At 67.3% G+C, this 56,749-nt stretch carries 53 protein-coding genes (2 of these 53 cut by a window edge); 23 read left to right on the top strand and 30 right to left on the bottom strand.

The annotated features are described in order from the left end of the window. On the top strand, positions 1–726 hold the 3' portion of the coding sequence (locus ACH438_RS04890) for a DUF1460 domain-containing protein (protein WP_397001308.1). The gene continues 81 nt to the left of window position 1, outside the view; the window shows 726 of its 807 coding nt (coding positions 82–807); its start codon lies off the left edge, out of view; it ends in the stop codon at positions 724–726. Between the two features lie 22 nt (positions 727–748). Here ACH438_RS04890 and ACH438_RS04885 read toward each other — a convergent pair whose 3' ends face one another. The 3 genes from ACH438_RS04885 to ACH438_RS04875 all read right to left on the bottom strand — a co-directional run bounded on the left by ACH438_RS04885 (position 749) and on the right by ACH438_RS04875 (position 7,123). Further along, entirely contained in the window at positions 749–3,115 is a 2,367-nt protein-coding gene (locus ACH438_RS04885; RefSeq protein ID WP_397001306.1) for a RelA/SpoT family protein, read from the bottom strand. 269 nt (positions 3,116–3,384) lie between these two features. Beyond that, positions 3,385–4,980 (bottom strand): ABC-F family ATP-binding cassette domain-containing protein, encoded by a 1,596-nt coding sequence (locus tag ACH438_RS04880; protein WP_397001304.1) that lies wholly within the window; start codon positions 4,978–4,980, stop codon positions 3,385–3,387. A gap of 166 nt (positions 4,981–5,146) precedes the next feature. Then, entirely contained in the window at positions 5,147–7,123 is a 1,977-nt protein-coding gene (locus tag ACH438_RS04875; RefSeq protein ID WP_397001302.1) for a peptidoglycan DD-metalloendopeptidase family protein, read from the bottom strand. 160 nt (positions 7,124–7,283) lie between these two features. Between ACH438_RS04875 and ACH438_RS04870 the strand changes: the two genes are divergently transcribed. Together ACH438_RS04870 and ACH438_RS04865 are read left to right on the top strand one after the other, a co-directional pair. After that, positions 7,284–7,583: a hypothetical protein gene (locus ACH438_RS04870; protein WP_397001300.1), complete on the top strand. Its 300-nt coding sequence runs from the start codon at positions 7,284–7,286 to the stop codon at positions 7,581–7,583. Positions 7,584–7,655: 72 nt separating this feature from the next. After that, positions 7,656–7,943, top strand: coding sequence for a hypothetical protein (locus tag ACH438_RS04865; RefSeq protein WP_397001298.1), 288 nt, complete (start codon positions 7,656–7,658; stop codon positions 7,941–7,943). An 18-nt stretch (positions 7,944–7,961) separates the two neighbouring features. On the opposite strand, the gene ACH438_RS04860 is transcribed toward ACH438_RS04865, so the two are convergent. Continuing rightward, positions 7,962–9,155 carry a PucR family transcriptional regulator gene (locus ACH438_RS04860; RefSeq protein ID WP_397001296.1) on the bottom strand — a complete coding sequence of 398 codons (1,194 nt, stop codon included), beginning with the start codon at positions 9,153–9,155 and terminating at the stop codon, positions 7,962–7,964. A gap of 194 nt (positions 9,156–9,349) precedes the next feature. On the opposite strand from ACH438_RS04860, the gene ACH438_RS04855 reads away from it, so the two are divergent. After that, entirely contained in the window at positions 9,350–10,744 is a 1,395-nt protein-coding gene (locus ACH438_RS04855) for a lipase family protein (protein ID WP_397001294.1), read from the top strand. Positions 10,745–10,805: 61 nt separating this feature from the next. Here the strand turns inward: ACH438_RS04855 and ACH438_RS04850 are convergent, their stop codons facing one another. The 6 genes from ACH438_RS04850 to ACH438_RS04825 all read right to left on the bottom strand — a co-directional run bounded on the left by ACH438_RS04850 (position 10,806) and on the right by ACH438_RS04825 (position 18,423). Next, complete coding sequence (locus ACH438_RS04850) at positions 10,806–11,360, bottom strand: adenine phosphoribosyltransferase (protein ID WP_397002286.1); 555 nt, start codon at positions 11,358–11,360, stop codon at positions 10,806–10,808. A gap of 52 nt (positions 11,361–11,412) precedes the next feature. Continuing rightward, entirely contained in the window at positions 11,413–13,143 is a 1,731-nt protein-coding gene (locus ACH438_RS04845; protein WP_397001292.1) for an ABC transporter substrate-binding protein, read from the bottom strand. 21 nt (positions 13,144–13,164) lie between these two features. Then, entirely contained in the window at positions 13,165–14,415 is a 1,251-nt protein-coding gene (gene secF, locus ACH438_RS04840; RefSeq protein WP_397001290.1) for a protein translocase subunit SecF, read from the bottom strand. Between the two features lie 2 nt (positions 14,416–14,417). After that, positions 14,418–16,190 carry a protein translocase subunit SecD gene (gene secD, locus ACH438_RS04835; protein WP_397001288.1) on the bottom strand — a complete coding sequence of 591 codons (1,773 nt, stop codon included), beginning with the start codon at positions 16,188–16,190 and terminating at the stop codon, positions 14,418–14,420. Between the two features lie 102 nt (positions 16,191–16,292). Beyond that, positions 16,293–16,712: a preprotein translocase subunit YajC gene (gene yajC / locus ACH438_RS04830; RefSeq protein WP_397001286.1), complete on the bottom strand. Its 420-nt coding sequence runs from the start codon at positions 16,710–16,712 to the stop codon at positions 16,293–16,295. A 217-nt stretch (positions 16,713–16,929) separates the two neighbouring features. Further along, complete coding sequence (locus ACH438_RS04825; protein ID WP_397001284.1) at positions 16,930–18,423, bottom strand: flavin-containing monooxygenase; 1,494 nt, start codon at positions 18,421–18,423, stop codon at positions 16,930–16,932. A 53-nt stretch (positions 18,424–18,476) separates the two neighbouring features. On the opposite strand from ACH438_RS04825, the gene ACH438_RS04820 reads away from it, so the two are divergent. Both ACH438_RS04820 and ACH438_RS04815 read left to right on the top strand, forming a co-directional pair. Continuing rightward, entirely contained in the window at positions 18,477–19,148 is a 672-nt protein-coding gene (locus ACH438_RS04820) for a TetR/AcrR family transcriptional regulator (RefSeq protein WP_397001282.1), read from the top strand. Positions 19,149–19,233: 85 nt separating this feature from the next. Next, on the top strand, positions 19,234–19,806 hold the full coding sequence (locus ACH438_RS04815; protein WP_397001280.1) for a DivIVA domain-containing protein: 573 nt from the start codon (positions 19,234–19,236) through the stop codon (positions 19,804–19,806). Between the two features lie 2 nt (positions 19,807–19,808). Here the strand turns inward: ACH438_RS04815 and ACH438_RS04810 are convergent, their stop codons facing one another. From ACH438_RS04810 to ACH438_RS04795, 4 genes are all read right to left on the bottom strand, one after another. Beyond that, positions 19,809–21,020: an ABC transporter permease gene (locus ACH438_RS04810; protein ID WP_397001278.1), complete on the bottom strand. Its 1,212-nt coding sequence runs from the start codon at positions 21,018–21,020 to the stop codon at positions 19,809–19,811. Then, complete coding sequence (locus ACH438_RS04805) at positions 21,017–21,895, bottom strand: ABC transporter ATP-binding protein (protein WP_397001276.1); 879 nt, start codon at positions 21,893–21,895, stop codon at positions 21,017–21,019. The genes ACH438_RS04810 and ACH438_RS04805 overlap by 4 nt, the downstream gene beginning before the upstream one ends. A 114-nt stretch (positions 21,896–22,009) precedes the next feature. Then, positions 22,010–24,223: a UvrD-helicase domain-containing protein gene (locus ACH438_RS04800; RefSeq protein ID WP_397001274.1), complete on the bottom strand. Its 2,214-nt coding sequence runs from the start codon at positions 24,221–24,223 to the stop codon at positions 22,010–22,012. A gap of 116 nt (positions 24,224–24,339) precedes the next feature. Then, the gene (locus ACH438_RS04795) at positions 24,340–25,332 is read right to left on the bottom strand and encodes a GlxA family transcriptional regulator (RefSeq protein WP_397001272.1); all 993 of its coding nucleotides are present in this window, start codon (positions 25,330–25,332) and stop codon (positions 24,340–24,342) included. A gap of 70 nt (positions 25,333–25,402) precedes the next feature. Here ACH438_RS04795 and ACH438_RS04790 point away from each other — a divergent pair, with 70 nt between their 5' ends. After that, a complete protein-coding gene (locus ACH438_RS04790) occupies positions 25,403–26,371 on the top strand; it encodes an NADP-dependent oxidoreductase (protein WP_397001270.1) in 969 nt (322 codons plus the stop codon). Positions 26,372–26,600: 229 nt separating this feature from the next. Here the strand turns inward: ACH438_RS04790 and ruvB are convergent, their stop codons facing one another. The 7 genes from ruvB to pdxT all read right to left on the bottom strand — a co-directional run bounded on the left by ruvB (position 26,601) and on the right by pdxT (position 31,595). Next, the gene (gene ruvB / locus ACH438_RS04785) at positions 26,601–27,782 is read right to left on the bottom strand and encodes a Holliday junction branch migration DNA helicase RuvB (RefSeq protein ID WP_397001267.1); all 1,182 of its coding nucleotides are present in this window, start codon (positions 27,780–27,782) and stop codon (positions 26,601–26,603) included. Between the two features lie 6 nt (positions 27,783–27,788). Further along, positions 27,789–28,394 carry a Holliday junction branch migration protein RuvA gene (gene ruvA / locus ACH438_RS04780; protein WP_397001265.1) on the bottom strand — a complete coding sequence of 202 codons (606 nt, stop codon included), beginning with the start codon at positions 28,392–28,394 and terminating at the stop codon, positions 27,789–27,791. After that, the gene (gene ruvC, locus ACH438_RS04775) at positions 28,391–28,978 is read right to left on the bottom strand and encodes a crossover junction endodeoxyribonuclease RuvC (protein ID WP_397002284.1); all 588 of its coding nucleotides are present in this window, start codon (positions 28,976–28,978) and stop codon (positions 28,391–28,393) included. The genes ruvA and ruvC overlap by 4 nt, the downstream gene beginning before the upstream one ends. 80 nt (positions 28,979–29,058) lie before the next feature. After that, the gene (locus ACH438_RS04770) at positions 29,059–29,502 is read right to left on the bottom strand and encodes an acyl-CoA thioesterase (protein ID WP_397001263.1); all 444 of its coding nucleotides are present in this window, start codon (positions 29,500–29,502) and stop codon (positions 29,059–29,061) included. Positions 29,503–29,563: 61 nt separating this feature from the next. After that, entirely contained in the window at positions 29,564–30,007 is a 444-nt protein-coding gene (locus ACH438_RS04765) for a hypothetical protein (protein WP_397001261.1), read from the bottom strand. Positions 30,008–30,156: 149 nt separating this feature from the next. Continuing rightward, positions 30,157–30,909, bottom strand: a complete 753-nt coding sequence (locus ACH438_RS04760; protein ID WP_397001259.1) for a YebC/PmpR family DNA-binding transcriptional regulator — start codon at positions 30,907–30,909, stop codon at positions 30,157–30,159. A gap of 62 nt (positions 30,910–30,971) precedes the next feature. Next, positions 30,972–31,595 (bottom strand): pyridoxal 5'-phosphate synthase glutaminase subunit PdxT, encoded by a 624-nt coding sequence (pdxT, locus tag ACH438_RS04755; protein WP_397002282.1) that lies wholly within the window; start codon positions 31,593–31,595, stop codon positions 30,972–30,974. Positions 31,596–31,699: 104 nt separating this feature from the next. Here pdxT and ACH438_RS04750 point away from each other — a divergent pair, with 104 nt between their 5' ends. From ACH438_RS04750 to ACH438_RS04740, 3 genes are read left to right on the top strand one after another with little or no spacing between them, the layout of a single operon-like run. Further along, positions 31,700–31,993, top strand: a complete 294-nt coding sequence (locus tag ACH438_RS04750; protein ID WP_397001257.1) for a helix-turn-helix domain-containing protein — start codon at positions 31,700–31,702, stop codon at positions 31,991–31,993. Beyond that, on the top strand, positions 31,891–32,493 hold the full coding sequence (locus ACH438_RS04745) for an RNA-guided endonuclease InsQ/TnpB family protein (RefSeq protein ID WP_397001255.1): 603 nt from the start codon (positions 31,891–31,893) through the stop codon (positions 32,491–32,493). Before ACH438_RS04750 ends, ACH438_RS04745 begins: the two co-directional genes overlap by 103 nt. Before the next feature lie 21 nt (positions 32,494–32,514). Further along, positions 32,515–34,317 carry an APC family permease gene (locus ACH438_RS04740; protein ID WP_397002280.1) on the top strand — a complete coding sequence of 601 codons (1,803 nt, stop codon included), beginning with the start codon at positions 32,515–32,517 and terminating at the stop codon, positions 34,315–34,317. Positions 34,318–34,383: 66 nt separating this feature from the next. Here ACH438_RS04740 and ACH438_RS04735 read toward each other — a convergent pair whose 3' ends face one another. Then, entirely contained in the window at positions 34,384–35,235 is an 852-nt protein-coding gene (locus ACH438_RS04735) for an acyl-CoA thioesterase (protein ID WP_397001253.1), read from the bottom strand. A 144-nt stretch (positions 35,236–35,379) separates the two neighbouring features. On the opposite strand from ACH438_RS04735, the gene ACH438_RS04730 reads away from it, so the two are divergent. Next, positions 35,380–36,123: a class I SAM-dependent methyltransferase gene (locus ACH438_RS04730; RefSeq protein WP_397001251.1), complete on the top strand. Its 744-nt coding sequence runs from the start codon at positions 35,380–35,382 to the stop codon at positions 36,121–36,123. Positions 36,124–36,184: 61 nt separating this feature from the next. After that, positions 36,185–36,637 (top strand): flavodoxin domain-containing protein, encoded by a 453-nt coding sequence (locus ACH438_RS04725; protein WP_397001249.1) that lies wholly within the window; start codon positions 36,185–36,187, stop codon positions 36,635–36,637. Positions 36,638–36,645: 8 nt separating this feature from the next. Here the strand turns inward: ACH438_RS04725 and ACH438_RS04720 are convergent, their stop codons facing one another. The 4 genes from ACH438_RS04720 to ACH438_RS04705 are packed head-to-tail and all read right to left on the bottom strand — an operon-like array spanning position 36,646 to position 40,695. Continuing rightward, the gene (locus tag ACH438_RS04720; protein ID WP_397001247.1) at positions 36,646–37,833 is read right to left on the bottom strand and encodes a CaiB/BaiF CoA transferase family protein; all 1,188 of its coding nucleotides are present in this window, start codon (positions 37,831–37,833) and stop codon (positions 36,646–36,648) included. A 36-nt stretch (positions 37,834–37,869) separates the two neighbouring features. Continuing rightward, positions 37,870–38,817 carry an acyl-CoA dehydrogenase family protein gene (locus ACH438_RS04715; RefSeq protein ID WP_397001245.1) on the bottom strand — a complete coding sequence of 316 codons (948 nt, stop codon included), beginning with the start codon at positions 38,815–38,817 and terminating at the stop codon, positions 37,870–37,872. Beyond that, entirely contained in the window at positions 38,814–39,896 is a 1,083-nt protein-coding gene (locus ACH438_RS04710; protein WP_397001243.1) for an acyl-CoA dehydrogenase family protein, read from the bottom strand. The genes ACH438_RS04715 and ACH438_RS04710 overlap by 4 nt, the downstream gene beginning before the upstream one ends. Before the next feature lie 4 nt (positions 39,897–39,900). Continuing rightward, positions 39,901–40,695, bottom strand: coding sequence for an enoyl-CoA hydratase/isomerase family protein (locus ACH438_RS04705; protein WP_397001241.1), 795 nt, complete (start codon positions 40,693–40,695; stop codon positions 39,901–39,903). 132 nt (positions 40,696–40,827) lie between these two features. Between ACH438_RS04705 and ACH438_RS04700 the strand changes: the two genes are divergently transcribed. The 8 genes from ACH438_RS04700 to ACH438_RS04665 all read left to right on the top strand — a co-directional run bounded on the left by ACH438_RS04700 (position 40,828) and on the right by ACH438_RS04665 (position 50,747). Continuing rightward, positions 40,828–41,499: a GntR family transcriptional regulator gene (locus tag ACH438_RS04700; RefSeq protein ID WP_397001239.1), complete on the top strand. Its 672-nt coding sequence runs from the start codon at positions 40,828–40,830 to the stop codon at positions 41,497–41,499. A 453-nt stretch (positions 41,500–41,952) separates the two neighbouring features. Next, positions 41,953–43,164, top strand: a complete 1,212-nt coding sequence (locus tag ACH438_RS04695; RefSeq protein ID WP_397001237.1) for a hypothetical protein — start codon at positions 41,953–41,955, stop codon at positions 43,162–43,164. Further along, entirely contained in the window at positions 43,161–45,587 is a 2,427-nt protein-coding gene (locus ACH438_RS04690) for a tetratricopeptide repeat protein (RefSeq protein WP_397001235.1), read from the top strand. Before ACH438_RS04695 ends, ACH438_RS04690 begins: the two co-directional genes overlap by 4 nt. Positions 45,588–45,598: 11 nt before the next feature. Beyond that, positions 45,599–46,603, top strand: coding sequence for a PP2C family serine/threonine-protein phosphatase (locus tag ACH438_RS04685; protein ID WP_397001233.1), 1,005 nt, complete (start codon positions 45,599–45,601; stop codon positions 46,601–46,603). 2 nt (positions 46,604–46,605) lie between these two features. Further along, complete coding sequence (locus ACH438_RS04680; RefSeq protein ID WP_397001231.1) at positions 46,606–47,901, top strand: VWA domain-containing protein; 1,296 nt, start codon at positions 46,606–46,608, stop codon at positions 47,899–47,901. 8 nt (positions 47,902–47,909) lie between these two features. After that, positions 47,910–48,635 carry an FHA domain-containing protein gene (locus tag ACH438_RS04675; protein ID WP_397001229.1) on the top strand — a complete coding sequence of 242 codons (726 nt, stop codon included), beginning with the start codon at positions 47,910–47,912 and terminating at the stop codon, positions 48,633–48,635. Positions 48,636–48,651: 16 nt separating this feature from the next. Beyond that, on the top strand, positions 48,652–50,097 hold the full coding sequence (locus ACH438_RS04670) for a hypothetical protein (protein WP_397001227.1): 1,446 nt from the start codon (positions 48,652–48,654) through the stop codon (positions 50,095–50,097). A 41-nt stretch (positions 50,098–50,138) separates the two neighbouring features. Beyond that, positions 50,139–50,747 (top strand): hypothetical protein, encoded by a 609-nt coding sequence (locus ACH438_RS04665; RefSeq protein WP_397001225.1) that lies wholly within the window; start codon positions 50,139–50,141, stop codon positions 50,745–50,747. An 8-nt stretch (positions 50,748–50,755) separates the two neighbouring features. Here ACH438_RS04665 and ACH438_RS04660 read toward each other — a convergent pair whose 3' ends face one another. Then, a complete protein-coding gene (locus ACH438_RS04660; protein WP_397001223.1) occupies positions 50,756–51,775 on the bottom strand; it encodes a hypothetical protein in 1,020 nt (339 codons plus the stop codon). Positions 51,776–51,868: 93 nt separating this feature from the next. Between ACH438_RS04660 and ACH438_RS04655 the strand changes: the two genes are divergently transcribed. Further along, entirely contained in the window at positions 51,869–52,465 is a 597-nt protein-coding gene (locus ACH438_RS04655; protein WP_397001221.1) for a TetR/AcrR family transcriptional regulator, read from the top strand. Between the two features lie 436 nt (positions 52,466–52,901). Next, positions 52,902–53,426: a hypothetical protein gene (locus ACH438_RS04650; RefSeq protein WP_397001219.1), complete on the top strand. Its 525-nt coding sequence runs from the start codon at positions 52,902–52,904 to the stop codon at positions 53,424–53,426. 13 nt (positions 53,427–53,439) lie between these two features. On the opposite strand, the gene ACH438_RS04645 is transcribed toward ACH438_RS04650, so the two are convergent. Both ACH438_RS04645 and ACH438_RS04640 read right to left on the bottom strand, forming a co-directional pair. Continuing rightward, a complete protein-coding gene (locus ACH438_RS04645) occupies positions 53,440–54,702 on the bottom strand; it encodes a cytochrome P450 (RefSeq protein WP_397001217.1) in 1,263 nt (420 codons plus the stop codon). Positions 54,703–54,787: 85 nt separating this feature from the next. Beyond that, positions 54,788–55,312 (bottom strand): DoxX family protein, encoded by a 525-nt coding sequence (locus tag ACH438_RS04640; RefSeq protein ID WP_397001215.1) that lies wholly within the window; start codon positions 55,310–55,312, stop codon positions 54,788–54,790. Positions 55,313–55,508: 196 nt separating this feature from the next. Between ACH438_RS04640 and ACH438_RS04635 the strand changes: the two genes are divergently transcribed. Then, a complete protein-coding gene (locus tag ACH438_RS04635) occupies positions 55,509–56,297 on the top strand; it encodes a hypothetical protein (protein WP_397001213.1) in 789 nt (262 codons plus the stop codon). Here ACH438_RS04635 and ACH438_RS04630 read toward each other — a convergent pair. Beyond that, positions 56,186–56,749, bottom strand: partial view of an MHYT domain-containing protein gene (locus tag ACH438_RS04630; RefSeq protein WP_397001211.1) — the 3' portion only. Its footprint extends 402 nt past the window's final position; 564 of the gene's 966 nt are visible here — the last part of the coding sequence; its start codon lies off the right edge, out of view — the gene reads right to left on this strand; its stop codon occupies positions 56,186–56,188. The genes ACH438_RS04635 and ACH438_RS04630 overlap by 112 nt on opposite strands.

Below are 56,749 nucleotides of genomic sequence, written 5' to 3'. Positions count from 1 at the left end.
ACGCCCACCGCGAATATCGACGATGCCACCTCCGCGAAGCTCGACAGTCTGCTGTCCCTGCGCAACGGGATTCCCGCCGGCACCGCGAGAGGCGATGTGATCGACCAGCTCTCGGCCCGCTTCCTCGGCACCCCGTACGGCCCGGACATGTTGATCGGCTCGGCCACCCAGCCCGAACAGCTGGTCGTCGACCTGCGGCGGGTGGATTGCTTCACGTTCCTGGATTACGTGGAAGCGCTCAGCAGGTCGTCCGACCGCGCCGATTTCATGAACAAGCTGGTCGAAACCCGATACACCAATAGCCAGATCGACTTCCAGCATCGCAAGAACTTCTTCACCGACTGGGCGAACACGCCCCGCGTCGCCGCCACCGACATCACCGGCACGCTGAGCCCGTCGGCGATCGTGCTGACCAAGCAGCTCAATGCGAAAGCCGATGGCAGCAACTACCTTCCGGGCATCCCGGTGGTGGCGCGCAACATCACCTATATTCCCGCGAACGCCGTGAACGACGCGGTCATCTCACAGCTGCACACCGGTGACTACATCGGCGCCTACGCCGACGAGCCCGGCCTGGACGTCACCCACGTCGGCATCTTCGTCCAGACCGCCAACGGCCCGGTATTCCGCAATGCCAGTTCACTGTCGGCCTACCAGGTCGTCGACACCCCGTTCTCGCAGTACGTCGCGACGACGCCCGGCATTCTGGTGTTGCGGCCCAACTGATTCCGGCCGGGCCGCCGTCCCGTCAGGCCGCCGAGGTCACGCGGTAGACGTCGTAGACGCCTTCCACATTGCGGACCACATTGAGCAGATGCCCGAGGTGCTTCGGGTCGCCCATCTCGAAGGTGAACTTGGAGATGGCGACTCGATCACCGGAGGTGGTGACCGCGGCGGACAGGATGTTCACCTTCTCGTCGGCCAGCACCTTCGTCACATCGGACAGCAGGCGCGTGCGATCCAGGGCCTCGATCTGGATGGCCACCAGGAAGACCGAGGACGGCGACGGCGCCCACTTCACCTCGATGATGCGTTCCGGCTCCGCGCGCAGCGAATCCGCATTGGTGCAGTCGGTCCGGTGCACGCTGACCGCGCCGCCGCGAGTCACGAAACCCATGATCTCGTCGCCGGGCACCGGGGTGCAGCACTTGGCCAGCTTGGAGACCGTGCCGGGCGCGCCCGGAATCTCCACGCCCGCATCGCCGGTCGTGCGCTGGCGCGCCGGAACCGTGGAGGGCGTGGACCGTTCGGCGAGCTCGTTCTCCACATCGCTGACACCGCCGAGCTGCGCCATGAGCCGCTGCACCACGTGATGCGCGGACACCTGGTTCTCGCCGACCGCCGCGTACAGCGCGGAGATATCGGTGTAGTGCAGTTCGTGCGCCAGCGCCGACATGGCGTCCACGCTCATGAGCCGCTGCAACGGCAGGCCCGAACGCCGGACCTCCTTGCTGATGGCGTCCTTGCCGGCCTCGAGAGCTTCCTCGCGGCGTTCCTTGGCGAACCACTGCCGGATCTTGGCCTTGGCGCGCGGGGACACCACGAAGTTCGACCAGTCCCGCGAGGGTCCGGCGTTCTGTGCCTTCGAGGTGAAGATCTCGACGACCTCACCGTTCTCCAGCTGCCGTTCCAGCGCGACCAGTCGCCCGTTGACGCGGGCGCCGATGCAGCGATGCCCGACCTCGGTGTGCACGGCGTACGCGAAGTCCACCGGAGTCGACTTCTGCGGCAGCGTGATCACATCACCCTTGGGCGTGAACACGAAGATCTCCGGCGACTTCAGGTCGAAGCGCAGCGATTCCAGGAACTCGGCCGGGTCCGCGGCTTCCCGCTGCCAGTCGAGCAGCTGGCGCATCCAGGCCATATCGTCGACCTCGGTGGAGTCCGAGGAGTGCTTGCCCTTGGTCTCCTTGTACCGCCAGTGCGCGGCAATGCCGAACTCGGCGGTCCGGTGCATGTCCTGGGTGCGGATCTGCACTTCCAGGGGCTTGCCGTCCGGGCCCACGACCGTGGTGTGCAGCGACTGGTAGACGCCGTACCGCGGTTGCGCGATGTAGTCCTTGAACCGTCCCGCCATGGGCTGCCACAGCGAATGCACCACGCCCACAGCCGCATAGCAATCACGCACCTCGTCGCAGAGGATGCGGATGCCGACCAGGTCATGGATGTCGTCGAAGTCCTTACCCTTGACGATCATCTTCTGATAGATCGACCAGTAGTGCTTCGGGCGGCCTTCCACGATGGCCTTGATACGGCTCGCCTCGAGCGTGTTCACGATCTCGGCGCGCACCTTGGCCAGGTACGTGTCACGTGAGGGCGCGCGGTCGGCGACCAGGCGCACGATCTCGTCGTACTTCTTGGGGTGCAGGATCGCGAAGGCGAGGTCCTCCAGCTCCCATTTCACGGTCGCCATACCCAGCCGGTGCGCGAGCGGCGCGATCACCTCGAGGGTTTCGCGCGCCTTCTTGGCCTGCTTCTCCGGCGGCAAGAAACGCATGGTGCGCATGTTGTGCAGCCGGTCGGCCACCTTGATGACGAGCACGCGCGGGTCGCGGGCCATGGCGATGATCATCTTGCGGATGGTCTCGGCCTCGGCGGCCGCGCCCAGGTTGACCTTGTCCAGCTTGGTGACGCCGTCGACCAGGTGCGCGACCTCGGACCCGAAGTCGTTGGTCAGCTCCTCGAGCGAGTAACCGGTGTCCTCGACGGTGTCGTGCAGCAGCGCCGCGACCAGGGTGGTGGTATCCATGCCGAGCTCGGCCAGGATGTTCGCGACGGCCAGCGGGTGCGTGATGTACGGGTCGCCCGACTTACGGAACTGATGCTGGTGCTTCTCGTCCGCCACATCGAAAGCCCGTTGCAGCAGCGCGAGATTCGCCTTCGGGTACAGCTCACGATGCACCGTTGCCAGGGGTTCCAGCACCGGTTTGACCGCGGCGATGCCGCGCTGACCGGTCATGCGGCGGGCGAGGCGGGCACGCACACGGCGGGAGGCGGAAGTGGGTACGGCAGCTGAGGCATTGCGTGGAGTCGCGGCGGGCTGTCCGTTTGCCGGGGTGGCGGACGAACCGTTGTCGGATTGCCCGGCGTTCGCCTTCTCCAAATGCTGTGTCATGCCACCGCCTCTCTCGGCCTCGATTCGGAACACCTTATCGGACCGTTCAACCACCCGGACCTCCCACTTTAGTCCTGGATTCACATGGACACCGGGACGCGGATCCCGGCGGCAGCGGTAAGGGCCGGAGAGCAGAGGATACCGCCGTCGAGGCCGGGTTCGAGGCAGCATTGCGTCCCGATTGCTCAGGTGGCCGCAATGCGCCTCGACAGCCTGCTGTCACTCCGCCGCCGACAGCCTGCTGTCACTCCGCCGCCGACAGCCTGCTGTCACTCCGCCGCGACTTCGGCGAGCCCGTCCGCGGACAGGTCCACGCGACGCGTCACCCCGATCTCGTCCAGGAACCGCGCATCGTGGCTGACCACCACCAACGCGCCCTGGAAGCTCGCCAGCGCCTCGGTGAGGTGGCGCAGGCTGGGCAGATCCAGATTGTTGGTGGGTTCGTCGAGCAGCAACAGCCGGGGCGCGGGTTCGGCCAGCAGCAGCATGGCCAGCGCCGCCCGCAGGCGTTCCCCGCCGGACAGCGCGCCCGCGAGCACATCGGCATCCGCGCCGCGGAACAGGAAGCGGGCCAATTGGGCTCGAATCTGTTCCGGTTTCGCGTGCGGCGCGGCGTCGGCGACATTCTCGAAGACCGACCGCTGCTCGTCGAAGATGTCCAGGCGCTGCGGCAGCAATCGCCACGGCACCTTCGGCGCTTCCGCGCAGATGCGCTGCAGCAGGGTGGTTTTGCCCGCCCCGTTGCGGCCGGTGAGGGCGATGCGTTCGGGCCCGGTGATTTTCAGCGTCACCGTGGGACCGTTGGCCAGCACCACCTCGTCCAGCGCGATCACGTCCTGTCCCGGGTAGAGCCGGGTGCCGGGCAGGTCGACCCGGATCTCCCGGTCGTCGCGCAGCAGCTCCTGCGCCTGTGTCAGCTGATCTTTGGCCTCCTCGACCTTGCCGATATGGTTGTTGCGCAACTTGCCCGCCGAGACCTGGGCCTGGCGTTTGCGTTCCGACATGATGATCTTGGGTTCGCGTTTCTGATCCCACATCTTCTGCCCATAGCGCAACCGCCGGTCCAGTTTGATGCGCGCCTCGACCAGTTCGCGGGACTGTTTGCGCACATCGCTGCGGGCATCGCGGACGGCCGCGCGGGCCGCTTCCTGCTCGGCCTCGATGATCCGCTCGTACTCGGTGAAATTGCCGCCGAACGAACGGATCTCGCCCTGCCGCAGTTCCGCGATGCTGTCCACCCGATCCAGCAGTTCCCGGTCGTGGCTGACCGTCAGCACCGTGCCGGGGAACTGGCCGACCACCTCGTAGAGGCGTTCGCGCGCAACCTGATCCAGATTGTTGGTCGGTTCGTCCAGCAGCAGCACATCGGGTTCGCGCAGCAGCTCGGCGACCAGGCCGAGCAGTACCGTCTCGCCGCCGGACAAGGTGTCCAGCCGGCGGTCCAGTTGCGTGACATCGCCTGCTACATAGTGCAATCCGAGCTTGCCGAGCAGCGCCACCGCGCGTTCCTCGATATCCCAGGCGGCGCCCACGAATTCGAAGTCGGCCTCGCCGCCCGTACCGGATTCGATGCGGTGCAGGGCCTTTCGCAGCTCGGCGATGCCCAGCACCTCGTCGACCCGCTGTCCGGCGGCCAGGCCGAGATCCTGGCGCAGGTAGCCCAGGCGGCCGGGCAGCGTGATCGAGCCCCGCTGGGGGTTCAGTTCACCGGTGATCAGCCGCAGCAGCGTCGATTTACCGGCGCCATTGCTGCCGACCAGGCCGATGTGCCCGGCGCTGAGCACGGCATCGAGACCGTCGAAGACAGGGGTGCCGTCCGGCCACGTGAAGGTGAGATCGGAAATGGATACAGAAGTAGATGACATACGAGCCTCCCGAAGGGTAACGCGAAGAATGCGGCGCACGTATGCGGGCCGCGCAGCGGTTACCTCAGAAGACCAACGTCATGACTCCGATCGACGGCAATAAGACTCGAAACAACTTACTCGCAGCAACGATCCAGTGCAAGAACATATTCCGGTGAGCCGGGTCTCAGCGCGCCACGCGACGCGCCTTCATGCCGTTGAGCAGGGGCACCTGCGACACCTGACCGTTCTGTTCGGCGTGCAGCATGCGGCCGCTGCCGATGTAGACGCCGACATCGGCCGGACCCCGCGGCCCGAAGCGGCCGAAGACCAGGTCACCGGGCTTCGCATTGATCAGCGGCACCTCGACGCCCTGTTCCCACTGCTGTTCCGCGGTGCGCGGGAGATTGACGCTGCCGCCGGTGGCGGCGAAGACCGCCGCCGAGGTGAAACCCGCCTCGTCGAAGCCGCCACTGGTCGGCCCGCCGGGCCCGCCGCCGCCGAAAACGTATGGGGTGCCGAGCCATTGCTCACCGGCGGACACGATCTGCGGTCCGAGATCGGCGTTCGAATCGGGCTGGAAACGGCCGTCGCTGCCCATGCTGCGGTAGTTGGGCTCGGACTGCAGAATCCGCTCCACGTAGGGCCGCGTCTCGGTGAAGTGCCGCGGAATCTGGTCCGGCATACCTCCGGAGGACAGCACCGCACCCTCACCGGCGTTGTAGGCGGCGATGGTCAGCGCGGTCAGATCGCCGGACACCTTGCCCTGCGCCATCCAGCCCTCGATGGTCTTGGCGAGGGCACACATATAGCGGCCCTGGCCGATGATGCCGTCGGCCGGATCCATGGGGTCGGCATAGCCCTTGCCGTCGGCATCGATGACGAAGGGCTGCCCGTCGGGGGCCAGTTCCTTGGCGGTGCCGGGCATGAACTGCGCGATGCCCTCCGCGCCGTCCGGGGAGATGGCGCCGACATTGAAGCCGGATTCGGCGGCGCCCTGCGCGGCCAGCAGCGACGCGCTGATCTCGGGGCAGATGGACCCGGCGCGGCGGTACCAGACCTCGAACTGCGCGGGCACCTTACCGGAGGCGAGATTGCCGCCGGCGGTACCGAATCCGTTCTCGCAGTACGGCATGGTCGGCGTGGGGATGGTGCCGCCCTGCAACCAGGGCATGGGGTCGACCTGATGCCCGCCCGTCAACCGGCCGCCCGGTACGAGTTCGAAATGCAAATGGGGGCCCGAGGATTCACCATTGCTGCCGACATCGGCGATGTGCTGACCCATGGTGACGATGTCACCGGTCTTCACGTAGATGCCATTGGCATACATATGGCCGTACACCGTCGAATAACGACTGCCGTTCGCGTCGACGGAGTCGATGACCACCCAGTCGCCGAAGCCCGAGGCCGCACCGGACGCGACCACCAGACCGTCGGCCGCGGCGTAGATGGGCGTGCCCGCGGGGGCCGCGAAGTCCACGCCCATATGCGTGCCGCCGCGCGCGCCGAACCCGTCGGTGATGGTGAATTGCCCTGGCGGGATGGGGTATCCGTGCCGCCCGCTGCCGCCGATGGTGCCCGCCTCGTTCACGGTGCCGGGCGCCGCGGCCAGCGAGACGTTCGGCGCGGACACGCTCGGGCCGGCGTCGTCGCCCTTGATGGTCACCTGGACCCGGTCCATCCGATTACTGGCCGGGTTGCCGCGGTCGTCCAGCGGCTTCCACTCGAAGCCGGAGGCGGCGCCGGGAGTCCAGCTGCGCTGCTTCCAGATCACGTAGTCGATCTTGAAGTTGGCCGCGCTCTCCTGCAGGAACTGCACGATCGCATCGCCTTTGGCCTGATCGGCGCCGACGATGAATTCCACCGCGCGCCCGGCCTTCAGATCCGGGAAGGCGGGATCGTTGACGACGCCGCGCATATCCATCATCCCGAATCGCGCGACGGTGCAGCGCAGCACGCGCAGGGCGCCGTCCTGCAACCCGGCTTCGGCGGGCGAACCGGTGGCCGGGCAGTTGGGTTCGGTGAGCGCGGGGGTGGTGGACGGAATCGCGGGTGTGCCCGGCGAACAACTGGTTTCGGTCGAGGGCAGGATGATGACGACGACCAGTGTGATCAGCGAAAGGACCGCGCCGGCGGCGATGCCCAGGACGACTTTGGGCCTCACGCCCGAACGCTCACGACCGCCGCGGTGATCACCCGGACATCATGCCATGTCCGACACCCACTTTCACCGACCGAAGAGTCCGTTTCAGTCTGCGATCTTGGCCGCCGTTTCCAGCGGCGACCTCTGATTGAACTGCCAGTTTCCGGGCATAGCGTGGGATATGCCCTACTATTACCCCCGCTCTTACTCCGAGGGCGCCGCGGCACGAATCGTCAGCCTCGTCGGTGGCCTGTTCGCACTGATCGAGGGCGTCTACATCCTCATGATCGTCCTCAATGCCGATCAGGCCAACCGCTTCTTCCTCTTCATCAAGGGACTCGCGGTGCCGCTGGCACTGTTCTTCCCCGGCCTCTTCCATACCGGCAACGCCCATCTGGACGTGGTCGTGAACTACGGACTGGCAGCGCTGTTCTGGCTCGTCGTGACCGGGTTCATCGCCCGCCTGGTGGCGCGCTACTGACGACACCCCGTACTACCGGCGACACCCCGGGGACGCAGTTTCCGTCCGGCGGACAACGGGAATTCCCCCCGAATGCCGTACGTCGCCCGCAACGAGGCCGCCGCCGCCCGCATCATCGGGACGGTCGGCATGCTGTTCGCCCTCATCGAGGGCCTGTACATCCTGATGCTGGTGCTGAACGCGGATCAGTCGAACCGCTTCTTCGCCTTCGTCAAATCGCTCGCCGAGCCATTGGCGCTGTTCTTCCCGGGACTGTTCCACACCGGCAGCCACAATCTGGACATCGTGCTGAATTACGGTTTGGCCGCGGTCTTCTGGCTCATAGTCAGCGGATTCGTCGCCCGGGTCGTCGCACGCTGACCACCGGCGCCGCGCCGCCTACAGATCGGCGCCCGCGAGATCGAACGCGGTCAGAGCCGCGGCGAACAAGGGCGTGTGCTCGGACCGGCCCGGATCGTAACCGGTGAGCGCGGCTATCCGGTTCAGCCGATAGTTGAGCGTATTGCGGTGTACCACCAGGGACTCCGCGGCCGCCACGCGATTGTGGTCGTGCGCCAGATACGCGCGCAGCGCCTGCATGAGATGCGGGTGATCGGTCAGCGGCCCCAGCAGTCCGAGCAGCCAGGCGCGCGCGGGACCGGGACGCGCGAACTGATACTGCAGGGCGAGATCCGACATGCGATACACACCGGTCGGCCGCCCCAGCCCGAGCGCGAGCCGCGCGATCTCCCCCGCCTCCTCCGCCCGCGCCGGAATCTCGGAAACCATTGCGGCGAGCGCGGTTCCAGCTATCACCCGGACACCCGCCGCGGCGGCGATCCGGCCGACCGCGGTATCGAGGCGGGCACTCGGCTCGGTCGCCGGGACCAGCACCCAGCCGCCGGCCCGATCCAGCACCGTGAGCGCCTGCGGGGACAAGGCATCGATCTCACCGTGGATGACACGCATGGCCGGGCGGACGCCGTCACCGCTCTCGGCGGCCTCGGGCGTGCGCAGGGCCAGCACGTGATAACCGCCCAGGGTGATGCCGAAGCGTTCGGCCAGCAACTCGGCGGGCTTACCCTGCAGGAGCGCCTGTCCCAGCGCGCGTTTGGCCTCGCGCTGCTCCCAATGCAGATCCTGGCGCTCGTCCAGATAGGAGGCGGCGACGCCCGGCACCACCGCGCCGAGATAGCCGAGCAGCAGCGGAACCGCGGCCAGCAATTCCTCGCGCTCACGGTCGGTGCCGGCCACGGTGACCAGGTGGTTCCACGCGGCCAGCGCCCCGCGGTGATACACGGCCAGCACCGCGTCCAGCGGAATGCCCTCGCGCGCACGGCGAACGGCCACGTCGATCATGCCGGTCATGTCCTCGGGCCGCGGATCGCGGTGTTCGCCGAGCAGGCGCAGGAACAGCCGCAGGTTCTCCTCGGCGCGGCGCACCAGATCCTGTTCGATCAGGTCGTGCGGCAGGCGCTCGTAGTCCGGGACCGTCTTGATCACTGCCGTCACCATTTCCCGGGCGGCCTCGGGGAGGTGCGCGGCAAGGAATCCCGCAAAGGGCGTATCCGGGTCATCGGGTGCGACGGTCATCCAGTCATTGTGCGCGTGAACGAATATCCGCGCACAGCAATCCAATACGGCAGGGTGGCGCCCGCCGATATCTTTGGTTGCCTTGTCATCTGAACAAATTGCCGGGCGTAAGCCTGATTCCGTGCACAGAGACGGCACACCTCCTTGTCTGAGACGGTTGGGGCGCCACATCGCCGTGCACACAGGGAGATTCCATGACAGGACATGGGTGGGGTCGGTTGCTCGCCATCGGACTCGCCGCCGGACTACTCGTCGCGGCGGCACAGACCACCGCGCGCGCCGAACCGGGCCACGAGGTCGCGGTGGAACCACCGCCGTCGGTCACCCTGCCGCCCGAGGTCGACGACTTCTATTCCCCGCCCGCCGGACAGGTCGCGGCGGCGCGACCGGGCGAGATCCTGCGCGCCCGGCGCATCAACCCGGCCTTCTTCGGGTTCATCCAGCTGAATATCGATGCCTGGCAGCTGTCGTACCGCACCACCAACAGCTTCGGCGAGGCCATCTCGACCGTCACCACGGTGCTGGTGCCGCGCGGTCCCGCACCGCAGGGCGGGCGAAAACTGCTGTCCTATCAGATCGCCGAGGACAGTGCCGCCCAATACTGCGCGCCCTCGTACGTGATCCAATCCGGCGGACTCCCCCTCGACTACGTGAACGCGGCCGAGACGCTCATCCCCATCGCGGCGGGCGTCGGGCAGGGCTGGACCGTGGTCATCCCGGACTACGAAGGCCCGCACTCCTCCTACGGCACCTCCAAACTCAATGCGCAGACCACCCTCGACGGCATCCGCGCCGCCGAGAACTTCTCCCCCGCACAGCTTTCCGGCCCCGGCACGCCCACCGCGCTCTGGGGCTATTCGGGCGGGACCGTCCCATCCTCGTTCGCGGCGGAGATCGCGCAGAGCTACGCGCCGGAACTGAACATCGTCGGCGTCGCCGCGGGCGGCATTGCGGCGGCGGACTATCCGGACGCCATGCGGCACAACAACAAGGGCCTCTACACCGGTCTGCTGATGGGCGTGTTCGCCGGCATAGCCGGTGAGTATCCGCAGGTCCGGGACCTGTTGCGGGACAATGTCGTGGATCCGGTGAGCCAGGTGCTGTTCGCGTCCAAACAGCTGCTCTGCCACCCCGAGGGCACCGCGCTGCTGCCGTTCTACGACTACATGGGGGCGTTCAAGGGCGGCGACCCCCTGCAGTATCCGGCCGTGCAGAAGTTCCTGGCCGACAATTCGCTGGGCCAGGCCACACCGAACATGCCCATCTACATCTATCACGCGCAGTACGACGAGATCCTGCCCAATGTGGGCGTGGACAAACTGGTCGACAAGTACTGCAAGGACGGCGCGCCCAGCGTCAGCTACGAGCGAGAACTGGTGGCCGAGCACATCTCCGGCGTCGCCGGGCAACTGCCCGGGGCCTTCCACTTCCTGCGCGATCGGCTCAATGGCGTACCCGCCGTGCAGGGCTGCCGGATCAGCAATCCGACCTTCGTGATGGCGGAACCGCGCTTCTGGCAGACACTCGGCGAGATCCTGCCCGACGCGGTGGGCGCGCTGATCGGTCAGGCCATCGGCGCGGGCAAGTAGCACGACCCAGAAAGACGATGGCCCGGTGACGACTTCGTCACCGGGCCATCGAGTTCGTCCGTCAGAGCTTGACGATCGAGTGCAGCGGGTAGCTGCCCTGCTTGGCGCGCCCCTCGAGGAAGGTCAGCTCCAGCACCACGGCGGCCGCGACCACCTCGGCGCCGGCGGCGATGAACAGCTCGGCAGCCGCGGCGAGGGTGCCGCCGGTGGCGAGCACATCGTCGAGCAGCAGGACCTTACGGCCCTTCAGATCGATGCCGTCGGCCGGGATCTCCAGTGCGGCCGAACCGTATTCGAGGGTGTACTCGCGGGAGATGACCGGCGGGGGTAGCTTGCCGCCCTTGCGCACCGCCACCACGCCGGTGCCCAGGATGGCGGCCACGCCGGCGCCCAGCAGGAAGCCGCGCGCGTCCACGCCCGCCACCAGATCGGCCTCGGGGGCGGTGGCGGCGAAGCAGTCGAGTACCGAACGGAAGCCCTCGGCGTCCGCGAAAACCGGTGTCAGGTCCGCGAAGCGGACGCCCGGTGTCGGGAAGTCGTCGTGCCAGCGGGTCAGCCGCTGCACGGACTCCTCGGCCTTGGCGTTCCGTGCCCCGGCGTCGTCCGTGTCAGCCATCTCGTGCTTGCTCATCTCCACCCATTCCTCGTCACCAACGGCCCCACCGGGGTCACCGCTTCAGCACCCAGCGATCCATGTTCCAACCAGCGCCGGCCCGTGTCGGGCTGGCGATACCGTTCTCCATACCGTCGCCGAACGCGATGGTGCGCGGTCCGGCGAACAGCGGGATCGACGGCATGTCGCCCCAGAGCAGGTTTTCCTGCTCGGTCAGCAGGTTCAGCACGGTGCTCGAGTTGTCCTCGGACGCAAGCTGATCCGCGATGGCATCGTAGCGGCCGTTACCGTACCTACCGAAATTGACGCCGGAGCCGGTGCGCAGGGCCGCGATGGCGTCGGTCTCCGCGAGCGAACCCGACGGTCCCGGCATGCCCGCGTCGCCGCCGAGAATCGCGTCCACCTTGCCGTCTGCCAGTTGCTGCGCCGTGAAATCCGGTGCGCCCGCATCGACCACGGTGATGCCCGCGGCCTTGCACGCGTCGGCGATGGCGGCCACCGTCTGCGCGCGCCGATCATCCGGCTTCACATAGCCGATGCGCACGGTCTGGTTCTGGATGCCCGAGGAGCTCGCCGCCGTCACGATGCCCGGATCGCCGCCCTTGTACTTGTCGGCCGGGCCGACGATGGACGAGTAGTACAGCGAATCCTGCGGCACGGTCCGGGAATTCGCGAGACCCGCGCCCAGCCCGCTCTTCACGTCGTAGCCGGGATGCCCGAACTTGTCGAACAGCGCCTGCCGCGGCACGCACAGCGCGAACGCCTTGCGCGCGTTCGCGTTCGCGAGGACGCCACCCGTACTCAGCGTCAGCTGCTCGACGCCGCGGCCGGGCAGATTCTCCTTCGAGAAGCCCGACAGGTTCACGTCACCCAGCGAACCGGCGCCGATGTCGAGCACGCCGATCGCCTTGTCCGACAGCTTCGCCTTCAGATCGGAATGCTTGTCCCACACCACGATCCGCGGCGTCGCGGCCGCATTGCCCCACCACTTCTCGTTCTTCACCAGGACCAGGCCGTCCTTGTCGGTGAAGGATTCGATCCGGTACGGACCCGAGGACGGCAGCACCGTCAGATCCGCCTTGCCGGAGGTGAGATTCCAGCCGGTGTTCCAGAAATCGGCGATGCGTTCCATGGTCGCCTGATCGCCGGTCTGCACGGCCGTCACCACGTTCGGCAGCTTCAGCTGGTTCGCGATGGTGTGCGCCGGCATCATCTCGTCGGCGTTGAACAGGGTCTTCCACTGCGAATAGTGCTTGCCCGGCCGGAAGACGACGGTGGCGTCCTTGGAACCGGCCTGGCAGTCCACCCGCTCGATATCGCGGTAGCCGTCGGTGCTCGCGGCGTCGAACATCGGAATCGGGCCGCCCGGACCGGCCTTGGTGAACCGGCCGTTGCGCGCCGCCCACGCCAGCACCAGATCGTCACACGAGGTGGGGGTGCCGTCGGAGTACACGCCGTCCGGATTCAGGCGGTACTGGATGGTCTGCGCATCGCCGGGGACTTCCTTGGCGGTGCCGGTATCGGTGTCGGCCACCGGCTGCCCGTCCGGGCCGGTGTAGAAGAACCCGGTCAGCACGCGCGAGAACACCGCGGCCGCACCACTGTTGGCGCCGAGGGTGCTGCTGCCGTTGTAGCTGGCGATGACCGCGTCCACGCCGTAGCCGATGGACGGAACCTGATTCTTGCTACCGCAGGCCGTCAGCCCGCCGACCGCGAGCGCGCCCGCCGCCGCGACGGCCAGGCCGCGCCGCACCAGCACGGTGCGACGCGTTCCCTGTTGCCTCAATGCAAACCCCCTGCGCTCGCCTCAGTGCCTTCTCTTCTGCCGTTTCCCCGTAGGTCGGGCGCCGGGACGCGGTGCGCCCGAAGCACCGGCGGTCGCGGCACGCGGACGGCCGGCGGCGGCGAAGCCGTCGAAACCGTCGTCGCCCGCCTCGACCGGACGGGTCGCCGCACCCGCCCGCTTCGCGGCCACCTCGGTCGCGCGGGCGCCGGCCACACCGGAACGCCGGTTCATGACCTTCCTGGTGTGCGCGGCCACCGGGCCGAAGCGCTCCTTGATGGACACCAGGATCGGCACCGCGAAGAAGATGGACGAGTAGCCACCCACGATCATGCCGACCAGCTGCACCAGCGCCAGGTCCTTCAGCGTGCCCACGCCCAGCAGCCACACCGCGATCACCAGCATGCCGACGATGGGCAGGATGCCGATGATGGTGGTGTTGATCGACCGCATCAGGGTCTGGTTGGCCGCCAGGTTCGCCTTCTCGGCATAGGTGTGGCGGCTCAGATGCAGGACGCCGCGCGTGTTCTCCTCGACCTTGTCGAAGACGACCACGTTGTCGTACAGCACATAACCCAGAATCGTGAGCAGGCCGATGACCGCCGCCGGCGTCACCTCGAAGCCGACCAGCGAGTAGATGCCCGCTGTCACAACGAGATTGAACAGCAGCGAGCCGATGGCCGCGATGGCCATATCCCGTTCGAAGCGGATGGTGATGTACACCATCACCAGCGCCACGAACACCAGCAGCGCGAGCACGGCCTTGTGCGTGACCTGGTTACCCCAGGTCGAACTGATATCGGAGACCGAGATCGCGTTGCGGCTCGGATTACCGGCGGAATCCTTCGGCTGGAACGCCTCGAACAGCGCGTTCTGCAGCTTGTCGCTCTGATCCTGACTCAGCGTGTCCGAGCGGATCTGGAAGGTCGCGGCCGAACCGGAACCCGCCTTCTGCACGGTCACCGGATCATGGCCCAGCGCCTGGTGATAGATGTCCTGCACCTTCGAGGTGGTGGCGTCACCGGTGGCGGGCAGCTGAATCTGCGACCCACCCTCGAAATCGATGCCGAGGGTGAAACCGCGCAGCGCGATGCTCAGGATCGCGATCAGCATCAGGCCCGCGGCGATGCCGTAGAACACCTTGCGGCGTCCGACGATCTCGAAACCGCCGGTGCCGGTGTACAACCGCTCGAACAGGCTGTGCTTCTTGACCGATCCCGCTGCCTCGTAATCGAGTTCGGAATCGGTGTCCATGACGGGACTGGTCTTGGCCATGTTCACGCCTCCTTCACCAGGACGCCGGCCGCCGCCTTGCGTTCCCGGGCAATCTCTGCAACGGCGCCGAGACCGTTCACCGACGGCTTCGCCCAGAACGGCGAGCGCGATGCCAGCATCATCAGCGGCGAAGTGACCAGGTACAGCACGATGACGTCGAGCACGGTGGTCAGACCCAGGGTGAAGGCGAAGCCCTTCACCTGGCCCGCCGCCAGCAGGTACAGCACCGCGGAAGCGATGAGCGACACCGTCTTACCCGACAGGTTGGTGCGCTGCGCGCGAGCCCAGCCGCGCGGCACCGCCGAACGGAAGCTACGGCCCTCGCGCATCTCGTCCTTGATGCGCTCGAAGAAGACGACGAACGAGTCCGCTGTCATACCGATACCGATGATCAGACCGGCGATACCGGCCAGGTCGAGCGTGAAGCCGATCCACCTGCCCAGCAACACGATCAGCGCGTACACCGCCACACCGGCCGCGACCAGCGAGAAGCCGGCCAGGAAGCCCAGCATGCGGTAGTAGAGCAGGCAGTACAGCAGCACCGCGATGAGGCCGATCGCACCCGCGATCAGACCGGCGTGCAGCGAGGACATGCCCAGCGTGGCCGACACCGTCTCCGCCTCGGAGGTGGTGAACGACAGCGGCAGCGAACCGTACTTCAGCGAGTTCGCCAGATCTTTCGCGGCCGCACCGCTGAAGTTGCCGGAAATCTGTGTGCTGCCACCGAACTGGTTACCGGACTGCACCTGCGGCGCGCTCACCACGCGCGAGTCGAGGGCGAAGGCCAGCTGCTTGTTCAGGTAGGTGTTGGTCAGGTTGCCCCAGGTGTCGGAGCCGCCGCCCTTGAACTCCAGGTTGACCACCCAGCCGCCGCCACGGGTATCCAGGGTGGCGGTGGCGTCCTTGATCTCGGTGCCGTCCAGCTTGGACTTGTCCAGCAGGTAGATCTGGGTGCCGTCGGTGCTGCAGGTGACCAGGGGCAGATTCGGATCGTCGTTGCCCTGCAACGGATCCGGCTTCGAGCAGTCCAGGCTCTGGATGGCCGCGATCTGCGTGGCCTGATCGGTGCTCTGGCGCAGGGCCTTCGCGTCCTGGATTTCCTTCTGCGTCTGCTGCTGCGGGCTGAGGCCGCCCGGGTTGGCCGGAGTAGTCGGCGGGACCGGGGTGGTCGGCGCCTGCGCCGGGAAGACGCGGTTCTGCGGAGCCGGATTCGGCGCGGGGGCCTCGCTCGGGGCCGGGGCCTCCGACGGCGCGGGCGCATCGGTCGCCGGCGCGGGCGCGGCACTCGGCACCGCGGAATCCGTGGCTCCGGGCACGCTCGGCGCGGGCGCACTCGGGGCGCCCGGCGCACCCGGCGCGCCGCCCGGCTGCTGCTGCGACTGCACCTTGCCGCCCGGCGCCGGAATGTCCTGCAGCACCGGCCGCACGTACAGCTTGGCGGTGGTGGCCAGGGTCTTGGCCTGCGCACCGTCCGAACCCGGGACCGTGATCACCAGGTTGTCACCCTCGATGACGACCTCGGAGCCGGCGACGCCGAGGCCGTTGACGCGCTGCTCGATGATGCTCTGCGCCTGCTTCAGGCTGTCCTGGCTGGGCTTACCGCCATCGGGGGTGCGCGGCGTCAGCGTGACGCGGGTACCGCCCTGCAGGTCGATGCCGAGCTTCGGCGTATGCGACTTCCCGACGAAAAAAATCAGGCCGAACATCAAAGCCACCAGCGCGGCGTAGACGCCGAGCAGTCGCAGCGGATGCGCCGTTCCTTGAGAAGGTGGCACAGTACTTATCTCCTAGGCGGGATTCGGGGGCGGAACGAGCGGGTACACACCGCAGCGCCACCGGCCGCCTGATCTCCTGGGCGGCCGATGGCGCTGAGTCTGTCAGTCCTTGGTCAGGCGCGAGGCGTCCTGGGCGTCGGAGCTGCCATTGTGGGCAGCGCCGTTGCCGTTCACCTCGTGGTTCGTCTCGGCACCCTCGAAAGAGGTGTTGCCGGGGGACACGGCCGCGGCCGTGGTGTCCTCGGTGTTGTCTTCGGTGGTGTCGACATCGTCCTTGCGCACCTCGCGGATCGCTTGGCGCAGCCAGGTGGTGACGATTTCCTCGGCGATCTCCAGATCCACCGAGGTGTCATCGATGTCGACGACAGTGCCGTAGAGCCCCGACGTGGTGACGACCCGGTCGCCGATCTTCAGGCTGTCCTGCATCTCGGTGACCTTGGACGCCTCCCGCTTTTGTTTGCGGACGCCGAGGAACATCGGGATGAGCAGAGCAACCAGCAGCAGCGGCAGCAGAAGGTCCATCGTCGAAGTCAGCCCCTAGTCATGGGTAGTTTTGGGTGCGTATCCCCCACAGTCTGCCAGTTCTACCTGAGACGCGGCGCGCCGCGGTGCTAATTTTGCCTACGCTCCGCTCCGGCGAGTTCGCGGCCCTGAAGTCTCGGTTCTTCCCTCCTCCGCTCCTCCGCTTCGCTCCCCCGCTCCGTCAGTCCAGAACCGAGCCGGCCGCGAACTTTGAGCGTCAAGCCGATTGCTGCCCGTAGGTGTAGTCGTCGAGCGGGAAAGTGACCGCTTCGCGGTGGGCGTTCAGGGTGCTGGTCGGGCGCAGCAGCGCGGCCTCGCCGTGCTGATTGAAGTAGTAGCTACGGGCCGCCGAGCACTGGCCGCCGTAGAAGACGGAGTTGCCCAGCTTGTCGGTGACGCGGTCCAGGAACTCGGTATTGGCTTCCTCGGTGACCTCGAAGACCTGCTCGCCGCGGCGGAACATCTCACCGAAGAGGCGGCCGATGTGCTTCATCTGCGCCTCGATGGTGGTGAAGTAGGAGAGGCCGCTGTACGAGTACGGGCTGTTGAGGCACAGGAAGTTGGGGAACTTCGGCACGGTGACGCCCTCGTAGGCCTGGAAGCGGTTGTCGCGCCAGAACTTTCCGAGATTGCGGCCGTCGCGGCCGATGATCTCGATGGCCGGGAAGTTCACATCCCACAGGTTGAAGCCGGTGGCCAGGATCAGCGTATCGATCTCGGTCTTGTGCCCGTCCTCGGTCACGATGCCGTCGGCCTCGATGTGATCGATGGAGTTGGTCTCCAGCCGGACGTGCGGCTCGTTGAACGTCTTGAAGTACAGATTGGAGAACGTGGGCCGCTTGCAACCGAAGTCGTAGTGCGGAGTCAGCTTCTTCCGGGTTTCCTTGTCCCGCACCGAACTCCGCAGATGCGCCTTGGCCAGCAGCGCCGCGGCCTTGTTGAGCGGCTTGGCCTGCTTGAAGTGCAGCACGCCGACCACCATGAGCGCCTCCAGCATGGAGGTGTTCACCAGGCGAGCGGCCTTCTGCGTCACCGGAACCCGCGCGAACAGGTTCTGCACGACGGGCGGGATCGGCGCGTCGATCTTCGGCACCACCCAGATCGGGGTGCGCTGGAAGACGGTGAGCGTCTGCGCCTTCTTGGCGACCTCCGGGATCAGCTGCACGGCGGTGGCGCCGGTGCCGATGATGGCGGCCTTGCGGCCGGTGAGGTCGAAGTCGTTCTCCCACGCGGTGGTGTGGATGATCTTGCCCTGGAAGGTGTCGATGCCCGGGAACGGCGGCGTGTAGGGCTGCGACAGGAAGCCGGTGGCCGCGAGCAGATAACGCGCGGTGAGGGATTCACCGTTCTCGACGCTGACCACCCACTGCTGGTGCTCTTCGTCCCAGCGGGCCCCGCCCACGACGGTGTCGAAGCGCATGCGCCGGCGTAGGTCGTACTTGTCGGCGACGTGCTCGGCGTACTTCTTCAACTCGGCGCCGGGCGCGAACAACCGCGACCAGTGCGGGTTGGGCTCGAAAGAATAGGAGTAGGTGACCGAGGCGATGTCGACCGCGAGCCCCGGATAGTGGTTGACGTGCCAGGTGCCGCCGAGGTCGTCCTCGCGCTCCAGGATCACGTAATTACTCAGGCCGAGCCGATCCAGCTCGATGCCCGCGCCCATACCGCCGAACCCGGCCCCGACCACGATGGCGTCGTACTGAGGTGCCACGCCGAACCTCCCTGCGAGTGTCCAACCAGTGGATCTGAATCACATGTCACGGAATGACATCTCATTCCGTTTGTGACCACCGTATCATCGAGGTCGTGACGAAGCCATCCTCGAGAATCGAACGCCGCAAGGCCGAACTCCGCCAGGAGATCATCGACACCGCGTTCGCCTGTTTCGCCGAGAAGGGCTATCACGCCACCGGCATTGCCGATATCGCAGGTCAGCTGGGTATCGGGCACGGGACGTTCTACCGGTACTTCCAGAACAAGCGCGACATCATCGATCACGTCATCGACGATCTCGCCGCCCGCATCATCGAGACGCTGGGCACCGACAACGCCCCCGACGCGGCCGAGAGCCTGGTCGAGTACCGGGCGCAGGTCAATCGCATCGGCGACGCGCTGAACAGCATCTTCCTCGAGGATCAGCGGGTCGCGCAGCTGCTGCTGTTCCAGGCCACCGGCATCGACGCCGAACTCACCGCCCGGCTCTACGGCCTGCTCGACACCGCCGACGCGCTGACCGCGGGCTATCTGGAACACGGCGTGGAACAGGGCTACCTGCGCGCCGACCTGGACACCACCAATACCGCGCGGGCGGTGACCGGCATGATCCTGGCGGCCATCATCCACGGGCTGCGGCAGCCCGACGCGGCCGCGGTGAACGATCTCAGCCAGGCCATTCGCCAGCTGCTCATCGACGGCGTGCGCAAGGACCCGGCATAGCCCGCCCGCCGCTCACGGACCGTTTCGTCCCATGCGGTCTATTCGCAAGGGGCGGAAGCAATTCGGACATCGACCGGTTGGCACAATGACCCGCGTGACTCCCGACGACGTACGCCGCAAACGCTTCGGCACACCGCCGTTGGGGCACGACGCCTACCACCCGGCGCAGGTGGACGCCTTCACCGCGCGCGTCGCGGACGCGCTGGCGGGCCTGGACCACCTCACCTCCGCCGACATCCGGCTGGCCGAATTCGACGCGCCGCCACCCGGACTGCCCGGCTACGACTCCCAGCAGGTCGACGAGTTCCTCGATCAGCTCTGCATCGACCTGGAACACTTACGCCGCGGGCGCTGCCCCGTGCCCGCCGGGCGCGACGCCGACCCCCTCACCCACGACGATGTACTGCGCATCCATTTCTCCGCGCCACCGCACGGCCTGCCCGGCTATGCCGCCGAGGAGGTCGGCCGCTTCCTCGATCGCCTCGCCGCCACCCTCGCGCACAACGGCCCCAACGGCCTGACCGCGGAGGATGTGCGCGCCACGACATTCCACCGCGCCGCCGCCGGCACCCCGGCCTATCACCGCGAGGAGGTCGACGCCTTCCTCGACCTCGTCGCCGGACAGCTGGCGCGCATGCACACCGCCGACTCCGCGTAGGACTAGTCCTCGACGGCCAGCGCCTGGCGAATCGTCAAGCGGCGCTGGGTCTGCAGCAGCGAACGGCGATAGATGCGCTCCGCGAGCACGATGATCCCGTAGGTCGCGGCGATCATGATCGCCAAGGCCGGCAACGGTTCCCACCAGGACGCCGTGCCCTGCGCGACCCTGCTCGGCATCGCCACGATCGACACGATCGGCACAAACGAGATGACCGTCAGGAACACGCCCTTGGCGAAGATGCCCGCGAACAATACGGCCATCACCAGCATGGACAGCGGCGTGGCGGTCGACTGCAGGTCCTCGGTCCGCGTGGCCAGCGCACCCGCGACCGCCCACAGACTCGCGAGAGCCAGGAAGCCGACCAGGAAGAACACGATGAACCAGCCTGCCGCACCGGCGATCTGCGTGATCTGATCGCCCTTACCGATGGCGGTCAGGCCGATCAGTCCCGCGCCGACGAACAACGCCAGCTGGGCCAGCGCCATCACCGTATTGCCGATCACCTTGCCGATCAGCAACTGCCGCACCGGAATCGCACTGGCCAGGATCTCGACGATCCGATTCTGCTTCTCCTCCACCACACTCTGCGCGATGGCCATGCCGAACAGGATGGAGGACAGATAGAAGAGGAAAGCGAACGCGAACGCCACCACCTTGGACAGGCCCGGATCGACGGCGCTCGGCGCCAGCAGGTCGTAACTCATCGCGCTGCCCCGCGCGAGCTGATCCAGCGAGGTGCCGGCCGCGGCCGCATTGTGCTGCATGGCGAACTGCCGCGCCGCCGCGGTCACGTATGTGGTGGCATTGTCGTTCTTCGCCGATTTACCGATGAGCCGCCAGCCGCCGTCCACCGGAACCAGCCCGGCGTCGACCGCGCCGCCGCGCACCTGCGCTTCGACCGCGGCCGTATCGGCCGCCGGATGCGCCTCGAAGGCGACCTTCTTGCCGGCGGCATCGGCGAGACCGGTGGCGGCCGCCACGATCTGCCCGGCCTCGGGCCCCGCGGTCGCCACCTGCACATGATCCGTGCGATTGGCCATGATGCCGCTGATGGTCAGCGACGCCGCGATGACGACGACGGTGATGAGCGTGGAGATCAGGAAGTTGCGGTCCCGCAGCTTCACGCCGACCTCACGCTGGGTGACGATCAGCCACAGATCACGCGGGAACGCGTCCGCGGCCTGGGCTTTCACCTCGGTACGCTCGCTCATGCCGTCACCGCCCGGTAGATATCGGCCACCGAGGACCGCACCTCGGCGAATTCCCGCACCGAACCGTGTGCCAGTGCCGCCCTGAGCAATTCGTCCGGCGTCGCACCGTCGAGTTCGAGCAGCGCCTGGGATCCGCTGGTCTCGAGCAGATTCGCACCGGCGAATCCGGTCAGCCACGCAGTGTCACCGTCCATGACCAGCCGGTAGCGCGTGCCGCCGCCGGCCCGCAACCGCTCGACCGGGCCCTGCGCGACAATGCGGCCGCCGGCCAGGATCACCAGCTGATGGCACAGTCGCTCCACCAGCTCGAGCTGATGCGAGGAGAACAGCACCGGAACGCCTTTCGCCGCGTACTCGGTCAGCAGTTCGGCCATCGCGTCGACGGCGACCGGGTCGAGTCCGGAAAACGGTTCGTCGAGAATGAGCGCATCGGGTTCGGCGATGACGGCCGCCGCGATCTGCACCCGCTGCTGATTGCCCAGCGACAGCGACTCCAGCTTGTCCTTGCCGCGCGCACCCAGCTCGAACCGCTCCAGCAATGCGGTGGCCCGGTCCTGGGCCCCGGCGGCCGAGATACCGCGCAGCCGGGCCAGATACACGAGCTGCTCGAGGATCGGCTGCTTGGGATAGAGGCCACGCTCCTCGGGCATGTACCCGAACCGCCGCCGATCCGCGGGCGTCACCGCGCGGCCCTTCCAGCGGATCTCGCCGCCCTGGACGGCCAGCACGCCCATGATCATCCGCATGGTGGTGGTCTTGCCGGCCCCGTTGCCGCCGACGAACCCGGTCAGCGCACCGGCCGGCACCTCGAACGAAACATCGTCGACCGCAACCTTTTCCCCGAACCGGCGCGTCAGGTGTGCTACTTCGAGCATGGACTCCCCTCCTTGATCGAAATCCACCATACCGACCGCGCACATCGGCCGAATTCCCCGCGCGTAGCCGCGACCGGGCGAGCGCAGCGCTCGCCCGGTCGCCCCCGCGAGCACTCAGTGACTGCCGACCGGCTCGCGCATCCCGGCCGGCAGCGGACGCGTGTGAATCACGTGCAGCCGCTGCGTCGCCCGGGTGAGCGCGACGTAGAGGTCCGCCGCGCCGTAGGTGGACTCCTCGAGAATCGTCGCCGGTTCCACCAGCACGACCACGTCGAACTCCAGGCCCTTGGCCTCCGCCGGGGTCAGCACCTGGACCGGGAGATCGAGGGCCAGACCCGCCGGGGCGATGACCGCGAGCGAACCGGTCTCCGGGTTCGCCGCTGCCGCCAGCTCGGCGACCGCGGCCGCCAGCTCACCGTCCCGCACCTGCGCGGTGGTGGGCCGGACGCCGGTGTGGCGCACCGACTTCGGCGGGATGGCCGACGGGTCCACCAGGGCGAGCACGCCGCCGGCCAGCTCCATGATCTCGCCGGGCGTGCGGTAGTTGATCGTCAGCGTGCGGTAGTTCCAGCGGCCGGGCGCATAGCGGTCGAGCATCTGGCCCCAGGTGTGCGCGCCCGCCGGGGAGCGGCGCTGGGCGCGGTCGCCGACGATGGTCATGGACTTGCCCGGGCAGCGGCGCATGAGGACCCGCCACTGCATTTCGGACAGTTCTTGCGCCTCGTCCACGACGATGTGACCGTAGGTCCATTCCCGGTCGGCGGCAGCGCGTTCCGCCAGGGTGCGGTGATCGCGTTCGACCTGGCGTTCGGCGAGGGTCTCCGCGTCGATGGCGTCGGTGACCCGCATGGCGTCGTCCTCGTACTCCTCGTCGGGGGTGTCGATGACGGCGAGCACATCCCGGGCGTAGCGGATGCGCAGCTGCCGGGCGCGTTCGGCCGCCATCTCCTCCTCGTAGCGATCGACGCCGAGCAGTTCGGCGGCCTCGTCCAGCAGCGGCACATCCGAAATGGTCCAGGCCGCACCGTCTTCCCGGTGCAGCAGGGCCCGGTCGGCCTCCGGCAGGGCGGCCGCGGCCGTCTCCAAGCGGTCCTCGGAACCGAACAGCTCGGCGAGCAGATCCTGCGGAGTCAGCTCGGGCCACAGGCGATCCACCTCGAAGCGCACCTCGGAATGGACCTCCAGCTCATCGCGGGCCTGGACGGCCAATTCGCGGCGCAGGGCGGTATCGCTCCGGGACAGCCAGCCTTCGCCGATCCTGTGCACCGCGCGTTCGGTGAGGCCGTCGAGCAGTCGCTCCCGGAAGTAGCGGCGGGCCTGATTGTGCGGCAGGCCGCTGCCGCGGGCATGCTCGCGCGCCACCGACACCAGCTCGTCGTCGAGATCGATTGTCACATCGCTCAATTCGATGGGGATCTCGTAGCCGGGCAGCTCCTGGCGGTCCGAGATGGCCGCGGCCACCACCGCCACCATGGCGTGACCGCCCTTGACCCGCTCGGCTTCCGGCGTCTCCACGGTCTGCGTGTCCAGGCCGGGCAGGAGTTCACCGGGCGTCGCGAACACGACGTCGGTCTCCCCCAGCGACGGCAGCACGCTGCCGATGAAGGTCAGGAATCCGGGATTCGGGCCGACCACCAGCACGCCTTGCCGGGACAGCTGCTCGCGCCGCGCGTAGAGCAGATACGCCACCCGGTGCAGCGCCACAGCGGTTTTGCCGGTGCCGGGCCCGCCTTCGATCACCACGATGCCGGCGTGCGGCAGCCGGATGATCTCGTCCTGCTCGCTCTGGATGGTGGCGACGATGTCGCGCATGGTCTGCTCGCGCGGTGCGTCCAGGGCGGCGAGCAGGGCCGCATCGGCGTCGGCGCCTTCCGCGCCGCGGGCGAAGACATCGTCGTGGAAGCCGGTGACCTCCTTGCCGTGGGTGCGCAGGTGCCGTCGGCGCGCGATGCCCTCGTTGCTGGCGAGGGTCGCCGTATAGAACGGTTGTGCCTGCGGCGCACGCCAATCCATCAGGTAGGGCTCGAAATCGTGGGTCGCATCGAACAGCCCGATGCGCCCGATATAGGTCGAGCCGCCGGTCTCGTGGTCGATCTTGCCGAAGCAGAGCCCGTTCTCGGCGGCCCGGTACCGGCCGACCCGCTGTTGCAGGGTGCCGACCGACACCTCGCGCTGCCAGCGGTCGGCCGAGGTGGTCGCATCCTTGTCACGCAGGGACACTCCGAGCGCGTTCGCCGCGGCCGTTTCCTCCGCATTCAGCTGCCGGTACAGAAACGCGACATAGTCGCGCTCGGCCGACAATTCGGTTTCGTAGTCGAAATTTGACAAACCAACCTCGCTGTGGGACACTTTAATTGGAACCTCTTCTGTGCTGCCATAAATTCGAGCGACTCCTAATGCTAGAGCCATTCTTCGAATTCGCCGCAGAGGTCTTTATCACCCAATCAATTCAGCGCATCGGCCCCGGTCCGGAACGTACGCCGGTAAGCTAGCGGTGAGACGCCGATCGTTTCGTGCAAATGCTGCCGCAACGACGTGCCCGTCGCGAAGCCGACCTCCCCCGCAATGCGATCCACGGAAAGATCGGTGGATTCCAGCAATTCACGAGCCCGGAACACCCGCTGCTGAATCAGCCAGCGGCCGGGACTCATTCCCACCTCATCGCGGAAACGACGCGCGAAAGTGCGGCCGCTCATGCGGGCCCGCGCCGCGAGATCCGCCATGGCCAGGGGCTCGTGCAGATTCGCCAGCGCCCATTGCCGCGCCGCCGCGGTGCCGGCCGCCGAGGACGGCGGCACGGGCTGCTCGATGAACTGGGCCTGACCGCCCTCCCGCCACGGCGGGACCACACAGCGGCGAGCCACCATATTGGCCACTTCACTGCCGTGATCACGGCGAATCAGGTGCAGGCACAGGTCGACTCCGGCCGTCGCGCCCGCCGAGGTGAGGATGTCACCGTCGTCGACGTACAGGACATCGGGATCCAGGCGGACATTCGGGAAGGCGCCACGGAAGTGCTCGGCCAGATTCCAGTGCGTGGTGGCGGGGCGGCCGTCGAGCAGACCGGCCGCGGCCACCACCACCGCGCCGGTGCAGATGGAGACGATCCGGACGCCCGGGCGGATGCGGGCGAGGGCATCCGAAACCTGCTGGGGCAGACCGTCGTTCATGATGGGCAGCACCTCGCAGGGCGGGATGACCACGGTGTCGGCGGTGGCCAGCACCGAACTGTCCTGCGCCACCGCGATATCGAAGTCGGCGCTGCTGCGGACCGGACCGCCGTCCAGCGAACAGGTGACGATCTCGTAGCGGCCGTCGGCGGTGCCGAACACCCGGTTCGGAATGCCCAGCTCGAAGGGGTACACGCCGTCGAGGGCAAGTACGACGACGCGATGCGGACGCGCGGTCCCGGACGGCTCGGCATGATCGGACGGCATGGCACGATCCTATCGAATAATGGCAATCGTGCCATTTCCCGGGCCTGCGCGAGACGGCAAGCTGAGGAACATGAGCGCGAAGGACATCACGATTCCCGAGACCATGAAGGCCATCCGCCAGGAAGTCCTGGGCGGCCCCGAGGTGCTGCACGAGGTGGAAATGCCCGTCCCGCAGCCGGGCCCCAGCCAGATCCTGGTGCGGGTGCGCGCCACCAGCCTGAACCCCACCGACTGGAAGCACCGCGCCATGAGCGGTCTCTTCCTGCCGCCCCCGCCGCACGTGCTGGGCTGGGACGTCTCCGGTGAGGTGGCGGCGGTCGGTTACGGCGTCACCCTGTTCAAGCCGGGCGACGAGGTCTTCGGCATGCTCCCCTACCCGCACGGGCACGGCGCCGCCGCCGAGTACGTCACCGGACCGACCCGCGCCTTCACCCGCAAGCCCGCCAACCTCGACCACATCCAGTCCGCCGCAATCCCGCTGGCCGCCCTCACCGCCTACCAGGCGCTCGTCGATACGGCGAATGTGCAAGCGGGACAGAAGGTCCTGATCCACGCCGCGGCCGGTGGCGTCGGCCACTTCGCCGTCCAGATCGCCAAGTCCCTGGGCGCCTACGTGATCGGCACCGCCAGCGCGGCCAACCACGATTACCTCCGCGGCCTCGGCGCCGACGAGGTCCTCGACTACCGCACCACCGATTTCACCGAAGCCGTCCGCGACGCCGATATGGTCCTCGACCCCATCGATCTGGCGCACGCCCTCCGCTCCCTGCGCAGCCTCCGCCCCGGCGGCATCATGGTGGCCATCCGCGCCGGCAGCTCGGCCGAGTTGGACGCCGCCGCCGAGGAACTCGGTGTCCGTGCCGAGGGCCTGCTCGTCGAAGCCGACCACGCCGGCATGGAGGCCCTGCGCCAACTCGCCGAATCGGGCGCCCTCCGCCCCACCATCGCCGGCACCTTCCCCCTCTCCGACGCCGCCAAGGCCCACGCCCTCGGCGAAACCAACCGCACCGTAGGCAAACTCGTCCTCACTGTCGGCTGACCCTGGCAGGAGTCCCGGACCATCCAGGATCGGAACCCGGCGCCCGGAGCACTCACTGCTAAGAAAACGCCCCGCCCGCGAACGTTCGCGGGCGGGGCGTCCTGCTGTCTGCGGCGGGTCGGATCGCGGGCGACCACGTCACCATCAGCGGGTTCGGCAGCACACGAAACTTCTTGCCGCGCAGCGGAGTCCCCGTGAAGGTGCGCAATCCACCTGGTGTGCGCAGAATCTAGGGTTCGAAGAGATCCAGGTCCAATTGGGGTTCGCGGGGGCGGACTTCGATGGAACCGAAGACCAGATCCGCGGGCGGGAGGAGGCCGAGGTGTTCCCAGGCGGCCGCGGTGGCGACGCGGCCGCGGGGCGTGCGGGCGACCAGACCGGCGCGGACCAGGAAGGGTTCGCAGACTTCCTCGACCGTCGCGGCTTCCTCGCCGACGGCGACGGCGAGGGTGGAGACGCCGACCGGGCCGCCGTTGAAGCTGCGGATCAGGGCACCGAGTACCGCCCGGTCGAGACGGTCCAGACCGAGGACGTCCACGTCGTAGACGGCAAGTGCCGCGTGCGCGATCGGAACGGTGACTATGCCGTCGGCCTTGACCTCGGCGTAGTCGCGGACTCGGCGCAGCAGGCGGTTGGCGATACGGGGCGTGCCCCGGGAGCGCCCGGCGATTTCGGCGGCGGCATCGGATTCCAGGCGGACGCCCAGGATTCGGGCGGAGCGCTCCAGGATCTGTTGCAGCTCATCGGGTTCGTAGAAGTCCATGTGGCCGGTGAAGCCGAAGCGATCACGCAGCGGGCCGGTCAGGGCGCCGGACCGAGTTGTGGCGCCCACCAGGGTGAACGGAGCGATATCGAGCGGAATCGAGGTCGCGCCCGGGCCTTTGCCGACCACCACGTCGACGCGGAAGTCCTCCATGGCGAGGTACAGCATTTCCTCGGCGGGGCGGGCCATGCGGTGGATCTCGTCGATGAACAGCACATCGCCTTCGACCAGATTGCTCAGCATGGCGGCCAGGTCGCCGGCGCGTTCCAGCGCCGGGCCGGAGGTGAGGCGCAGGGCCGTGCCGAGTTCCCCGGCGATGATCATGGCCATACTGGTCTTGCCGAGGCCGGGCGGGCCGGACAGCAGCACGTGATCCGGTGTGCCGCCACGCATCTTGGCCCCGCGCAGCACCAGCGCCAGCTGTTCGCGCACACGCGGCTGGCCGATGAAATCGTCGAGGGACTTGGGCCGCAGGCTGGCCTCGATCTCCCCGTCGGATTGCAGATAGCTCGCGTCGACCTGAGATTCCTCCGGGTCGGCCGGCTGGAAGGCCGTGCCGAACGACACCTCGCGCGGGAAGTCCCCCGCGTCCGCGGCCGGATAGCTTGCGCCGACCGGGAATTCGCCCTCATCCATATCGTCGCTCATGGCGGCCTATCGGTTCTTGCCGAGCAGTCCGAGCGCGGTCCGCAGGGCCTGCGAGGTGCCGATACCCGGTTCGTCGGCGAGTACCGCGTCCACCGCGCCCTCCGCCTGCCGGGCCGGGAAACCGAGGCCGATGAGCGCCTCCACCACCTGATCGCGCACCGGCGTGACCATGGGCGCGGGCCCGGATCCGGGCGGACCCGATTGCACCGGAACCAGATTCACCTTGTCGCGCAGTTCCACCACCATGCGTTCGGCGCCGCGCTTGCCGACACCGGGCACGCGGGTCAGCGCCGCCACATTGGATTCCGCGAGCGCCTTGCGCAGCGCCTCGGGTTCCAGCACCGAGAGAATCGCCATGGCCAGTTTCGGGCCGACGCCGGTCACCGTCTGCAACAGCACGAACAGATCGCGCGCCTCGGTGTCGGCGAAGCCGAACAGCGTCATGGAGTCCTCGCGCACGATCATGGTCGTGTAGAGGCGGGCGTCCTCGCCGCGTGTCAGCGTGGCCAGGGTGGCGGGGGTGGCATTGAGCCGGTATCCGACACCCGCGGCCTCCAGCACCACATGGTCGAGCCCGATCTCGAGCACCTCACCGCGTACCGACGCGATCACCGCGTTACCGCCTTTCCTTCTCGGCCATTACGGCGTTGCTGGGCAAGCCTTTCCTCGTACATGCGCCGCTGCGCCGCGGCCATGGCCTCCGCCTTCGCCATGCGGTCCAGCATGGGCGCCCGCCAGCAGTGGCAGATCGCGAGGGCGAGCGCGTCGGCGGCATCGGCCGGTTTCGGCGCGACGGCCAGCCCGAGGATACGGGTAACCATGGCGGTCACTTGCGCCTTGTCCGCGGAACCGTTTCCGGTGACCGCGGCCTTCACCTGACTGGGGGTGTGGAAGTGCACCGGAATCTTCCGCCGGGCCGCGGCGAGCGCGATCACCCCGCCCGCCTGCGCGGTGGCCATGGCGGTGCGCACATTGTGCTGGGAGAAGACGCGTTCGATGGCGACCACCGCGGGTCCGTGCTTGTCCATCCACATTTCGGCGGCATCGGAGACGAGCAGCAAGCGCTCGGCCAGATCCATCTCGGGCGGCGTGCGCACCACGTCGACCTCCAGGGCGGTCACCGACCGCCCCACTCCCCCTTCGACCATGCTGAGCCCGCACCGGGTGAGCCCGGGGTCGACGCCCATCACCCGCACCAAAGCCCCTCTCACCGAAGACGAACAACTGTTCGAGAGTCTAACGGACCGTCGAAGCGCCATTGTCCACCGACACGGCCTCAAAGGCAGACGGGTTCCAGGTTCAGCAAGGTCGGATCTTTTGCCCGAATTGCCCACTCGCGCGCCGGATCCGGGACCAGCTTGCGCGCGCGTAGATCCATCAATCCGCTGAGATAGCTGATAGTGGCGGACAATTCGCCGTCGGGCCGGGTGAAGGAGTGCTCGACCCGATAGGTCTTGCCCGCACCCCAGACCCAGGCGCAGGACACATCCACCCAATCCCCCGCGCGTAGTTCCCGCTGATACTTGATGACGGTCTCGAGATTCACCGGCCCGAAGCCGTCACGCAGCAGGTCCTCGACCGAAACCCCCGCGGCCCGAACACATTCGAAGCGCGAGTGGTCGGCGTACTGCTGGTAGGCGGCGCCGGTGACATGCAATTGCTGGTCCAGGTCGGAGACCCGGACATCGACGCGGATACGGAAGGGCTCACGCTCGGTCACCTGTAGACCATGACAGAGCCCACCGACAAGTTTCCGCGCCGAGGCCCGGGCGCGGCCGTGACTAGGAGGAACCGGTGTGCGGCTTCAGTTTCTGGTCGTTGTCGACGGTGGCCGTCTGCCAGTCGATGGACACCGGATAGTTGCTGGTCCAGGTGCCCGGCGACTGGGTCGGCGGAGACATCTGCATGGCCCCGTCGGGTCCGATGCTCGGCGGTCCCTGGTCCATGGTGCCGGGGGTGTAGTCGCTGGGGCAGCTCATCGGGATCGGGTCCGTGCTGTGGCGGCCCGCGTACCCCGAGAACGATACGACCGACCCCGGGAAGCCCGAGCAGGTCACCTGCCCGGTGATGTAGTAGATGTCGTCGGTGTCGTTGCGGCAGAAGCCGTTGTCGCCGCAGGAGACGCCGGGTGCGAGGTCCTTCGCGGCGGCCTGCGGTGCGAGCACGCCGACAGCGCCCGCGATGAGTGCACCGATGCCCAATCCGACGGTCAACCGTTGAGACATGTGAATTGTCAACTCCTCTGAACAGCCCCGACCAATAACGAACCCCGACTCCAAAACCTCTGTACAAGAGGGGTATCCGGGCGGGCGGCCGTCCAGTTACGGCGAAGGCCGCCCCCAATTACAGGGGCGGCCTTCGCGAGTCGATGAACTCAGGCGTCGAGCTCGGCGAGCACCTCGTCGGAGACGTCGATATTGGTGTAGACGTTCTGCACGTCGTCGCAATCCTCGAGCGCGTCGACCAGCTTGAACACCTTGCGGGCCAGGTCGGCGTCGGCGGGCACGGTCACCGATGGCTGGAAGCCGGACTCGGCGGAGGTGTACTCCATGCCGGCCTGCTGCACCGCGGTGCGCACGGCGATCATGTCGCTCGGATCGGAGATGACCTCCCACTCGTCGCCGAGGTCGTTGACCTCTTCGGCGCCGGCGTCGAGCACGACCATCAGCACGTCGTCCTCGGACAGGCCGTTCTTCTCCAGGGTGACGACACCCTTGCGGGAGAACAGGTACGACACCGAACCGACATCGGCCATGTTCCCGCCGTTGCGGGACACGGCCACGCGCACCTCACCGGCGGCCCGGTTGCGGTTGTCGGTGAGGCACTCGATCAGCACCGCGACGCCGTTGGGGCCATAGCCCTCGTACATGATGGTCTGCCATTCGGCGCCACCGGCCTCTTCGCCGCCGCCACGCTTGCGGGCACGCTCGATATTGTCCAGCGGGACCGAGTTCTTCTTGGCCTTCTGGATGGCGTCGTAGAGGGTGGGATTGCCATCCGGGTCACCGCCACCGGTGCGCGCCGCGACCTCGATGTTCTTGATCAGCTTGGCGAAAAGCTTGCCTCGCTTGGCGTCGATGGCAGCCTTCTTGTGCTTGGTGGTGGCCCATTTGGAGTGGCCGCTCATTCCCTACTTCCTCGTTTCAGGGGGCTGTTTGGTTTCCAACATTCGAGGGTACGTGATTCGCGTCAAACTCCGGCGCGAGGTCGTACCACGGTATCCACGAACAGTTTGTGCACGCGTAGGTCGCCTGTCACCTCGGGATGGAACGAGGTGGCGATCACATTGCCCTGCCGCACCGCCACGATGCGCCCCGCCGCCGGGCCCGCGGGCACCCGCGCCAGCACCTCGACCGCGTCACCGGCCCGCTCGACCCAGGGGGCGCGGATGAACACCGCCCGCACCGGGCCGTCGTCGAGACCGGCGAAGTCCAGGTCGGTCTCGAAGGAATCGACCTGACGTCCGAAGGCATTGCGCCGCACCGTCATATCGATGCCGTGCAGGGCCTGCATATCGGGGCGGGTGTCGAGCACCTCGGAGGCGAGCAGGATCATGCCCGCGCAGGACCCGTAGGCGGGCAGGCCGTCACGCAGCCGCTGCCGCAGCGGTTCCAGCAGGTCGAAGACCTCGAGCAGCTTGCTGATGGCGGTGGACTCCCCGCCCGGGATGACCAGGCCGTCGACGACCGCGAGCTCGGACTCCCGCCGCACCGGCACGGCTTCGGCGCCGCACTCGTGCAGCGCGTGCACGTGTTCGCGCACGTCACCCTGGAGAGCCAGCACACCAATCGTCGGTTTCACGCCGTCGAGCATACGTTCGGCCCGATTGCGCGTTTTCGCCCGCACTCCCCACACCTCCTATAATATCGAACATATGTGCGAGTTGCGCTTCAGTGGCATTCGGGCCTGGTGACGCAATGCTGACCGGACGCCGATACCGGCTAGACCTCACCACCGAACAAACTCGGTTCGCGAACGAGATCGGTGCGGTATGTCGCACAGTGTGGAATGTCGGCCTCGAACAGCGCCGGGAGTACCGGAGACGCGGAAGATGGATCAACTACACCGATCAAAGCCGCGAGCTCGTCGAGGCGAAACGTGAACATCCATGGCTGACGACCGCCCCCTCGCACGTTCTGCAACAGACGCTCATGGACCTCGACCGTGCAATGCCACGGTGGTCTTGGAAGATTTGCACATTCGATCGATGACACGGTCAGCACGCGGAACCACCGAGAACCCTGGCACGAACGTTGCGCAGAAGGCCGCACTGAACCATTCGATACTGGACAAAGGCTGGTACGTCTTTGAACTCGCACTGCGCAGCGCAGCCCGATTCACCGGAACCGTGATCATCAAGGTTCCTGCTGCTTACACGTCGCAAACGTGTTCTCGATGCCGCAACGTGAACCCGGAAAGCCGTGAGAGCCAAGCGGTTTTCCGATGTATCAACTGTGGGCACAACGAACACGCCGACATCAACGCAGCGAAGAACATCATGGCCGCCGGGCCGGCGGTCACAGCCTGTGGAGACCTTGGGGTTACCCGGTCCGAGAAGCAGGAACCCCAGCCGGGACCGGCTGGAATCCCCACAGGGATGTGGGGAGGAGGTCAAGTGTTGCCGCCCGCGGACAGACGTGGACCGTGTGGCGCTCCCCACCCGACCGTCAGAATTTCGTTAGGACAGGTGTCCATTACGTCTTGCGAGTGAACACTTCCGCATGTGACCGATATGTTGCCGCGAACCACGGCAGGACCGCGCGGCGGTGTAGTAGAAGATGCGCCGCAGGCCCGTCACGGGCTGACCGTCTCCACCGGGCTCGCCGGGCTGTCCCTGGACGCCATGGCCTCGGTCGCTTACGGTCCCGAGGCGATCGTGCTGGTGCTGGCCGCGGCCGGCTCGGCCGGGCTCGGCTTCACCCTGCCGGTGACCCTGGCGATCGTGGTGTTGCTGGCCGTGCTCATCGCCTCGTATCGGCAGGTGATCGCGGCGTTCCCGAACGGTGGCGGCGCGTATGCCGTGGCGAAGTCGCAGTTGGGGCGGCGGACCAGTCTGGTGGCGGCGGCTTCGCTGATCGTCGACTATGTGCTGAATGTGGCGGTATCTATCGCCGCGGGCGTGGCGGCGCTGACTTCGGCCTTCCCCGGGCTGTTCTCGTACACGGTGTGGATCTGCCTGGCCGTGCTGGCGGGGGTCACCGTGCTGAATCTGTACGGCATCCGGGAGAGTGCGCGGGCGTTCATGGCGCCGACCGTGGTGTTCGTGCTCGGCATCTTCGTGGTGATCGTCGCGGGTCTGCTGCGGGCGCATCCGGAGACGGTCGCCACGGGGACCGTGGTGCAGGAGAACGCGCGCACCATCGGAATCCTGTTGCTGCTCAAGGCCTTCTCCAGTGGCTGCGCGGCGCTGACCGGTGTCGAGGCCATCGCGAACGCGGTGCCGAGCTTCCAGGCGCCGAAGGTGAAGCGGGCACAGCGGGCCGAGGTGGCGCTGGGTGTGCTGCTGGGGCTCATGCTGATCGGGCTGGCGACGCTGATCGGGAAGTTCTCGATTCATCCGATCGACGGCACCACCATCCTGTCGCAGCTGACCGAGGCGGCACTGGGGCACGGAATCGCCTACTACGTGGTGCAATTCGCGACGGTGATCCTGCTGGCGCTGGCCGCCAATACCTCCTACGGCGGGCTGCCGACGCTGACCAAGATCCTGGCCGACGACAATTGCCTCCCGCATCGTTTCGCGGTGAGCTCGCAGCGGCAGGTGTACCGGTTCGGCGTTCTCACGCTGGGCATTTCGTCGGCCGTGCTGTTGATCGCCTCGCGCGGCAATATGAATGCGCTGGTGCCGCTGTTCGCGATCGGCGTGTTCGTGGGGTTCACCATCGCGCAGGTCGGCATGGTGCGGCATTGGCTGCAGGTGCGGACGGACGGCTGGCGGTGGCGGATCGCGCTGAACGGGTTCGGCGCGGTGCTGACCGCGGTCGCGACCGTCGTCACCACGGCCATGAAGTTCATGGACGGCGCCTGGCTCATCGTGCTGGTGCTGCCGTTGCTGGTGGTGGCCATGGAACGAATTCGCTCCACCTACGGCAAGATCGAGGGCTGCCGCGGCCGGGGTTGCCTCCCGGAGGAGCCGCGGCCCACGGAGACCGCCATCGTGGTGCCCGTCTCGGAGGTTTCGGAGCTGAGCCGGGAAGCATTGTCGGCGGCCATGTCCCTGGGCCGCGATGTGACCGCGGTGCACGTGTGCCTGCCGGACGAGAACATCACCGTCTTCACCAAGGAGTGGGAGGCGTGGCATCCCGACGTGCGACTGATCCTGCTGGAGGACGGTGATGCGACCGTCGGCGGGCCGGTGGCTCGTTATGTGCGCGACAACTTCTCGGGCCGGCGCAAGGTGGTGGTGATCGCGGAGGTGGAACCGCCCGCGGGCTGGAATCACGTGCTGCCCAGCCATCGCAGCGATGAACTGGAGAAGGTGCTGCGCAAGATGTCCGACACGGTGGTCTGCCACCTGCGGGTGCAGACGGCCTGATCTCGGCGAAAAGTAAAGGCGTGCCGACCGTTTCGCGGTCGGCACGCCGTCCTTGTCTCGGAGCGGTCAGTTGGTGCCGGGCGGGAAGGACTCGGTGTGCTTCTCGCGGAAAGTGCGAATCAGCCCTTCCTGCATGACAACCGCGACCAGCTCACCGCGCTGATTCCAGATCCGCCCGCCGGTGAGCGCGCGACCCGCGCCGGCCGAGGGTGACTGCTGGTCGTAGAGCAGCCAGTCGTCGGCGCGGAAGGGGCGCAGGAACCACATGGCGTGATCGAGCGAGGCGTTCTGGGTGGGCTCGTCCGGGTGGATGACCTTGGACGAGCCGAGCAGCGTCATATCGCTCATGTAGGCGAGGGTGCAGACGTGGAACAGCGGATCGTCGGGCAGCGGGTGCCGGTAGCGGAACCACACCTGCTGCTGGGCGATCAGGCCGTCGCGGCGCGGGATCTCGTCCTGCGGGATGGTGCGGATATCCCAGTGTTCCCATTCGCGCATGGCCCACAGGCGTTCCGGGCTCATGGATTCGGCGGCGTCGGGCAGTTCCTCGGGCAGGGGGACGACCGGCATGGCGTCCTGATGCTCGGGGCCGTGGTCGCCGACGTGGAAGGAGGCGGACATGGTGAAGATGGCTTCACCGTTCTGCACTCCGGTCACGCGGCGCGTGCAGAAGGAGCGCCCGTCGCGGATGCGGTCCACCAGGTAGACGGTGGGCTGTTCGGGATTCCCGGGTCGCAGGAAGTAGCCGTGCAGCGAGTGCACCTGATAGTGCGCGTCGACGGTGCGGGTCGCCGCCACCAGGGACTGGCCGGCGACCTGGCCACCGAACGTGCGCGGCAGCTGCGTCTTGGTGGACGCACCCCGGAAGATGTCGCGTTCGAGCTGCTCTATCTCGAGCGCCTCTTCGATAGTCGCCATGCACGCTTCCTTCCGTTCGTCGGGCTCAGGCTAACAATGGGCGCCCCGCCGACCTGCCGCGACCTGCTCCGGATACCGGATCGACACCCGGCCGCGCGCCTATCCTGTGACGCAGAGCAATTCGGCCAGGGGAGGACTCGCATCATGACGGAGATCTCCGAACGGCCCCGGCGGGCTTCGTACGGGGTGGACGCGCCGCCGGTGCCGCTGGGTCTGGCCGCGGGGACCGTGGTGCTGATCGTGCTCGGGATCATCACGCTGACGGCCGGGTCGGTGGTGTGGGGGTGGGTGCTGATCGTGATCGGGGTGTTGCTGGGCGTGCAGTGCGGGCTCTATCTGCATGCGAGTCTGCGCGGCAAGTTCCGGGTGTGGGAGGGGCTGCTCGACGATCTCCCGCTGGGTGGCGATGAGCGTCTGCTGGATATGGGCTGCGGTCGTGGCGCGGTGTTGCTCGCGGCGGCCCGCCGACTACACAGTGGCCGTGCGGCAGGCATCGATCTGTGGCGTTCCATCGACCAGTCCGGCAATGATCCGGCCGCCACCGAACGCAATGCTTTGGCAGAGGGTGTAGCCGAGCGCGTGGACCTCTACACCGGCGATATGGTCCGTCTTCCCTTCGGCGACAACGAGTTCGATGTGGTGGTCTCCAGTCTGGCCATTCACAACATCCCCGCGGATGCTGACCGCGCTCAAGCGGTTCGCGAGGCTCTGCGCGTGCTGCGCCCCGGCGGCCGCCTGGTGCTCGTCGATATCTTCAAGGGCGCCGAATACCGGCAGACCCTCATCGAGGAGGGCGCGGCGGACCTCACCGTCCGTCCCGTCGGCTGGCGTATGTGGTGGGGTAGCCCGTTCGTCGCGACCACTGCGATCACCGCCACCGCTCGCTGATCACCGACCCACCCTCCGGGACTGTTAGGCTAGCCTTACATAAATCCCGAAGGAGGCTGGTGTGCGCGTCGTAATTCTCTTCGGTTCCGAACTGGGAACCTCCGAGACTGTCGCGGATTGCGTAGCGGACGAACTCTCGAGTCACGACGTCTCGATCTACGACATGACCGACTTCGACCCGGGCGACCTCGACCGCACCGACTTCCACGTCATCATCTGCTCCACCTCCGGCGACGGCGACCTTCCCACCGGCGCCGAACCGTTCTTCGACATCCTCGACGCGACCAGCCCCGATCTGACCGGTCTGCATTTCGCGGTCTTCGGGCTGGGTGACAGCGTGTACGGCGACACGTTCAATCGCGGCGGGGAGATCGCCGCGGAGAAACTCACCGAGTGCGGTGCGGTTCAGGTCGGCGAGCATGCTCGGCACGATGCTTCCACGCCGGTCAATCCGAAGGATATGGCTCGCGAGTGGGTCAAAACCCTTCCCATCCCGGCGCTTACCGCCCGCTGAAACCACGATCAGACCGGCGGTGCGATCGAGGTCGGTTGCGCGGCTTCCAGATTGCCCAATTCGACCAGTACGGCCGCGGTGTCGGCGCCGGGTAGCGGGGCCGGGGTGCGGACGCCGGCGGGGGTGCGGGAGAAGCGGGCCGGGTGCGGGATGGCGTGGTAGCAGCCCGCGATGGGGTGGTCGATGACAGGGATTTCGGCGGTCAGATCGTCCAGGGTGGCGATGAGGCTTACCGGGATGCCTTGTGTCGTACAGATATTCAGGATCTCTTCGGTGGTGTAGCCGGCTGCGATCGCGCGGACCTCACGGTAGAGGGAATCGGAGTTTTCGATCGCGGCTTGGCGGGTGGCGTAGCGGGGGTCGTCGAGTAGATCGGTGCGGCCGACGCCGGCGAAGAGGGCGGCGTAGTGGGCGGGCTGGTAGGGCAGGATGTGGACCCAGCCGTCCTCGGTGGGGCAGGGGCGGCGTTCCGGGGAGAGGATGCGGCGGTATCCGGCTGGGCCCGTGGGTGGTTCGCTGATGGCGCCGGTGCCGTGTTCCACGAGCATGAACGATGTCATGGCGGTCGCCATGGGGAGTTCGATGTGCTGGCCCTCGCCGGTGCGTTCGCGGTGAAGCAGGGCGGCGGTGACGGCTTGGGCTACGAAGATGCCACATACCTTGTCGGCGAGGATGGTTGGGACCAGAGCCGGTGCGCCGTAGGTGCGCTGCATGACGTCGGCGATGCCGGTAGCGGCTTGGATGACGTCGTCGTAGGCGGGGTCGTCGGCGCGGGGGCTGTCGAGGGGCCAGCCCTGGGCCTGGCAGTAGACGATGTCGGGGCGTAGCGCGGCGACCGTGGGGTAGTCCAGGCCGAGGCGGTCGATGGTGCGGGGGCGCAGGCTGGTGATCACCACATCGCATGTCGCGGCGAGTCTTTGAGCCAGGTCGCGGCCCTCGTCGGTGGATAAGTCGAGGGTTACCGAGCGCTTGTTGCGCATCAGGTTCAGGCTGGTGCCCGACAGTAGTGGGTGCGGGCCCGGGCCCATCACTCGATTGGTGTCGCCCTGCCCGGATTCGAGCACGATCACATCGGCGCCTTGATCAGCCAGCAGTTGGGTGGCGTACGGGCCCATCACGACGTGGGTCAGGTCGAGGATCCGGATGCCGGTCAGCGGTCCCTGTGGGGATGCGGTTTCGGCGGGTGAGGTGGGCAAGGTTGCCTCCCTTGATAGTCGGATGGACGGGGCCAGTCAGCTTGCGACTCCCGGGGCGGTGAGCTCCCAGAGCTGCGCCTCGGTCAGGGCGGACGGGTCGGCGCCGGTGCGGCCTTCGTCGCGGTCCGCCCAGAGCAGTGTGGTGCGGTGGTGCAGACCGGATTCGGCGGTGATGCCCATTGCGCCGTGCAGCTGATGGGTTGTCGATGCCACGAATCCGGCTGTGACGGCGGCGATCTCACGGGCTGATGCCAGCGCGAAGTGGAGACGCTCGAGGGTTGTGTTTGTCTCCGGCAGTCTGCGGCCGACCTCCCGCAGGGCGGCGTGGAGCTGCCCCTGGGCCACTGACAGCTCACCGAGTGTGGTCTTGACCGCAGGGATGGAACTCAGCGGGCGGCCGAATTGGATGCGCTGGTCGACATAGGTGCGGGTGAGGTCTACTGCGCCGTCGACGGCTCCGGTGATCTCGTGCAGCAGTAGGTAATTCGATATCACTGACTGTCTGCCGGCCAGCTGTACCGGGCGCGGTACCGGCGTGGCGAGCGGTCGGCCCGCTATATCGAGATCTTGCGCGCGGCCCGGAATCTGCGTGCGCAACTCGCCGTTCGGAGTGACCACGAAGGCGGCGACCGGCTCCCACAGTCCTGTTCCGTCGTAGAGTACCGCCACAGCTGCGCTGTCGAAGGCTTCCCGGGCGGCGCTTCGGGCCAGCAATGTCTGGCGTACAGGCAGTTTCGCACCGGCGCGAGCCAGCGCGGAGACTGCCGCGCCCGCCGCTTCCAGCAGTTCCCGGCCTTGCTCGTCTGCGAGTTCGACTTCGTCGAGGATCGTCGTCCATCCCAGGCTCACGGCCAGATCCCAGTGCTGTGTGAAGGTTTCGCCCTGCGAGACGTCGGTGCCGGGCTGCGGGTGATCCCAGGCGGCCGCGGCCTGCGTGACGGCGTCGTGCAAATCTGCTGCGGCGCCGGTGTATTCGTAGTTCACTTGCTCCCCTTCGCAATCATCGACAGCATGACCGGTGCCGCCCCGCCGCGAATCCCCGATTTCGGCGAGGCCAGGGTGGCTTCCCAGTACATGCGGTGAATATCGGCGTCGCACCGTGGCAGCAGTTCGCGCACGAATTCGATGCAGTCGAGTTCGAATCGATTGCCGAGGTACTTACTGGTGGCGGCCTCCACGATCGGACTGTGCCCGGAGTCCATCGCCAGCGCGGTCTCGCGCGCCCAGGTGCGCAGCACCATCAGCCGGGCCATCAGCGCGTGCAGCCGCCGCCGATCTTCGGCGCCGAGCAGTCCTGCGGCGTCGAGCACCGCCTTCAGCAGCGGGTACATGGACAGAAACCGTTCAGGCCCACCACGTTCGAATGCCAGTTGCCCGACGACCTGCTGCCAGCCGTTCCCGACCTGGCCGATCACCCGATGGCCGGGAGTCCACACGTCATCGAAGGTGACCTCGTTGAAGTGGTGTTCGCCTTCCATGCCGATGATCGGCCGCACGGTCACTCCGGGCGCGGTGCGCTCGACGATGAATTCGGTGAGGCCGGCATGCTTGTCTTCCTCCTTCGAGCTGCGGGCCAGCACATACAGGTGCGTGGCAACGTGCGCGCCACTGGTCCAGATCTTGCGCCCGCTGATCCGCCAGCCGTCACCATCACGGGTCGCGGTGGTGCGGACGGCGGCGAGATCCGAGCCCGCATCGGGTTCGGACATGCCCAGTGCGAAAACGAGTTCCGCGGCCGCGAGCCCCGGGCAGAACTCTTCCTGCAATTCGGGCGTCCCGTGCCGGATGAGTTCGGGCCCGATCTGCCGCTCCCCCAGCCAATGCGCCGATACCGGCGCCCCGGCGCGCAGCAGTTCCTCGGTGATCGCGAGCCGCGCGACATTGCTGTCCTCCGCGCCACCGAGATGTTTCGGCCAGGTGCGTGCCAGTAGGCCGCGACGGGCGAGTTCCCGGCTGAATTCCGGGTCGTAGCCGCCCATCCAGGAATCGACACGCGGGGTGTAATCCCATTCGGCGCACAGTGCCCGGACCCGCTCACGGAGTTCCTGTTCGTGCGTGGCCATTTCGTCACTTTCCTTCGAAATGCGGGGTGCGGCGTTCCCGGAATGCGTCCATTGCTTCTCGGGAATCGGCGGTCGACTGCACGATGGCCTGGTGCGAGGCGATCAGATCGAGCGCCGTGCGCAGATCTCCGGGAATCGCTTGGCGCACAGCTCGTTTGATGAGCTGAACGGCGACCGGAGGCTGCGCGGCGATCTGCGCGGCGAAGGCCGCGAGCCTGGCATCGAATTCGCCGTCCGGGCAGACTTCGTCGACAATCCCCCATTCCAACGCCTGTGCGGCGGAAACGAATTCGCCGGTCCAGAGCAGACGCAGCGCCTTGGACATCCCGATCAGCCGGGGCAGGTAATAGCAGCCGCCATCGCCGGGCACGAGCCCCACCCGCACGTAGCCCTCCGACAGCCGGGCGCGCTCGGCCGCGATGCGGTAATCGCACATCAACGCCATATCCATACCCGCGCCGACAGCAACCCCGTTCACGCCCGCGATGAGCGGCTTGTTCAAGTCCTCGACGGCGCGCGCGACCTGATGCACGTGATCGGTCATGAGCCGGCGCGCTTCGAGCGGGGTCCGGTCGGCCGCGGCCAGCCCATTGACATCGCCACCCGCGCAGAAGGCATCACCCGCACCGCGGACGACCACCACCCGCACCTCCCGATCAGCCTCGAATTCGCGCAGCGCCTGCGCCCAGCGCAGCAGCATGTCCCGGTCGAGCGCGTTCTTCTTCTCGGCCCGATCGAGCACGATCCACCCGATATTGTCCTCGACCCGAACCTCGACCCCGGTCACAGCGGTTGTCATCTTCCACTCCTGACGATCAGATTGGATCCAATTCTAGGAACGATGGCAGGCTATAGTCAATGAATTGGATCCAATTGCCCGTTCGCCGGTGGGCGCTCGACACTGTGGCAATCATCGAACGAAGGAGACCCGATGCCGACGGACCCGCGCGACGGCGACACCGCGACCGGTGCGGTCCAAGCGGTGATCGACGCCATCTACGACTCGATCGCCGCCGGCACCCTCCGCCCCGGCCAGCCCATCCGCCAGGAACTCCTGGCCGACCAGCTGGGCCTGAGCCGCCAGCCGGTCCGCGAGGCCCTCCGCACCCTCGCCTCCGACGGCCTCCTCACCTACCGCCGCAACGCCGGCTTCTCGGCCCGCGAACTCAGCCTCACCGAATTCGCCCAGGCCTACCGCCTCCGCCAACTCCTCGAAAACGAAGTCCTCTGCGACATAACCCAAGTCCCCCCGGCCGCCATCACCCGCCTCCGCGAAATCAACTCCGCCATCTCCGCCGCCGCCACCCGCCAAGACCTAGGCGCCTTCCGCCGCCTGAACACCGACTTCCACTTCACCCTCTTCGAACTCTCCCCCCTAGACCTCTTCGTCACCGAACTCCGCCGAATCTGGCTCCTGACCAGCATCTACCGAGCCCTCTACGCCTCCACCCCCCAAGCAATAGACCGCATAGTCACCGAACACGCCGCCATAATCACAGCTCTAGAAGCCGCCGACCTCCCCCGCCTGATAGCCCTCCACAACCAACACCGCGAAGGCACCATCGAAGCCCTAACCCACCGCCTCCAACCCACAACCCCGTAGCGTTCCCCCATGGCAACCCCAAGGCCGTGGTCCGTAACAACAACACCCCCAACCGAATCCGCCGCCCGCACCATAGCCCGCACCGTCGTAGCCGAAAGACTGGCCGCGCGCAGTTCGCGAAGGCGCTGCCGAGTGGCACCTCAGCGCGAGATTCTGTCCGGATCTTGGAGTGTCAAGTCCTGCCATAGGTGTTCGCGGCTCGGTGTCTGGTTTTTGGATGGTTGGGTGCTGGTCGGTATTCGGCTGTGTATCGGGTCTGTGACGGGGATGTCTCGAGTATCACTTCCTTGGGTGGGGGTGGGGGTCTCGGTGCTGGTCGGGGGTTCAAGTAGCCCCTGACGTCGGGATACGTTCTAATACTTACGGTTTGTTTACGGTGCGGGGTGGCAGCATGTGCTGACGGGGATCGGCCCCGGAACGGATTTCGATGCTTGAACGACGGGGGTGCCAGTGTTGGCAATTGCCGAGGTCGATATGGCCTTGGCCCGGCTCGACGCCGATCGCTCCGAGATTTCGGTGAATCTCGTGGAGCTGGAGGATCATCCGGGGGTTCGGTTTCTGAACGAGGTTCCGCTGACCGGGGTCAGTGCGGATCGCTGGGCGGTTGCCCGGGTGCGGTTCGCCGATATCTGGGCGCAGTTCCGGCTTTTCGAGAGTGTGGTGGCGGAAGTGCATGCGGTGCGGTCGCGGCGGGCGCGGCCGGGGCAGGCCGAGCTCGCGGAGTTGACGCGGTTGCTGTGCGGGCCCTCGGTGGTGCTGGCGCCGCAGCCGATTCCGCTGGCGGAGCGCGATCTCATCGGACCTGCCGCGGTTAGCCGGTCGATGACTCTGGCCCAGTTGGTGGCTCAGATGACGGCGGCGTATCGCGAAGTGGTGCAGCTGGCTTCGACCGCGGACGCGGTGGCCTCGGCCTACCTGCCGGGGGTGGATCGCGCCAGCGCGCGACTGTTGGAGGCCCGGAAGCTGGCCACTGACTTGCAGCTGGCCGCCATCGGGCATCCGGTACTGGCGCGGATCGATGCGGTAGAGCGGCGGCTGAACACCGATCGCACCCTCGCCATGTCGGATCCGCTGGCCTTGGCGCAGCGGCAGCCGGACAGTTCCGATCCCACCGCGCTGAACCGCGAGATCGATGAGCTGCAGACCGTTCTGGAGGAACTGCGCGGCCGCCGCGACGGCGTGACCGCCCGGCTTACCAGTTTGACCGGCGAGCTGGACGCGGCCGCCACCGCCGAGAACGAGGCGCGGTCGGCCGCGGCCACCACCGCCGCCAAGATCGCCGGCGCGACCGCGTCCCCCCTCGAACCCCTTGCTCCGCTGCGGGATCGGCTCACCCACCTGCACGCCTCCGACGAGCGGCACTGGACCCACCTCAATGACGATGTGGTGGCCCTCGCCCGCGACGTGGACCGGGCAAAGACCACCGCCGAGACCGCCCGCGACAACTCGCTCGCATTGATCGACCGCCGCGATGAACTCCGCGGCCGGTTGGATGCGTATCGAGCCAAGGGGGCACGACTGCGCCTCAGTGAGGACGCCACCGTCGACGCCCGCTACCGGCGGGCATATGAGCTTTTGCACACTCCGCCATGCGATCTCGCCGCGGCCACCCGGGCCCTGGCCGAATATCAACAGGCGATCACCGAGAAGACGGCGACACGATGACCAAGTGCATGCGGCCGGGCTGCGGCGGCACCATTCTGGACGGTTTCTGCGACGAGTGCGGCCTCGCGCCCGTACCGTCCGTACCGCTGACACCTACCGGGCAGAGCACCAGCCTCGCCGGGTGGGGCACGAACCCGACCGGGCGAGGCCCGGGCTCCACCCCCGCGACCTCCGCCCTCGGCGGACAGGCAGGCGCGGCCAACAATGGGGCGTCCGGCACGCAGACCAGCGGGTCTTCGTCCTACTCCTCCCCCTACTCAACGCCTTTGAGCGCCTCGACCCCGCAGTCCGGGATCTACCTCGGCTCCGGTCAGTCCGGCACGGTGAACGGCGGTTCCTCCCGCTCCGGCCGCCAGAGCCGCCGTGGTTCGAGCCGTTCCTCCTCGCGCTCCACGCGCACCGCACGCTCGAGCCGCGGCCGCCTCGGCGCGGGCCTGGTATCGATTCCTCAAGTCCCGTACCGGGATCCGTCGACCGCCGTCATGTCCGACCCGCAGGTCCCGGAGCGCGAACGCTTCTGCAGCAACTGCGGCCAGCCCGTAGGGCGCGGTAAGGACAATGCCCCCGGCCGCACCGAAGGCTTCTGCAAACAGTGCGGCACCGCGTATTCCTTCACGCCCAAACTGGTTCCGGGTGACCTGGTGGCCGGCCAGTACGAGGTGCTGGGCTGCCTCGCCCACGGTGGCCTCGGCTGGATCTACCTGGCCCGCGACCGCAATGTCAGCGACCGCTGGGTGGTCCTCAAGGGCCTCTTGGACACCGGCGATGCCGACGCCATGGCCGCCGCCGTCGCCGAACGCCAGTTCCTGGCCACGGTCGAGCACCCGAATATCGTCAAGATCTTCAACTTCGTGAAGCACCCGGACCCCAAGACGCATGAGCCGGTCGGCTACATCGTCATGGAGTATGTCGGCGGTGCCTCGCTGAAAGAACTGCGCTCGCAACGCGATGCGGTCGGCGCCCTGCAGCCGCTGCCGCTGGCCCAGGGTCTCGCCTACATTCTGGAGATCCTGCCCGCCATGGGCTACCTGCACGGCATGGATCTGCTCTACTGCGACTTCAAGCCGGACAATATGATCCAGACCGAGGAGCAGCTCAAGCTCATCGACCTCGGCGCGGTCCGGCACATGGACGATGAGGAGAGCGCCGGTTTCAAAACCGACGGCTACTGCGCCCCCGAGCTGGAAACCGAAGGCGCGTCGATCGAATCGGACCTGTTCACGGTCGCGCGCACACTCGCCCTGCTGACCTTCAACTTCGATTACCGCAGCACCTACCGCTACACGCTCCCGCCGGACTCGGAAGTCCCGCTGCTGGCGATGTTCCCGTCCTACCGCCGCCTGCTGGAACGCGCGACCGCCACCGACCCGAACGAGCGTTTCGGCTCGGCCTCGGAAATGGCCGAGCAGGTCACCGGCGTGCTCCGCGAGGTGGTGGCCGCCCAGGACGGTATGCCCCGCCCCGCGATATCGACCGTATTCAGCGGTGAACGCCAGGCTTTCGGCACCGACCCCGCACAGTGGCCCGCCATCCCCGATCCGGTGGTCATCGCCATGGGCCTCCCGGTCCCGGTGGTAGACCCGACCGATCCGGCGGCCGGCTTCCTGGCCACCACCACGGTGGCGGATCCCAACCAGCTCATCGCCACCCTGACGAACGCCCCCGTCTCCTCCCCCGAGGTGACATTGGCGCTGGCCCGCACCCTCATCGAGGCCGGCCGCTCGACCACCGCCCTGCAGCACCTGGCCGAGTTCGAGGAGTCCGAGGACGCCGACTGGCGCATCACCTGGTACCGCGGCCTCGCCGCCCTCACCCAGCGCGACATGGCCACGGCCCGTGCGCATTTCGACACCATCTTCGGCATGCTCCCCGGCGAGTCCGCCGCGAAGCTGGCGCTGGCCGCGGCCACCGAATGCGCGGGCGACCCGGAAACAGCGGCCCGCCTGTACGAGCAGGTATGGCGCACCGACAACGGTTTCGCCAGCGCCGCTTTCGGTCTGGTGCGCACCAAGCTGCAGACCCGCGATGTGGACGGCGCCATCGGGGCTGCGGAATCGGTGCCCGCCACCTCCAGCCACCATGTGGCCGCTCAGCTCGCGGCCTTCGGCGCCCAGCTGGTCGGCGGTTCCGGTCAGCGCTCCGCCCAGTATTTGCAGGCGGCAGGCGACCGCCTGACCGCCCTGCCACTCGATCCGGAGGCCAAGGCGTGGCGCAGTATCGCGGTCCTGGACGCCGCGCGCGAACTCGCGAACGGCCGCCCGCAGAACGGTTTCACCGTGCTCGGCTGCCGTTTCGCCGATCGTGACCTGCGCCGCGAACTGGAAGCGCAGTATCGGACCTTGGCGCGGCTGTCATCGGACAAGCTGACGCGGCGGGATCTGGTGAACCAGGCCAATGCGGTACGGCCAGTGAGTTGGGTGTGAGGGGCAGGGGTGTGACGACAGTCGAGAGTGAACAGGTGACCGGGGCATGTCCGGTCTGCGGCGAGCGCTTCGCGCCCGGCGACCGATTCTGTGAATACTGCGGCAGCGCGCTGACCGCACAGGCCACGAGCGAACCCCTTGCGGCACAATGCACTTCGTGCGGCGCGGGCCAGCTGGACGCCGACGGATTCTGCAGTGTCTGCGGCATGCGGGTACACGTCCCGGACCGCAGCGAACTGGATCTGGGCGGCATCGTCGCCGCCGTGACCGATCTCGGAAAACGCCACGAGCACAACGAAGATGCGATGGCCTTGCGCCTGGTCGAGGGTGCGGTGGTGCTGGTCGTGTGCGACGGCGTCTCCTCCTCCGAGCACGCGGACGATGCCGCGCAGCAGGCCGCCGTCTCCGCCGCCGACCGTCTGGCCGCGGAACTTGAGGCCGGAACGGATCCCGAATCCGCCACCGCCGCAGCGGTCGCGGTCGCCGCGACAGCCGTGAACGCACTAGGCGACCGCAGCGAAAGCAGTCCCGCCTGCACCTACGTCTCGGCGGTACTCACCGCCACGGGCGTGACCGTCGGCTGGGTCGGCGACAGCCGCGCCTACTGGCTGGCCATCGATCCGGATGCGACCCCGTCGCAATGCCTGACCATCGACGATTCGGTGGCCGCCGGACTAATCGCCCTCGGCGTCACCGAGGAGCAGGCCATGTCCAGCCCCGGCGCGCACACTCTCACCGCCTGGCTGGGCGCCGACGCGGACCGCGTGGAACCACATGTCCAGACCTTCGCTCCGGCCGGTCCGGGCGCGGTGCTGGTGTGCAGTGACGGCCTGTGGAACTACTTCTCGGCCGCGAATGCCCTGGCCGATCTGGCCTTCCCGGCCGCGGCGACGGCGCCGCTGGCCGCCGCCCACAATCTGGCCGATCTGGCGCTGGCCGCGGGAGGCGGCGACAACATCACCGTGGCTGTCGCGCCGTTCCCCGCGACCTCCCTTTCGACTCCGAGGATGAGCTGAACATGAACTCCCCCATCGGTTTCTCCATCGAAACCTTCCAGAACGAGTACGTGCCGGCGGGCGCGACCCGGATCAATGCCGTGGTCACCGTGACCGCGACCGGCGGCGGCGATGCCCGCACCAGTTCGGGCGGGGCGGCCGAGGTGATCATCGTGGACTGCTCGGGCTCCATGGATCACAGTTACGGCAAGCTCGCCGCCGCCAAGAACGCCACGGCCGCGGCCATTTCGGCGGTGCGCGAGGGTGTCGCGTTCGCGGTGGTCGCGGGTACCGATACCGCGCGCATGGTGTATCCGGTGACCCCGTCGCTGGTGCCCGCCGATCCGGGGCACAAGCAGAACGCGATCGCCGCCGTGCAGCAGTTGCGCGCCGGCGGCGGCACCGCCATCGGCAGCTGGCTGCGGCTGGCGCGGCAGATCTTCGGCGAGCGCGGTGGCATCAAGCACGCCATCCTGCTGACCGACGGCCGCGACGAGCACGAGACCCAGCAGCAGCTGGATGCCGAAATCGCCGCGTGCAGTGACGTTTTCGTCTGCGACTGCCGCGGCGTGGGCACGGACTGGGAGGTCGACGAGCTGCGCAAGATCTCCTCCGCACTGCTCGGCACCACCGATATCGTGGCGAATCCGGCCGATCTGGTGGCCGACTTCCAGGCCATGACCACCGCCGCCATGGGCAAGCAGGTCGCCGATGTGGCCTTGCGGTTGTGGACCCCGCGCGGCGCGCAGGTGAAGTTCGTCAAGCAGGTCGCACCGGATCTGCTGGATCTGACCGGCCGCCGCACCGAATCCGGTACGCAGGCGGGCGATTACCCGACCGGCTCCTGGGCGGGCGCGGAGAGCCGCGACTTCCACATCTGCATCGAGGTCGCGGCCGGCGGCGTGAACGACGTGATGCTGGCCGGGCGGGTGAGCCTGGTCCGGATCACCGGCGATCAGTCGGAAGTGCTGGGGCAGGGCCTGATCAAGGCCATCTGGACCGATGACGTGGTGCAGTCCAGCAAGATCAGCCCCGAGGTCGCGCACTACACCGGGCAGGCCGAACTCGCGGGCGTGATCCAGGAGGGCCTGGCGGCGCGCCGCAGCGGCGATCTCGACACCGCGACCAGCAAACTGGGCCGCGCGGTGCAGATTGCCGCGCAGTCCGGCAATGCCGACACCGCGAAGCTGCTCGAAGGCGTGGTGGACGTGCTCGACGCCCGCACCGGGACCGTGCGACTGAAGTCCGCGGTGGCCAAGGCCGATGAGATGACCCTGGACACGCGGTCGACCAAAACCTCCCGCGTCCACAAGAAGTAGGGGCTGCCATGGCTATCTGTCCGTCCGGGCACGACTCGGAGGCCACCGACTACTGCGATATCTGCGGACTCCAGATCCGGTCAGGCGAATCCGCCACGCCCGCAACGGAATCCGCGGACGAGCCCTGCCCGGTGTGCGGCGAGCCGCGCACGGGGCGGTTCTGCGAGGGGTGCAGTTACGACTTCGTGGCGGGCGTACCGCACGCCGCTGCGGCGGGAACGGCGACCGGAACGCTGACGGCTTCGACGCCCGCACCGGCCATGGCCGAAACCATGGCCATGGCCACGCCAACCTTGCCGAACACCACTCCCCCGCCGGTCCAGGTCGCCGTCGAATCCGCCTGGACAGCAACGGTTTCCGCGGATCGCACCTACTACGAGACCATGCGCAGCGAGGACGACGAGATCGAGTTCCCCGCCTACTGCCCCGACCGGACCTTCCCGCTGCAGGGCGCGCAGGTGCGGGTAGGCCGGTACAGCGCCTCCAAGGGCATCGACCCCGAGATCGACCTCGCCGGGCCGCCGCAGGATCCGGGCATCTCGCACCTGCATTTCCTGATCGTCGCGCAGCCCGGAAACGGCTGGGCCGTCATCGATCTCGGGTCCACCAACGGCACCCGGATCAATGGCGCGGAGGATCCCATTCCGCACGGTACGACGGTGCCCCTGCGCTCCGGCGATCGCATTCACCTCGGCGCATGGACCACGCTCACCGTGCTGTCCGCCGAAACCTAGAACTGGACACCGCATCATGACCACGGTCATCAACCGTCCGCAGTCGGATCACAAGGCGCTGCCGAATGTCCGCAATCTGCTGCCCTCGCGTGCCGACACTCCGGGCTGGATCCGGTATCTGGCCATTGCGGTGGTCGTCGTCGCGCTGATCACCGCGCTGGTCATGGCGGCCGACGCCCGCTCGGCGCGCAATGGCGTCGGCGTGATCGGCCATCACACCGCGCCCACCGTGACCGCCACCGAGGACCTGTACTTCGCACTCGCCGATATGGACGCGCAGCTCGCGAATGTGCTGCTGGCGGGCGACGATCCGGCGCTGGCGAAGGTCCGCACCAGCGCGCTCACCACCTACGATCAGCGCCGCACCCAGGTCGACGCCGACCTGCAGCAGGCCATGACCATCGCCACCAACGGCGATGCGGCCACGCAGATCCGCAACCTGCTCGACAAGTTCGGGCAGTACCAGAGCCAGGCCGCGGACACGCTGCAGCTGGCGAACCTCGATCCCTCCCCGGCCGGGCAGCCTTCGGCGCGCACGCTCACCGCGTACCGGTCGGCGACCGGGATGGTGCCCGATCTACTCAAAAGCGCGCAGACGCTCGCCGACACCAACAGTGGTGTGCTGAGCCAGGCCTACAACGACAGCGAGCACACCACGGCCATGGCGCGGTTGCGGATCGTGGTGCTCGGGCTGGTGCTGCTGGCCGCGCTCATCGGACTGCAGGTACTGCTGCGCGTGGCGCTGCGCCGGCGCGTGAATCCGGCGCTCGCCGTGGGCACCCTGCTCGCGGCGGGTCTGCTGATCGGTGGTTTCGCCGCGAATTCGTCTGCGGCACAACAGTTCACGGTCGCCAAGAAGGATGCCTTCGATTCCCTGCTCGCCTTGCGGCAGGCGCGGGCGGTCAGCTACGACGCCAATGCCGATGAGAGCCGCTACCTGCTCGATCCGCAGAATGCCGCGGTCTACGAGAAGTCGTTCTACGACAAGTCGCAGCAGCTGGCCGGAGTGTCAGCGACGGGAATCGGCAACTACGCGTCCGCGCTGGATCAGGCGATCGCCGCGAATCCGGGCAGCAAGGCGAATGCGCTGACCAAGGATTCGTTCCTCGGACAGGAACTGCGCAACATCACCTTCCCCGGTGAGGGCGAGGCCGCGGCCAACAGCCTGCTGGGCTATCAGAAGTACATCCACGATGATGCCCAGATCCGCATACTCGACCACAACGGCGACCTGACCGGCGCCATCGCGCTCGACACCGGCGGATCCAACACGGATTTCGGCGGATACGACACCGCCCTCCAGAACACCATCGAGATCAACCAGCAGGCCTTCGACAAGGCGATCTCCAACAGCGAGGACGCCCTGTCCGGCTGGAATGCCCTGCTGCCGTACGGCGGCATGGTCGTGTTGGCGGTGCTGGTCCTGGTCGGTGTGCGGCCGCGGCTCGCCGAGTACCGCTGACCCGGCGTGGCCGGAATCCGGAAGTCGATCATGATGGTTCCGTGCCCGCTTTCACCGCCATCACCCCCGACGGACTGATCGATCTGGTCGCCGACCGTGCGGCCCGACTGCCTGGTTATGCGGTGATCGCGGTCGATGGAGCCGATGCCGCCGAGCCGGTGTCGTTCGCGCGGACTGTCGCGGAACGACTCCGGAACGGCGGGCGGGCCGCCGAAGTGGTGTCGCTGCACGATTTCGTGCGGCCCGCGTCATTGCGGCTGGAATATGACCGCGAGAGCGAATTCAGTTACCGCACTGCCTGGTTCGATTACGAGGCATTGACTCGCGAGGTCCTGACACCCCTGCACCGCGACGGCCGGTGGCTACCCGCCTTATGGGACGAACGCGCCGACCGCTCGGCCCGTGCTCGTATTCGCACGGCCACTGCGGGCACTGTGCTGCTGGTGGCCGGGCCCATGCTGCTCGCCCGGGGTCTGGCCTTCGATCTCACTGTGTCCCTGCGCATGTCGGATGCCGCACTACGCCGCCGGACCGCGCCCGAGGACAGGTTCACCGTGACGGCACTCAGCGAACACGGAAGCGGCGGTGACGAGCCCGACATTCTCGTCGCCTGGGATCACCCGGATCGGCCCGCGGTCCGAGCCGGCTGATTCAAGGGTCAGCGGGACCGGTTCGCCAGGGCCGTGAAGGCCAGTTTCGGCTCCCAGTTCTTCGCGGCGCCGTCGACGCTGTCGAAGACCTTCACCAATCCCCCACTGGCGCGGTCCAAGTCGAGGACCGGATCGTCGTTGTAGGTGAGGTCGGGGCGGGCGAAGCAGTACCAGAACGCGGTGTCGACGCCGGCGTTATCGAGGATGTCCAGCATCTCCAGCAAGTGCGCGGCCTGGCCGGCCTCGTCACGCTCATAGACGCCGTCGAGGCGCAGTGGCGTCCAGGTCTGTTCATCCCATTCGAGGACATCCGCGCCGGTGTCCGCGCGGTCGGCCGCGCCCGCGTAGGCGACGCACCCGAATTCCGTTACGGCCACCGGCTTTCCGAGTTCCTCGCCCTGAGCCGCGTAGGTGCGCATGAGGTCCGGGTACTGGTCGACCAGTGCCGCCGATCGATATCCGGCGTCGGTCGCGAGAATGTCGAACGGTTCCCAGTTCACGCGCTCGAAGGGCAGGCAGGCGTAGGTGAGCTTGCCGTTGAAGCGTGCTCGCGCGCTCTTCGCCGCGCGGGCGAGGAACTCGTTGAACCGCTCAGGGAGCCGCGCCATGGCGGCCTGTCCTTCCGGAGTTCGCAATGCCGCCGCCCGCTCATGGAATTCGTCGCCGGGGAAGAATCCATGGACGAACAGGCTCAACTCCGAGCCCACGGCCAGCACCACGTTCGCGCCTTGAATCCGCAGGCGCTCAGCGAATTCCGCGATATCGGCGACGAGATCGAGCAGTTCGTCCTGGGTGACGCCATTGACGAACGGGCAGATCCACACCTCGAGTCCGGCGTCCGCGGCGAGGGTGGCGGCCTGTTTCAGCCGCGGCCCGTGGCCGCCGGTGATGCGGACGGCGTCGCAGTGCAGGTCGTCACGGATGGCCCGCATATCGCGCTGTACCGCGTCCGCGTCGAACGGTTCGTGGGTGGTGTTGCCCCCGTCGTGGACGAAGCCGGTGTCATAGCACACGCCGATGGCACGCATCGGCACCTCCTTAGATCAATAAGGTACTTCGAGTACCTTAATTCCGACCATAGCGGCCCCACCACCACTTCGCAAGGTACGATCAGTACCGTTATGACCGAGCCCGCCAAAGCCGCCCGCCGCCGCGGCCCCGCCCTGGAACAAGCCATCCTGCGCGCCGCCGCCGACGAACTCCTCGAATCCGGCTACCCGGGCATGACCATGGACAATGTCGCCAAACGCGCCGGCACCAACAAGAACGCCATCTACCGCCGCTGGCCCCACCGCCCGGCCCTCGGCGTAGCCGCCTACAAACTCCTCACCACCACCGCCCTCGACCTCCCCGACACCGGCGACCTCCGCACGGACGCCCTGGAGTTACTGCGCCGAGCCAACTCCCACCTCGCCTCCCCCCTCGGCGAAATCCTCCGCAGCCTCCTCTCCCAACTGTCCCAAGAGCCCGAACTCTTGACCGAGCTCCGCGACCAGTCCGGCACCGACGGCGCCCGCCCCTGGCTCACCATCCTCGACCGCGCCATAACCCGAGGCCAAGCCCCCGCCGCCGCCCGCCACCCCCGCACCGCGACAGTCCCAATCGACCTGCTACGCAACGAATTCGTCACCCGAGGCGTCCCCACCGTCCCCGACGAAATCCTCACCGAAATCATCGACACCATCTACCTCCCCCTCCTCCGCGGCTACCGCCCCTGACGGCCCAAACCCGGCTTCCCGAAGACTTCAGCAAATGGATCTACGGTCCCCACGCAGCATCGAATATCTGAACGCCGAAGTCGACAACAACCCCTCCCCGCACAACGGAATATCACCCGGTTCCGCAAACTGAAGATCGATGCGTGCCGGAGTATGTGAGCGAGCACCACGGGGTGTCGATCACGGTGGCTTGCTCAACTGCTTCCCGGCGCTCTGTAGGTATGTGGGCCGGGCGGTTATCGTTGTTTCGTCACGTGGGTGATGGGGTGTGGGCCGGCGCCGGAACTCCGCGGGACAGGGCAGGGAACGAGTGTGGCGGTCCTGAGGGAGAATACGGGCGTGAGTGATGTGATCAGCGCGAAGTTCAGAGATCAGTTCGGGGTGCCGGCGGTCGTAGAGCCGACGGGTGCCGCGGCACCTGTCGGGGGCTAGTTCGATGTCCGACCGGGAAGTGCCGGGACAGGGATCCTTGCCGGGACCTGGGGGAAACCGGTTCGATGCGGTCGAACGGTTGCGTAAGAAGCTGGAGAGCCTGCGGGCGGCCGAGGCCGGGGGGACCGAGGCGGGGGACGGCGATTCGAAGCTGACGCGGTTGCCGCGACGGCCGCGCCGGATGACCGAGGAGGTCGGCGAGCCTCCGCACAAGACTTGGCGTCCGGATGGCGGCTCTGTTTATGACCCCGCACCTACCAGACCCGTCCTGCGCTCGGAACTGCAGCGCGAGACCGGGTGGTGGACGATCGACCCCGGCGCAGCCCGGCACACCGCGCCCGAAACCGACCCGGCCAGGGGCGATCAGGACGGCAGCGTCATCGACCTCGACGCATTGCGGCGGAAGCGCGCCGGTGACAATGCCCCGGCCGCCGGCATCCGCCGCATCGCGAAACCACGCCGGATCAGCCCCACCACCAGCGAGGACCCCGACGTCCAGGACAAGGGCCGCGGCACCGACCCCGAGTGAGACCTCCGCGACGCTATTCGGCTGAGAAGGCGATCGTCCAGCGGGCGTCCTCCGACCAGGTGACCGGAAGTGCGTGCACGCCATAGATATTCATGTCCGATCGGAGTTTCACCTGGTCGGCCGGAATGGCCAATTCGAGGGACGGGAAGCGGCGCAGGAGTTCGGCGAAGCAGGCACGCATTTCGATCCGCGCCAGCTGCTGGCCCAGGCATTGGTGGATGCCGTGTCCGAAGGACAGGTGGCCGCGCGCCTTCCGGTGGATATCCAGGGCGTCGGGATCGTCGAAACGCAGCGGATCGCGGTTGGCGGCCAGCAGCGAGACGACGACAGTCGAACCCTTGTTGATCGTTTCACCGCCGAGTTCGATGTCCTCCGTGGCGTAGCGGTAGAAGATATCGGCGACCGACAGATAACGCAGCAATTCCTCGACCGCATCGGGCAGCAGCTCCGGATCGGCACGCAGTTCGGCCAGCTGCTCCGGATGCTCGAGAAGCGCAAAAGTGCCCAGCCCCAACATGTTCGAGGTGGTCTCGTGCCCCGCGAGCAGCAGCAGGAAGGCGACGCCCGTCAGCTCTTCGACGGTGAGATCGTCCTGGCGAGCCAGATCGGACAGCATGTCCTCACCCGGCGTCGCACGCTTACGAATCACCAATTCGGCCAGATACGTGTTCAGGGCCCCATACGCCCCCATCTTCTCTTCCAGCGTCACCTCCCGCTCCATGAACTTGGCCGAATTGACCTGGAAACTCTCCCGATCCGCATAAGGCACCCCCAGCAATTCGCAGATCACCAGCGACGGCACCGGCAAGGCGAACTCCCGCACCAGATCGACCGGCGGCATCAGCCGCGCCATCTCCGTCAACTGCCGTTCGGCAATATCGACAATGTGCTGTTCGAGCTCCTTCATCCGTTTCACCGTGAAAGCACCGGTGAGCCTGCGCCGCAGCCGCGTATGGTCCGGCGGATCCATGGCGATGAACAACCCCGGCGCCTGCGGCGACGGCTCGGTCTGGACGGGCATGCCGGGAGTCTCGTACGGCACATGAATGACGCCGAGATCCTGACGCGAACTGAACCGGTTGTCCGCCAGCAGCCGCCGCGCCGCGTCGTAACCGGTGACGAGCCACCCTTCGTGACCGTCGGGAAACATCATGGGACTGACCGGGCGAGCCGCCCGCAGCCGCGTGATCTCGCGCGGCGGATCGAAGGGACCCGCATTGCGTTCCATGGGCAGGCCCTGCGGGATCGGAACCGATTCACTGACTGCACTGTTCATAGACACACGGTCGGCGCCGCACCTGACACCGGCCTGACATGAACCTGACACGACCGGAAACGGGCTTGAGTCTCCAGACCGGTAGTCATTTCAGGGCGAGGGTGATCAGTGCGGCGGCCAGGGCCAAGGCCAGCGCACCGATCCCCCATATGACGCCGCTACGCGCCCAAGGCCGTCCATGGTCGAGGGCGTAGCGGCCCGGCCCGGTGAACGCCAGCACCGCCGCGGCGACGGCGAACAGCAGCGCGCCCTCATATCCCATGAGGCCGCTGTGCCAGGTCACGTGCATGGCATTGATCATGGTGCCGATGGCGATGGCCGCGCCGAGCGGTGTGAGCAGCCCGAGCAACAGCAATGTCCCGCCGGTGGTTTCGCAGAGTCCGGCGAGGGTGCCGAACACCGTGCCGGGGTGATAGCCCAGTTTCTCGAAGCCGGCCGTGGTGCGATGCCAGCCCGCCCCGTGGAACCAGCCGAACAGTTTCTGGGTGCCGTGCACGAACATCAGACCACCGAAGAACACCCGCAACACCAGCAATCCGACATCGACGCCGAGTGCGCCGGAGCCAGCGGTGAAGTCAGTGGCACGGCGCGCGGTGAGGTCGGTGGTCATGGCTTTCCAGTTCGAGCGAGATCCGGGAGGAGTCTGTCCCTTGAATTACGACGGTGGGCCCCGCCCGGTTCACCCCGGCGCCGATTGTGTCTTTCCGTGCCACTCTCACCGGATTCCATGATCGGCCCGCCGGTCCGGCGCAGACTCGGGTCGAGCGCGCGGTGCAGCCTCCGCGCGCCGAGCGCGAAGGACCAGCATGACCACATCCGATCCGGACTCCGGAGCAACCCCCGAAGCCCCACCCATGGACCCGGATTCCGAACCGACACCTTTCACCGAAACACCGCAGGCGCAACAGAATTCGAAACGCTGGGCGGAAATCTTCGAACTGCGGCGCCGCGCCGGAGTCGAGCGCGCGCAGAAGATCACCCAGGCGGCCGCCGCACTGAAGACCCCACTGTCGGTCCTGGCGAGCAAGAACCGCGAAGCCCGTAACGACCAGGCCCTGGAGATCTTCGATACCGCCTACACCACGCAGCGCGTCAGCCACACCGACACCCGCACCGGTATGACCTGGTCGCACAAGACCCGCTGGAACAAGGCCGTCGACGAGGCCTCCTACTACCTGAACACGCCGCAGCCCAGCCAGAATCGCATCTTCTCCTGGCAGCTACAGCGCGAGGACGACGAGCCGCTGCGCGTCTCCGACATCTTCTACCTGCAGTATCTGCGCGGTTCCACCCAGCCGACCCAGTTGCAGCCCTTGCGCTACATCCGCCAGCAGCAGGCGTATTCGAAATCGATCCAACCGGTCTACGATCACCTGCGCTACACCAACCCGAAGAACGACGGCAGCGTCCCGTCGACCAGGCACGCCGCAGGTTCGCCCACCTACTTCGCCCTGCTCGGCACCTCCAACGGCGCCGGCCCGGCCTACCTCGTCATCGACTGGGCGCGAGAGCTGGGCATCACGGGTATCGGCGCCATCGAGGTGGACCGGGACCTGAACCTGTACTTCCATTTCTCCCAACGAGCGGAGGAGTGAGCCGACAGGTCACCAGTTGCGGTCGCGGCGTTCGATGGTCTCGGTGGGGAAATCGTCCGGGTCGAAACGCCGGCCCGGACGCGGTGCGCGAGCCGGCCAGAACCGGCTCGCGTACTGGCCGCGAATCCGGCTGAGGTCGGTTCATCGACATCGGTGATCCCGACCTGGAAGAGCATGAGCATGGTGGCCATGCTGACCGCCACGATCAACGGGGTCAGCAACTGCGCCGGCTGCGCACCCGAGGGCGCGTGCATGTGGTCGGAGACATGGGCGCTCATGGCGAACATGCCGGTGTAGTGCATGCCGCACACCGCGACCCCCATGATGAGCGCAGCGCCGATGGTGGCCAGAATCCCCTCCACGTGCAGCGCGAACCAGAGCGCGGCGGTGGCGGCCACGACGGCGATCACTATGGACAGCAACACGATCCACGGGTCGTACCGCACCGCGGC

Source organism: Nocardia sp. NPDC020380, assembly GCF_044386975.1.
In the GTDB taxonomy this organism is placed as follows: Bacteria; Actinomycetota; Actinomycetes; order Mycobacteriales; family Mycobacteriaceae; genus Nocardia.
This window is presented reverse-complemented; position numbering and strand designations above follow the sequence as displayed.

What these genes read in the sequence shown, in the direction of transcription:
- ACH438_RS04795 (WP_397001272.1), bottom strand. Translation starts at nt 25,332, where the DNA reads ATGCCGTCCGATCATGCCGAGCCGTCCGGGACCGCGCGTCCGCATCGC.
- ACH438_RS04650 (WP_397001219.1), top strand. Translation starts at nt 52,902, where the DNA reads ATGTCCGACCGGGAAGTGCCGGGACAGGGATCCTTGCCGGGACCTGGG.
- ACH438_RS04660 (WP_397001223.1), bottom strand. Translation starts at nt 51,775, where the DNA reads ATGCGTGCCATCGGCGTGTGCTATGACACCGGCTTCGTCCACGACGGG.
- yajC (WP_397001286.1), bottom strand. Translation starts at nt 16,712, where the DNA reads ATGGACCTTCTGCTGCCGCTGCTGCTGGTTGCTCTGCTCATCCCGATG.
- ruvB (WP_397001267.1), bottom strand. Translation starts at nt 27,782, where the DNA reads ATGAGCGACGATATGGATGAGGGCGAATTCCCGGTCGGCGCAAGCTAT.
- ACH438_RS04865 (WP_397001298.1), top strand. Translation starts at nt 7,656, where the DNA reads ATGCCGTACGTCGCCCGCAACGAGGCCGCCGCCGCCCGCATCATCGGG.
- ACH438_RS04790 (WP_397001270.1), top strand. Translation starts at nt 25,403, where the DNA reads ATGAGCGCGAAGGACATCACGATTCCCGAGACCATGAAGGCCATCCGC.
- ACH438_RS04810 (WP_397001278.1), bottom strand. Translation starts at nt 21,020, where the DNA reads ATGAGCGAGCGTACCGAGGTGAAAGCCCAGGCCGCGGACGCGTTCCCG.
- ACH438_RS04675 (WP_397001229.1), top strand. Translation starts at nt 47,910, where the DNA reads ATGGCTATCTGTCCGTCCGGGCACGACTCGGAGGCCACCGACTACTGC.
- ACH438_RS04635 (WP_397001213.1), top strand. Translation starts at nt 55,509, where the DNA reads ATGACCACATCCGATCCGGACTCCGGAGCAACCCCCGAAGCCCCACCC.
- ACH438_RS04815 (WP_397001280.1), top strand. Translation starts at nt 19,234, where the DNA reads ATGACCCGCGTGACTCCCGACGACGTACGCCGCAAACGCTTCGGCACA.
- ACH438_RS04880 (WP_397001304.1), bottom strand. Translation starts at nt 4,980, where the DNA reads ATGTCATCTACTTCTGTATCCATTTCCGATCTCACCTTCACGTGGCCG.
- ACH438_RS04760 (WP_397001259.1), bottom strand. Translation starts at nt 30,909, where the DNA reads ATGAGCGGCCACTCCAAATGGGCCACCACCAAGCACAAGAAGGCTGCC.
- ACH438_RS04670 (WP_397001227.1), top strand. Translation starts at nt 48,652, where the DNA reads ATGACCACGGTCATCAACCGTCCGCAGTCGGATCACAAGGCGCTGCCG.
- ACH438_RS04730 (WP_397001251.1), top strand. Translation starts at nt 35,380, where the DNA reads ATGACGGAGATCTCCGAACGGCCCCGGCGGGCTTCGTACGGGGTGGAC.
- ACH438_RS04645 (WP_397001217.1), bottom strand. Translation starts at nt 54,702, where the DNA reads ATGAACAGTGCAGTCAGTGAATCGGTTCCGATCCCGCAGGGCCTGCCC.
- ACH438_RS04850 (WP_397002286.1), bottom strand. Translation starts at nt 11,360, where the DNA reads ATGGCTGACACGGACGACGCCGGGGCACGGAACGCCAAGGCCGAGGAG.
- ACH438_RS04705 (WP_397001241.1), bottom strand. Translation starts at nt 40,695, where the DNA reads ATGACAACCGCTGTGACCGGGGTCGAGGTTCGGGTCGAGGACAATATC.
- ACH438_RS04690 (WP_397001235.1), top strand. Translation starts at nt 43,161, where the DNA reads ATGACCAAGTGCATGCGGCCGGGCTGCGGCGGCACCATTCTGGACGGT.
- ACH438_RS04860 (WP_397001296.1), bottom strand. Translation starts at nt 9,155, where the DNA reads ATGACCGTCGCACCCGATGACCCGGATACGCCCTTTGCGGGATTCCTT.
- ACH438_RS04805 (WP_397001276.1), bottom strand. Translation starts at nt 21,895, where the DNA reads ATGCTCGAAGTAGCACACCTGACGCGCCGGTTCGGGGAAAAGGTTGCG.
- ACH438_RS04750 (WP_397001257.1), top strand. Translation starts at nt 31,700, where the DNA reads ATGCTGACCGGACGCCGATACCGGCTAGACCTCACCACCGAACAAACT.
- ACH438_RS04735 (WP_397001253.1), bottom strand. Translation starts at nt 35,235, where the DNA reads ATGGCGACTATCGAAGAGGCGCTCGAGATAGAGCAGCTCGAACGCGAC.
- secF (WP_397001290.1), bottom strand. Translation starts at nt 14,415, where the DNA reads ATGGCCAAGACCAGTCCCGTCATGGACACCGATTCCGAACTCGATTAC.
- ACH438_RS04640 (WP_397001215.1), bottom strand. Translation starts at nt 55,312, where the DNA reads ATGACCACCGACCTCACCGCGCGCCGTGCCACTGACTTCACCGCTGGC.
- ACH438_RS04820 (WP_397001282.1), top strand. Translation starts at nt 18,477, where the DNA reads ATGACATCTCATTCCGTTTGTGACCACCGTATCATCGAGGTCGTGACG.
- ACH438_RS04745 (WP_397001255.1), top strand. Translation starts at nt 31,891, where the DNA reads ATGGCTGACGACCGCCCCCTCGCACGTTCTGCAACAGACGCTCATGGA.
- ACH438_RS04655 (WP_397001221.1), top strand. Translation starts at nt 51,869, where the DNA reads ATGACCGAGCCCGCCAAAGCCGCCCGCCGCCGCGGCCCCGCCCTGGAA.
- pdxT (WP_397002282.1), bottom strand. Translation starts at nt 31,595, where the DNA reads ATGCTCGACGGCGTGAAACCGACGATTGGTGTGCTGGCTCTCCAGGGT.
- ACH438_RS04740 (WP_397002280.1), top strand. Translation starts at nt 32,515, where the DNA reads ATGTTGCCGCGAACCACGGCAGGACCGCGCGGCGGTGTAGTAGAAGAT.
- ACH438_RS04885 (WP_397001306.1), bottom strand. Translation starts at nt 3,115, where the DNA reads ATGACACAGCATTTGGAGAAGGCGAACGCCGGGCAATCCGACAACGGT.
- ACH438_RS04870 (WP_397001300.1), top strand. Translation starts at nt 7,284, where the DNA reads ATGCCCTACTATTACCCCCGCTCTTACTCCGAGGGCGCCGCGGCACGA.
- ACH438_RS04710 (WP_397001243.1), bottom strand. Translation starts at nt 39,896, where the DNA reads ATGGCCACGCACGAACAGGAACTCCGTGAGCGGGTCCGGGCACTGTGC.
- ACH438_RS04765 (WP_397001261.1), bottom strand. Translation starts at nt 30,007, where the DNA reads ATGTCTCAACGGTTGACCGTCGGATTGGGCATCGGTGCACTCATCGCG.
- ACH438_RS04855 (WP_397001294.1), top strand. Translation starts at nt 9,350, where the DNA reads ATGACAGGACATGGGTGGGGTCGGTTGCTCGCCATCGGACTCGCCGCC.
- ACH438_RS04680 (WP_397001231.1), top strand. Translation starts at nt 46,606, where the DNA reads ATGAACTCCCCCATCGGTTTCTCCATCGAAACCTTCCAGAACGAGTAC.
- ACH438_RS04700 (WP_397001239.1), top strand. Translation starts at nt 40,828, where the DNA reads ATGCCGACGGACCCGCGCGACGGCGACACCGCGACCGGTGCGGTCCAA.